The organism is Sphaerisporangium fuscum, assembly GCF_018531465.1.
GTDB classification, from domain to species: domain Bacteria; phylum Actinomycetota; class Actinomycetes; order Streptosporangiales; family Streptosporangiaceae; genus Sphaerisporangium; species Sphaerisporangium fuscum.
On the sequence record NZ_JAHDTF010000032.1, the window covers coordinates 56,923 to 113,156 of the forward strand.

Below are 56,234 nucleotides of genomic sequence, written 5' to 3' on the forward strand. Positions count from 1 at the left end.
CCGTCGTCGAAGTGGAACTGCCGAGGGTCGGCGACAACGTTGCCGGTCAACGTGATGTAAATGTCGTTCATCGTGGCCTCCCATGACGGGCCGGCGGATGCTCCCCGCCGGCATGGGAGCAGCTTGGCCGGTCCCGTCCCGCCCGACGGCCGCCGAACACGATTCTGTGGATGACCTGCGGCATCATCCCGGAAGGCTGTGGAAAAGCGGGCGTCGGAAGGAGGTCAGCGGCGGGCCGTGTCGAGGGCGGCGTGGAAATCGTTGTAGCGCTGAAGTTCCCGCTCGACCGGATCGATGACCATTTCCTTGGACAAGACTCCGACCTTGCGCCGCATCTCGCGTTCGAGCTGTTCGCGCTCGGTGCCGGCGCCGAGCACCACGAAGTTGCGGCTGGCGATGGCCGACAGCAGGCCCAGACCAAGGACGCTGGCCATCATCAACCCCAGCCACGGCAGCACGGACACGTCGCCCAGCATGTGGAGGGGGGCCTGGCCGATCTTGGCGACTCCGTACAGCAGGATCGCGGCCGCCCAGCCGAGCCCCGCGACGAACAGCACCACCAGGAGGTACTGCCAGATCTTGAGCGCCCACCACCACCGCGGGACGCGATCGAGACGCGGCGCGCTTTCGCCGAGCTCGTCCGACAGCACCTGCGGCAGCCTGCCGAGCTGCGACCGCGCGGCGTCCCGGACTCCGTTGCGCCATGCCTCCGGCATGCCGGTGCTGAGACTGTCGGCCAGCGCCTGCACGGCGGTCTCGACCTCGGCGGGCTGAGCGCTCACCGAGGCCGCCGTAACCGCCTTGATCTCGTCACGGAGGTTGCCCAGGCGCAGACTGTTCAACGGGTCGGGGCGCAGGCGGGCGGCCCAGCGCGCGTACGGCCAGCCCACCCAGTCGATGGAACGGACACCGTAGATGTTCTCCATCGCCTCGCCGACGGCGCTGACCCCCACCGCGTCGCAGAGCGCGTCGGTCAGCCCTTCCTGCCTGGCGAGGTCGACGGTGGGCTGCACGGTCATCGCGTCGGACGCCGGCATGACCTTGGTCAGCCGGGTCATGATGCGGTCGAGGTCGGCCTCGAGGCGCTGGACGGCCGCGCGCCGGCCTGCCACGGACTCCGCGAGCACGCTCTTGAGGCTGTTGACCCCCCTGCCCGTGGTGGCGGAGGTCGGGACGATGCGGGGGTGCTGCACGCCTTCACGCTTGAGCAGGTCGGACAGGTCGACGACGCACTCGGCGAGCTCCTCCGGGGCCAGCTTGTCGGCCTGGTTGAGCGCGAAGACGGTGACGGCCTCGTGTCCGGCGAGCTCGCTGACGTAGGTGCGGTGGGTGGCCGCGTCGGCGTACTTCTGAGGGTCGAGCACCCACACGATCAGGTCGGCCACCTGGATCAGGCGGTCGGCCTCGTGGTCGGTGATCGCGCGAATCGAGTCGTGGTCGGGCAGGTCGAGCAGGATGAGGCCGTGGAGCTGGCTCTCGCCCTTGTCGAGGGCGCTGGCGCGGGCGAAACGGTGCCGCCACTGGATCTGCAGCCAGTCGAGGAGAGGCCCGGCCCCGTCGAGCCCCCAGACGCACGCGTGCGTACGGGCCGTGGTGGGCCGGCGTACGCCGGTCGGGGACAGTTCGAGGCCCGAGATGCGGTTGAACAGCGACGATTTGCCGCTGCCGGTGCCACCGGCGAGAGCGACCACGGTGTGCTCGCCGGACAGCTTCAGGCGGTCGCCGGCACGCAGGAGCAGCTGCCCCGCATCGGTGATCAAGGCGGGATCGACCCGTCCGGGGCCGAGCTCCACGACCTTCGCCAGGGCCGTGAGTCTGGTGCCCAGGTCGTTGCGCGTCTCAAGCGTCCCGGGACGCGCGCCAGTGACTGTCATCGGGCGACCTCGAGGTTGTACGTTGCCTGGTAGAGCCGCTTGGCGGCGGTCTCGTCGGGGATCCCGGCCTCGTCCAGAAGCCGGACGTATCTGAAGGTCTCCTCGTCGAACAGCACGCTGACACGGGCGCGCAGGTCGCTGCGGGCCTTGGTGCCGATGATGCGCAACGGCTCGGCGCCGAGCACGCCGCGCAGCAGGCGCTCGGGCAGGGTGCCGGTGCCGGAGGCCGCCGCGACGTCGGAGCTCCCGTAACCGAGCAGGCCGATCATGAAGATCAGCGAGAGCGCCTCCTCGTCGAAGGAGACCAGCTTGGCCACCGATCGCTTGGCGACGCCGCCGGAGCGGATCAGCGCGACCAGATGCTCCTGCCAGGCGGCGACCATGCGGGCGACCTGAGGGGCGAAGTCGCCGGACGGGCTTCCGAGATCGGCCCCGGCGAGGGTGTCGCCGCCCTCGCGCTGCCGCCATCTCGCGACCACCTCTTCGGCCGCCCGCTGCCCGGCCGAAATGATCACGGATTCGAGCGCGGCCCGCAGGGCCGTCTTGAAGGCGTGCAGCCGGGCGGGGGTCTGCTGGCCCGCCTTCGACGCCAGGCGGCCCGGACGGCGCAGGTGCAAGGTCTTCACCAGCTCGCCGGAACCGGCGAACTCCTGCCAGCGGGCCAGGACCTCACCGCGCAGGAGCGAACCGTCGCCGGTCGCCTGGTCGATCGTCGAGGCGGCGCGCATGTAGGCGGCGTCCACGTCGGACCGCAGCTCCGTGCGCAGGGCGACCTGGGCCTCCAGGTGGCGCGCGAGGGCGGGGATCCGGTTGCGGAAGCTGTTCAGCACGCCCTGGAGGGTGGCCTCGACGGCCTGGTCGCGCCGCTGGTCGTCCACCGAAAGCTCGGTGAGCCACATGCGCAGCTCCGCGACCTCCTCGTCGGGGAGGCGTCCGCCGGTGACCTTCGCCTCGTTGATGACGAAACGGTCGACGTCACCGAGGCCGTACTCCTTCAGCATCCGCGAGAAGTGCTTGTCGATCACCTCACGGGACCGGAGCGGCACGCGCGAGAGCACGATGGCCAGGCGGGCGCCCCGCTCCTTGGCTCGGCGCAGGAGATTCCACGCGGGGGCGTCGGCGTAGCGGGTCGCCGTGGTGACGAAGACCCACAGGTCGGCGGCGTCGAGCATGCGGTGGGCGACGTCGTGGTGGGGCTCGATCACCGAGTCGATGTCGGGGGTGTCGAGCAGGGCGACCCCTTGGGGCAGCCGCTCGCTGGAGGCGAGGACGAGGTTCTCCAGAGAGCCCTCGGGCCCCGGCCGCTCGACGCGCGTCATACCGGCGAGAACGTCGCCCTTGGCGAACCACTCCAGGTCGTCGGGGTGGCAGGCCAGCACGGGGGTGCCGGTGGTCGGACGGCGCACGCCGGTGACGCTGACCTTCGCGGCGGCGAGGGTGTTCACCAGGGTCGACTTGCCGGCTCCCGTGGACCCGGCGACGACGATCAGCGCGGGCGCGGTGCTCATGTGCACGCGCGGGATCACGTAGTTCTCGATCTGGGCGAGCAGCTCGGCCTGGGCCTTGCGCGCCTCCTCGGCGCCGGGCACGTCGAGGCCGAACGTGAGCCCGGTGACGCTGTCCTTCAGACCCGCCAGCGCCGCGGTCAGGGCACGCGAGACGGGCTTGGGGAGCGGCACCTCGCGCACCCGCTCGAACGGCGGGAGGTCCCCCTCGCCACCTTCGAGGGAGGACGGCGACAAGCCCTCGTCGGACGAGCCGCTCTCCTCGGCGTCGGCGTCATCGTGCCCGTCGGCCCGCGGCTCGGATCCGCCGTCGAAAAGCGTGGCGGCCCCCTGCTCGGACCCACCCTCGAAGAACGTGGCGGCCCGCTGCTCGGATCCGTCGTCGGAGGACGTGGTGGTGGCGCCGCCTCCGGCCACGAGGACGTCGGCGACGCCGGTCTCGCGGCCTAGGTGCTCGTCGCTCTCGCCCCCGGCGGTGCCGGGCGCGCGGCTCTCGCCGGACGTGCCGCTCGCGGCCTCCGGCATGCCCGGGTCGTCGCGGTCGGCTTCGCCTGCTCGGCCGCCGGTGGAACGCGGATCGTCGTCACCGGCCGGGATCGCCTGGAACGCTAAGGTCTGCTCCCCCGGCTTCTCGGGGTTGTCGTCCTCCTCGATCACCGGCTCGCCCGACTGCTCGGCGCGCTCATCGGCGCTCTCCGTCTTGTTCGCAGCCGACTTCACGGAACCCGCTCCGCTCGCACCATATCGATCTCCTGGCCGACCCTGACGACGTCACCGACGACCACGATCGCCGGGGGCCGCGTCCCAGCGGCGATCACGCGCTCCGCCACCGTGGAGAGGGTGGCATGAAGAGCTCGCTGGGTCGGAAGAGTACCGTCCTGTACCACCATTACGGGGGTTTCCGGCGAACGTCCGTCTCGTATGAGTCTGTCGGCGATCGTGGCTATTCGTTCAACAGCCATCAGAAGTACCAGGGTTCCCTGTGATCTCGCCAGTCCCGCCCAGTCAACAGTTGATTTCGGATCATCGGGCGTGACGTGAACGGAAATGACATGGAACTCCTGGCTGACCCCCCGATGGGTGACCGGGACGCCGGCGGTGGCGGGAACGGCCACCGCGCTGGTCACTCCGGGGACCACGAGGACGGGGATGCCGGCCCGCGCGCAGGCGAGCATCTCTTCCCCGCCCCGGCCGAAGACGAAGGGGTCGCCGCCCTTGAGCCGGACGACGAACTTGCCCTGCCTGGCATGCTCGATCAACGCCTCGTTGATCTTCTCCTGGGCCAGGTAGCGGCCGTACGGGATCTTGGCGGCGTCGATCAGCTCGACATCGGGCGCCAGCTCGTCGAGCAGGGCGCGGGGGGCGAGGCGGTCGGCGACGACCACGTCGGCCTGCGCCAGGAGCTGACGGCCGCGCACGGTGATCAGGCCGGGGTCGCCGGGGCCGCCACCCACCAGGGCGACGCCGACGGGCTTGGTGCGGTTGCGCCGGGCCTCGACCGTGCCGTCGCGCAGGGCGCCGACAACGGCGTCCCGGATTCCGGCGGCGCGGCGGGGGTCGCCTCCGGCCGTCACGGCCACGCTGATCTCGTCGACGCGCCCGCTGGCCGGCGTCCACGCCGCCGAGGCGTCGCGGTCGTCGGCGCGCACGCACCAGACGCGCTTGGCCTCCGCCTCGGCGGCCACGGCGGCGTTCACCGTACGGTCGTCGGTGCAGGCCTGGACGAGCCACGCGCCGTCGCAGTCGCCGACCTGGTAGCGGCGGCGCTCCCAGGTGATCAGACCGTCGGCGATCAGGTCGTCGAGCGCCGGCGTGACGCTGGGGGACACGAGGGTGACCGAGGCACCCGCTTCGAGCAGGGTGGGCACCCTGCGCTGGGCCACGCGCCCGCCTCCGACGACGAGCACGCGCCTGCCGTTGAGACGCAGACCGAGCAGGTAGGGCGACGACATGGGGCGGTGTTCCCTTTCCCGGGAAGAGGCGAAACCGGTTGTCCGTGGAGTAAACCTACAGGCCCCCGGTGGCCGGAGGCACAGCCTGCCTGCCCTCGAGAAACGGCGAAAGCCCCACCGTCGGCCGGCAGTGGATCACACGAGCGTGAGGTGACGGATCAGAGGGGATGGTCCGCGGCGGCGTGGGCGTCCTTGTCGGTGACGCCGGCGGAGTCGAAGGTGGCCACCTCGTGCATGACGCGGACGGCGGCGCTCACCAGGGGGTAGGCCAGCAGGGCGCCGGTGCCCTCGCCGAGCCGCAGTTCGAGATCGACCAGGGCGCGGAGGCCGAGGTGGTCGAGCGCGATCGCGTGCCCGGGCTCGGCCGAGCGGTGCCCGGCCACACAGTGGTCGACGGCATCGGGCGCCAGCGCGGCCGCCACCAGCGCGGCGGACCCGGCGATGACGCCGTCCAGGATGACGGGGACGCGAGCCGCGGCGGCGCCGAGGACGAACCCCGCGATGGCGGCGTGCTCCAGCCCCCCGACCGCCGCGAGCCTGCGCAGCACTTCGTGGAAGTCTTCACGTCCGTCCAGGACGGCGCGCCGCGGAACACCATCCGCGTCCGGCACGGCTCCGGACGCCCCTCCGGGCCGCACCCCATCGCCGGGCACGCCTCCGGAGGACGCCCCGGTCGCGGCGGGGTTCGTGACGGTGGCCGGGAGGAGGCCGTTGGTCTCGAGGGCTCGGTGGACCATGGAGATCTTGTGGTGCAGGGTCTCGGCGTCGACGCCGGTCCCCCTGCCGGTGGCGGCGGCGGGGTCGCTGCCGGTGAAGGCGCAGATCAGGGCGGCGGAGGCGGTGGTGTTCGCGATGCCCATGTCGCCGGTGACCAGGCAGGCCGCGCCGCCCTCGACCAGCTCGCGGGCGACCGAGATGCCGGCTTCGAGGGCCGCCACCGCCTGGGGGACGCTCATGGCGGGCCCGAGCGTCATGTCGGCGGTGCCGTAGGCGACCTTGCGCGCGACCAGCCCGGACGCGGGAGGAAGATCGGAGGCGACACCGACGTCGACCACGGTCACCGTCGTGCCGGCCTGTGCCGCGAAGGCGTTGGCGACGGCTCCGCCCCCGAGGAAGTTCGCCACCATCTGGGTGGTGACCTCCTGCGGCCACGGCGTGACGCCCTGGGCGTGGACGCCGTGGTCGGCGGCGAAGATGGCGAGGGCCGCCGGGACGGGGAGCGGCGGCGGGCAGGCTCCCGCGACTCCGGCGAGCCGCACCGCGACGTCCTCCAGCACGCCGAGCGAGCCGCGCGGCTTGGTCAGGCGGTCCTGGTGGGCCCGGGCCTCGGCCATGGCCTCCTGGTCGGCGGGCCGGATCGCCGCCAGGGTCTGGGTGAGGAGTTCCATGCGTCAGACGAGCCCGTCGGCCATGGCGGCCTCGTCGCCGGACAGCTTGCGCACGCGCGGCGCCCCGGCGCGTACGTCCTGCTCGGCATCGTCCACGAGCTCAGCCTCCTCCAGTGACCCGAATCCGCGCAGGGACAGCCGTTCGCCCTGCACTTCGAGAAGCTCTTCATCAGATTCGTCCGGAACAAGCGGCTTCGCAAGGTTCCGGAGGCGATCGTCTTCCACCGGCCACGGCTCGACCGCCGCGAGGATCTCCTCTTCGGCCTCCAGCAGGAGGTCGCCGCCCTCCGGGAACCGGTCGGGCGCAGGCTCGGCGGCGGACGGCTCGGCGGTCGCCAGCGCCTGCTCGTACCGCGCGATGATGAGGTCGGCGAGCCCCTCGCAGTCGCCGATCACCTCGGCGCACCGCACGTCGAGGTCGGTGTGTCCCGCGGCGTAGGCGAGCGCCTCGGCCCAGATGCGTTCGAGCACGGCGCCGGCGAACAGCAAGTAGGGAAGCACGACGACCCGCCTGGCGCCGAGGCGGCGGCAGCGCTCGATGCCCTGGGCGACGCTCGGCGGGGCGCCTGCGACGTAGGCGGTCTCGACGGTGAGCAGCTCGGGCGCGTGGGTCTCCCAGAACACCCGCGAGACCTTGTGGACCTCGGCGTTGGCGAGGGGGTCGGCGGAACCGTGGCCGACGAGCACCACCGCGGTCTCGGCGGGCGAGACGGGCTCGCGCGGCGCGTCGCCGTGCTCCTCGTGGAGGGGGACGGCCGCGAGGCGGGGCATCTCGGCGAGGGCGTCGGCGAGCCGCTCGGCCATCAGCGCGAGCACCTGCGGCGAGGCGTCGAGGGCGGGGGCGCAGTCGCAGCTGAGGGTGGGGTGGGCGACCTCCGCACGGGCGATCTCGGCGGGGATGTCCTCGCTGTCGCCGAGCGCGAGGGGGACCGCCACGAGGCGGTGGTGGCCCCGGGCGACCAGCGAGGCGACCGAGTCGGCCAGCGACGGGCGTCCCTTGGCGACGAATCCGCCCGACACGTCAGCGGCGACCTGGTCCAGACGGCACCGAAGCCGGTGGACGAAACGGCCGAACTCCGCTGCGCCGGTATCGTCGTGGGCGCCGTGCCCGATAAGGAGGAGCGGCGGCTTCATGTGGATCTCCGATACTTTGACCTGCGGATACGTTGGCCGGGTCGCGAGAATATACGAATCTGCCAATCCATGGACATCGCTTTGCGGGGCATTTGGGGAAGACAAGACCAAGCGTTCATCATGATCTGGCGAACGAACGTCGGGCGCCCGGGGGCCCTCAGTCGCCCTCCTCCTTCAGGAGGCTGAACAGCACGGCGTCGGAGATCCCACCGGAGACCGGCAGGGCCCGCCGCAGGACTCCCTCTTCGGTGAATCCCGCCTTGCGGGCCACCGCCTGGCTGGCGACGTTGCCCACGGCGGCCAGCAGGGTGATGCGGTGGAAGCCCCTCACCATGAGGAAGGTGCTGACCGCTCGCGTGGCCTCGTGGGCGATCCCCTGGCGGCGGGCCCACGGGGAGATCCAGTAGCCCACCTCGGCGTCGCCGCGTTCCCAGTCGGCCCGCTGCACACCCACCGAGCCGGCGAGCCGCCCGCCCGCCTTGGGCTCGATGGCGAAGTTCACGCCGCTGACGGAGTCGACGTGGGCGTACCTGGTGCACCACTCGTACGCCCGCTGCAGGTCGTACCCCTCGGCCCAGGGCATCCAGCGGTTGATCTCCGGGTCGCGGTCGACGGCGGCGAAGACGTCCGGCGCGTCGGTGCCGGTGAAGGGACGCAGGACGAGCCGCTCGCTCTCCAGACGGATGCCGGTGCCGAAGCCCCGGCCTGCGACCGTGGGCGGCCCCATGGCGAGGTCGTGGGCCAGGAGGCCGAAGACGACGACGTCGTGCGGGCCGTCGGCCTCCAGGCTCGCGCCCCGCAGCAGGCCCTCACGGGTGAACCCGGCCTTCTGCGCGACGCGGAGGGAGGCGGTGTTGTCCAGGTTGGCGCGGAGTTCGACCCGGCGCAGCCCCGCCTTGGAGAGCGCCCATTCGGTCAGGCCGGAGACGGCCTCGGGGGCGTAGCCACGGCCGCGGTGGACGGGGTGGACGGCGTACCCGACCTCGGTGGTGCCGGCTCCCCACATCGTCCGGAAAAGGCTGATCGCTCCCACGATCGCCCCGTCGGCCACCATGGCCAGGTGGATGCCCTGGCCCGAGCGCCACAGCTCGTGCACGCCGTACGACAGCCACTGCGATACGGCGGCGACGTGGCCGGGCGCGCCGGGTGGGAGGAACCGCGCCCCGGACTCGACGATCGCGCGCACGCGGGCGGCGTCGCGCGGGCCGAAGGGCCGGAGGACCAGCCGCTTCGTCCTGATCGTCAAGTTCTGATCAAAACCGGTCACTTGCATCCCCCTCGTGCGGACGTATCAGCTCACCGCACTTCGAGGGTGCTCCGCAACTTGACGGTCCCTTGGTGCACAGAAGGTGCTTTCTTGACCAGATATCCGCGTGGCGCGTCTCCTGTCACAAGGGTCACAGAAGACGCGCCCGCCGAGGTCAGGAGGCCGAGCTCAGGGCCTCCCGCCACCGTACCCGTGCACCCGTGCGCAGCACCGCCCGCCGGTACACCCGGCCGCCCACGGCCAGCATGGCCCCCGCGGCGAGGAGCATCAGCGCCATCGCCAGGCCGACCTGCCACAGCGGGACGTCGGCCACCGCCGACCGCACCGGCATGACCATCGCCGAGAACGGCGGCAGGATCGACAGGACGTTCGTCAGCGTGGAGTCCGGCGTCTGGGTCGCGATGAACCCGACCAGGTAGGTCGCCATCATCAGCATCGTGGCCGGGGTCAGCACGCCGCTCAGGTCCTCCTGGCGGGAGATGAGGGAGGCGATCGCCGCGTACATGGCGGCGTAGAAGGCGTAGCCGAGCACGAACCACACCACCACGCTCGCCACCAGCCCCGCCGTGCCGTGGGGCAGCCGCGGCACCGAACCGCCGATCTGTGCCGCCGTCAGGCCGACGGCCACGATCACGAGCAGTTGCGCCAGGCCGAGCAGGCCGATGCCGAGCACCTTGCCGGCCAGCAGTTGCCAGGGCCGTACGGCGGTCAGGAGGATCTCGACGATCCTGCTGCCCTTCTCCTCCACCACGCCCATCGCGACCCAGCTGCAGATCTGGATGAGCAGCATGAACAGGATGACGACGATGGTCATCGCCAGCACGCCGCGCGCCGTGGCGTCGTCGCCGCTGCCCCGCAGGCTCACCTCCTCCAAGGGCCGCACCTGCTGGGCCTGCGCCACCTTGGCCGGGTCGATGCCGGCGGCGGCGAGGTTGGCCTGGGTGGCGACCGCGCGGTGGGCGGTGTCGAGGATCACCGACAGCCCCGCGCCCGCCCGGGTCTTCGCGATCACCTTCGCGTCGTCCACGACGGCGGCGTCGACGTCGCCGCCCAGGACGGCCTTGCGCGCCGCCGCCTCGTCCGGGTAGCGCTTGAGCTTCACGGTGACGTGCGATGCGCCGGCGGCCTGGGTGATCGCGGCCTGCAGACGGTCGGCCCCCGCGCCCACGAGCCCCACGGTGTGGTCGGAGCCGCCGCCGAGGAGCTTCGGCAGGGCGGCGATGACGGCGATCAGCACGGCCGTCACGAGCAGCCCGTAGCGGTACCCCTTGGTGCGGCTGCGTACGGCGATCTCCCGCCGGGCGACCAGGGTGACGGCGTTCACGCGACCACCTCACGGAAGATCTCGGACAGGGAGGGCTCCTGCCAGCCGAAATGCTCGACGTTCCCGGCGCCGGCCGCGACGCTCAGCGCCTGCTGGGCGTCGCCGGGCGTGAGGATCACCTCGTCGTACCGCTCGGGGCCGGAGGAGGCCGGGGAGGCGTGCGGCGGGCGGTCGGACTTGGCGACGATCTCTCCGGGCAGGCCGTCGGTCCAGCCCGGCTCGGCGCCGGTCACCACGATGCGCAGGAGCTTGCGCGACTCCCGTGCGCGCAGGTCGGCCACGGTGCCGCCCGCGACCATGCGGCCGCCCTTGATGATGCCGACGGAGTCGCACAACCGCTCGACCAGGTCGAGCTGGTGGCTGGAGAACACCACGGGCACCCCCGCCGCCGTACGCTCGGCCAGCACCCCGGCCAGGGCGTCGACCGCGATCGGGTCGAGACCCGAGAACGGCTCGTCGAGCACGAGCAGCTCCGGCTCGTGGATGAGCGCCACGGCGAGCTGCACACGCTGCTGGTTGCCCAGCGACAGACTGTCGACCTCGTCGCCGCGCCGCCCGGCCAGGCCGAGCCGCTCGATGAGGGCGTCGGCGGAGCGCCGGGCCTCCCCGGCCGCCATGCCGGCCAGCAGCCCGAAGTACTCGATCTGCTCGGCGACGCGCATCTTGGCGTACAGGCCGCGCTCCTCCGGCATGTAGCCGAACCGGCGACGGGTCTCGAACGTCGCCGGCTCTCCCTTCCACCGCACCTCACCGCCGTCGGCGCCGAGCACCCCCATGATGATGCGCATCGTGGTCGTCTTCCCGGCGCCGTTGGCTCCGACGAAGCCGAACATCTCGCCGGGTGCCACGGTCAGGCTGACGCCGTCGAGGGCCACGGTGTCTCCGTACCGCTTCCTCAGCCCGTCGACCTCAAGCATCGGGGGCTCCCTTCATGATCTTCTCGAGGACCGCGACGTAGTCCTGGAACGCCTTGCGGCCCTTGGGGGTGAGCGACAGCCAGGTGCCGGGCTTCTTGCTGATGAACGCCTTCTCGACCGCGACGTAGCCCGCCTCTTCGAGGGTCAGCATGTGCTTGGACAGCAGGGAGTCGCTGACCTCGATGGTGTCGCGGAGGAACCGGAACTCGACCTTCTCGGCCGCCGCGAGCGCCGCCATGATCGAGAGCCGGACCGGCGTGTGGATGACCTGGTCCAGGTCGTGCCGGGGGTGAGTGCCGTTGCGGGTCACCGTTCGCCTTCCCACGGCCGCAGCTTCCCGGCCGCGTAGAGCATGGGGAGCGCGGTGGCGACCGCGACGGCGAGGCCGGCCGGGATCCACCAGCCCGACGGCTCCGGCGGCAGGGCCTGGTTGAAGAACGCCGCGCCGGCGAACACGACCAGCCAGACGAAGGCCACGCGGCACTGCGTGCGCATGTGCCCCAGGCCCTGCACACCTTGACGGAAGGCGTGCACGAAGGTCAGCGCCGTCCAGCCCACCCAGACGGCGACCGCGACGTCGATGACGACCTCCGAGCCGAAGAACATCGCCGACCAGTAGAGGGCCGAGAGGATCCCCCAGAGGAGGAACACCCAGCCAGAGGATCGGGCCTTACGCCCGACGGTGCGGTTCATGCGGCCGATCTCTTCGAGCGCGTCCGCGACGCTCAGGTGCTCACCTGCGTTCATCGGCTTTCCCACCCTTCATCCTGTGGAAAAGGTATCAAGCACTCAACTCTCATTCAAGTGGTTGCACAGGGTTCCAGAACGACGAAATCCCGGCACCTGGCAGATGCCGGGATCCCAGAGCCTTCAGGCCTACCGTCCGATGATCACCTCCAGGGTGCGGGGGCCGTGCACCCCCTCGACACGGTTCAGCTCGATGTCGCTGGTCGCCGAGGGGCCGCTGATCCACGTCTGCGGTCGTACCGGATCCAGGCGGCCCAGCGCCTGCGGCACCCCGGCCACCACCTGGCCGGCCGTCACGACGCACAGGTGGTAGTCGGGCAGGAGGGTCAGGGCCCTGCGCCCCTGCCCGGGGCCGGAGTCGAGCACGATCGTCCCGGTCTCGGCGATCCCCACCGCGCAACCGGTGATCACTCCGTCCGACCGGTCGAGTTCGATGGAGGTCAGCGGCGGATCGTCGGTGAGCCGTTCGACGCCGGACGCCGCGCTCAGCCACTCCTCCGGCAGCCCGCCGGGGACGACGACCCGGCGGACGCCCCGCGCCGACAGCGCCCGCGCCACCGCCGCCGCGACCTCGCCGCCGGGCACGACGTGGACGACCGCCTGGTAGTCGCGCACCCGCTCGGCGAACAGCTCCAGATCCCCCGGGCCCTCGCCGGCGGTCCGGTAGGCGCGGGAGATCTCGACGGGAGGCGCACCCGCCACCGCCGCGCGGATCCGGGAGAGGATCTGCTCGCGCGCGCTCATCGCCGGTCTCCTTCCGTGCGGTTCCACCAGTCGCGGAACGACTCCTCGGGCACCTGCGGCACGTCGCGCGTCTCGGTCCACGCCGCGCCCGGCCCCGGCAGGCGCCGCTTGGGCACCAGGCGGCGGAACCGCGAGGCGAGGCGCTGGGCGCGCTCCAGCCGCACCGGCTTGTCGAGCACCCACCCGGCGGCCCTGAGCCCGAGGCGTTCGGCCGGGGCGTGCGGCGACCTGGCCCTCAGGTGGACGAGCACCTCCGGGATGTCGATCGCGACCGGGCACACGTCGTAGCAGGCGCCGCAGAGGCTGGAGGCATACGGCAAGGAGGCGTCCAGCTCCGATGTCATCCCGCGCAGCTGCGGGGTGAGGATCGCGCCGATCGGCCCCGGGTAGACCGAGCCGTAGGCGTGCCCGCCGACCCGCTCGTACACCGGGCAGACGTTGAGGCAGGCCGAGCAGCGGATGCAGCGCAGCGCCTGCCGCCCGATCTCGTCGGCCAGCACCGTCGTCCGGCCGTTGTCGAGCAGCACCAGGTGGAACTCCTGGCCCTCGGCGCCGGCCGTCCACGTGGAGGTGTAGGGATTCATCCGCTCGCCCGTGGAGCTCCTGGGGAGCAGTTGCAGGAACACCTCCAGGTCGCGCCAGGTCGGCAGGATCTTCTCGATGCCGACCACGCTGATCAGCGTCTTCGGCAGCGTGAGGCACATGCGGCCGTTGCCCTCGGACTCCAGCACGACCAGGGTGCCGGTCTCGGCGATCATGAAGTTGGCGCCGGAGATGCCGACCTTGGTGGCGAGGAAGCGCTCGCGCAGGTGGAGCCGGGCGGCCTCGGCGAGCGTCCTGGGGTCGTCGCTCAGGCCCTCGGGGGCCGGTCGTCCCCACTCGGCCATGTGCTCGCGGAAGATCTCCCGGATCTCCGACCGGTTGCGGTGGATCGCCGGCACGAGGATGTGGGACGGCCAGTCGTTCCCGAGCTGCACGATCAGTTCGGCGAGGTCGGTCTCGTACGCCGTGATGCCCTCGCTCGCCAGGGCGTCGTTGAGGCCGATCTCCTGGGTCGCCATCGACTTGACCTTGACCACCTCGGTCTCACCGGTGGCCCTGACGAGGTCGGTGACGATGCGGTTGGCCTCGGCGGCGTCGGCGGCCCAGTGGACGTGGCCGCCCGCCCTGGTGACCGCCTCCTCCATCTGGAGCAGGTGACGGTCGAGGTGGCGGAGCGTCTCGTCCTTGATCGCCTTGCCTGCCGCGCGCAGCTCCTGCCAGTCGGGCAGCTCACCGACGACGGCCGCCCGCTTGGCCCGGATCGTGTGGGTCGCCTTGCGGAGGTTGAACCTCAGCTGGGAGTTCCGCAGGGCCTTCTCGGCGTTGCGCGGGAAGGACGGCATTCCGAGGAACGCGCTCGCGCCGCTCATCGCGCCTCCTCGCCGAGGGCCGGAGGGACGTCGGCCTCGGTGGCGGCGAGGATCTCGGCCAGGTGCATGATCCGCACTCCGCTGCGCATGCGGCTGAGCGTGCCCCCGATGTGCATCAGGCAGGAGTTGTCGGCGGCGCACAGGACCTCGGCCCCACTGGCCACGATGTTGCCGACCTTGTCGGCGCACATGGCGGCGGAGACGCCGGGGTTCTTGACCGCGAAGGTGCCCCCGAAGCCGCAGCACTCCTCCGCGCCCGCCAGAGGGACGAGCTCCAGGCCGCGGACGCTCCGCAGAAGCGTGAGAGGGCGGTCGCCGACGCGCAGGCCGCGGAGGGAGTGGCACGTCGGGTGGTAGGTCACCCGGTGCGGGAAATACGCGCCGACGTCGGTCACGCCGAGGACGTCCACCAGGAACTCCGACAGGTCGTACACCTTGGGCGTCACCCGCTCCACGGCCTCGGCGAACGGTGAGCGGCCGCCGTGGGCTCCGGCGAAGGCCCCCGCGCGCGTCGCGCCCATGCCGGCCGCCAGCTTGGGGTACTGCTCGCGCACCATCGCCGCGCACGATCCGGACGGCGCCACCACCGCCTCGTACCCCTCGAAGACCGAAAGGAAGTGGCGTGCCAGCCGCACCCCCTCGTCGCGGTAACCGGTGTTGACGTGCATCTGGCCGCAACAGGTCTGCGCGACCGGGAAGTCCACCTCGCAGCCGAGGCGGCGCAGCAGCCTCACCACGGCCTTCCCCGTGCCGGGGAAGAGCGTGTCGTTGACGCAGGTGATGAACAGGGCGACCCGCATCGCAACCTTTCCTCGTGCCGTATCGAGTCGTTCTCGCCCTCGGTTCCCGGCTCCCGGTGGGAGCCGGCCGAGTATGGTCAGACCATAAGTATGGTCTGACCATACTCCAGGCGGAAGGGACGGTCACGTGGCGGACAAGGAACGGCGGACGCGCGCGTTCGAGGAAGTGCTCTTCCAGATCGAGCGGCGGATCACCGACGACGGGCTGCGGGTCGGAGACCGTCTCCCTGGCGAGCGGCAACTGGCCGAGCAGTTGCAGGTGAGCCGGGCGTCCGTCCGGGAGGCGCTACGGGTGCTGGAGACGCTCGGGGTGCTGTCGTCGCAGGTGGGCCGGGGGCCGGACGCGGGCGCGGTGCTCACCTCCCGTCCCGACAGCGCGCTGACCGACCTGCTGCGGCTGAGCCTCGGGCTGTCGAGCCTGACGATGCGCGAGGTGGTCGACACCCGGCTCATGATCGAACGCTGGTCGGCCGAGCAGGCGGCGCGGCGGGCCGCCCTGGCGCCGTCCGGACTGAAGGCGGTGACGGCCGCGATGCTCGCCATGGAGGCGGCCACCGGCGCGGAGGAGTTCGTCCGGCACGACATGGCGTTCCACGCGGCCATCGCCGAGGCCTCCGGCAACCGGTTCATCGCCGCCGTCATGCGCGCCCTGCGCGGGGCGATGCGCAGGTACGCCATCGAGGCCGTCGAGCGCCTCGGCGACACCGCCGTCCTGCGGGAGGACCACCGCCGCATCCACGCGGCGATCACAACGGGCGACGCGGCCGCCGCCGTGGAAGCCGTCACCGCCCACCTGGCCCACGCCTATCCGGAGCTGTTCTGAAGGGAGATCGGGATCTCGACCGAGGTTGGTAGAACGTGTTCTAATTGCGGGCGCTGGGTCTACCTCTGGAGGGGCGGATATGAGCGGTGATCTGAAGCTCGGGCTCAACCTCGGTTACTGGCAGCGTGGCGCCGACGACGCGACCGAGGTGGTCCGGACGGCGGAGCGGCTGGGGTACGACTCGGTGTGGACGGCCGAGGCGTACGGGTCGGACGCGTTCACGCCGCTCGCCTGGTACGGCGCCCGGACCAGCAGGATCAAGCTCGGCACCAGCGTCGTGCAGATCTCGGCGCGCACCCCCGTGGCCACCGCGATGACCGCGATGACGCTCGACCACCTGACCGGCGGGCGGCTGCTGCTCGGCGTCGGCGCCTCCGGGCCGCAGGTCGTGGAGGGCTGGTACGGCAGGCCGTTCCCCAAGCCGCTCGCCCGCACCCGCGAGTACGTCGACATCATGCGCAAGGTGTGGCGGCGTGAGGAACCCGTCACCAGCGACGGCCCGCACTACCCGCTCCCCTACCCCGGCGGCGCCGGCCTCGGCAAGCCGCTGAAGCTGATCACCCATCCCCTGCGGCCGGAGATCCCGGTCTACCTCGGCGCGGAGGGACCGAAGAACGTCGCCCTCGCCGCCGAGATCGCCCACGGCTGGCTGCCGCTGTTCGTCTTCCCCGAGAAGATCGTGAGCATGTACGGCGAGGCGCTGAACGGCGCCGGGCCCGGCTTCGACATCGCGGCGATGGTCATGGTGGTGATCACCGACGACGTCCGGGCCGCACTGGACGGCGTGAAGATGATGCTGACGCTCTACATCGGCGGCATGGGCGCCAAGAGCCGCAACTTCCACGCCGACATCGTGGGCCGGATGGGCTTCGCCGACGCGGCGCGCAAGATCCAGGAGCTGTACCTCGCGGGCCGCAAGGACGAGGCGTTCCACGCGATCCCGGACGAGCTCGCCGACGGCATCTCACTGGTCGGGCCGATCGGCCGGATCCGCGAGCGGCTGCAACTGTGGCGCGACAGCCCGGTGACGAACCTGCTGGTCATGGGACCGCGCGACGAGCCGGACCTCCGGGCGATCCGGGACCTGGTCCTCGGCTGAGACCCGTCAGGCGGGAGCGTCCCTGCCCGGCATCGGCCTCGCGCAGGCTCCGCGTCCCGGCGCCTCCGGCGGGGCCCTCACCCCCCGAGCAGGGCCCCGCCGCACCGCTCAGTCGCCCGGGTGCTCACCGAGCCGGTCGACCCAGCCCATGCCCTCGTACGCCAGCCGCAGGCCGTCGGATCCCTCTCCGGACCGCACTTCGTAGCCGAGCAACCGTCCCGTCCCGTCGTCCACGATCAGCCGGGACTCGTCACCGCCTTCGCCGCCCTTGTCCGCCCGCTTGAGCGCCAGGCCCTGGCCGGTCCGGCCGAGGGCGTCGGTGACCTCTCCCAACGTCGTGATCCCGGGCTGCTCGGCCAGCACCCGGTAGAGGGCGGCGCGGGTCCCCGGGGAGAGCGGACCGGACAGCAGGTCCTGGGCCGTCGACCAGACGTAGTCGGTGAAGTCCGGGACGCCGTCCCCCCAGTCCTTGTCCGCCTCCTCGCCGCGCAGCCGCCGCAGCAGGCTCTCCAGCTCCCCCTTGTCCGTCGGCAGGTCGAGCAGTTGCCTGACGGTGTACCGATGGGTGCCGATGCTGAAGTAGAGCTGTATGTCGTAGTCGCTGGTCGTGGGCTTGTCCTCGGTCAGCGACGGGGAACCCGCCTCCTTCCACTTCTGCTCGTCGGCGTCGGAGGCGAAGGTCACCTTCGGGTCCAGGTTGACGACGGTACGGCTGGACCCGCCCTTCTCGCGGGCGTACCACGAGTCCTGCGAGACGGCGGTGGTCGCCGAGAACGGCGGCTTCCTGCTCCTCAGCTCGATGATCTTCTGCCTGTACTCCTTGCGCAGGGCCGCGGCCTCGCCGGAGTCGGAGTCGACCTCCTTGAGCTTGTCCTCCAACTCCCTCGCCAGGGCCTTCACGTCGGCGTTGTCCTTGGTCGTCTGCCTGACCGGCTGGACGGTGCGCTCCCGGGTGTACCAGTACGCGCCCGAGGCGGCAGGTTCACGAGCGGCCGTCGCGGCGGCGGCCAGCAGGACGGACCGGGCGTCCAGGCGCCGGGGGGCCGTGCTCGCGCCGCCGCTCGCGGAGACCGACGAGCGAACCGCGCCGACCGCGCCGGAGGGCGAGCCCGTGGAGACGAGCTGGGGGACGGCGATCACGGCCGCGGCGAGCCCGGCCACGGCCGTACCGGCGATCAGCAGGAGCGGGCGGCGGCGCTGTGGCACCGGGAACCTCCGGGAGGGTTCGGGGACGCGGGGGGTGCGGAACGCGTGGGCCAGGTCGCGCTCGCGCCGCCGCCGGTAGGAGTCGTCGATGAGCGCGTCGGGGCGCAGTGAGGTGACCATGTCGTCGACCGAGTCGTTCATGCCTGTTCCTGAAGGGTGATCGAGAGGGCGGGGTTGAGCGCGCGCTCCAGCCGGCGGCGTGCGCGGTGCAGCCGGACGCTGTAGGTGCGGGCGGTGCAGCCGGCCACCTGGGCGGCCTCGGCGGGGGTCAGCCCGTACCAGCTGGCGAGGACGACCGCTTCGACGTCCTTGTCCCGCATGCCGGCGAGGACGGCGAGAGCGGAATGGCGATCGGTGACCCGGTCGGCGACGTCACCCTCGGCGAAGGAGCTCATCTCGGCCAGCCGCGCGGCCAGCTCCTCGCTGCGCAGCCGCCGTACGCGCTGGTTGCGCAGCAGGTTGCGGGTCACGCCCAGCAGCCACGGCAGGGGCGGGTCGGGCAGGTCGTCCAAGCGCCGCCAGGCGACCAGGAAGGTCTCGCTGGCCAGGTCCTCCGCCATGGCACGCTCGGCCCGCAGCAGGGCGTAGCCCAGCACGCTCCGGTAGTGCCGGTCGTAGAGGTTGGTGAATCGTTCTTGGGGATCGTCCACATCAAGAACTGTTTCGAAGGACCCTGCTGATTACCGCCACTTTGACCTATCTTGTCGGCCCCTTCGTCGGCCCAGGTCAGGAGCCTGGAGAACGCGAAGATCGTGGTCCCCGCGCCAGGGCGGGCGACATCGGGGTTTCGCCGTACCGGGAGTCCCGCCTTTCGCTAGCGTCGCTTACGTCCCGTACGAGAGGAACTTCGGATGCGACGACTCCCGTCCGCTCTCGCCGCAGTACTGGCCGCGGCCTCGCTTCTCCCCTCGCCGGCCTCGGCGCGGGCCGGCGGGCACGGGAGCGCGGGCGTCAAGGGACAGGCGACCTTCTACGAGTTGCGGTCCGGGGGCGGCAACTGCTCCTACCTCACGCCTCCGGCCGACGGGCTCTACGTGGCGCTCTCCCCCGGCGAGTACGCCGGCGCCGCCGCCTGCGGCGGGTACCTGGACGTCACCGGGCCGCGCGGGACCGTCCGGGTAAAGGTGGTCGACCAGTGCCCGGAATGCGCCAGGGGGCAGCTCGACCTGAGCCGCGCCGCGTTCGCCCGTATCGCGGACCCAGGCAAGGGCACGGCGGGGGTGACCTACCGTCCGGTGCGGGACCCGCGGGTCGGCGCGCCGCTCTCCTTCCGCGTGAAGGAGGGGTCGTCCCGATGGTGGCTGGCGCTGCTGGTGATCGACCACGGCAACCCGCTCAGGTCCGTGGAGGTGCGGGGCACGGACGGCGGGTGGCACAAGCTCGCCCGCACCGACTACAACTACTGGATCGCCTCGTCGGGCATGGGCAAGGGCCCTTTCACCGTACGGGTGACCGACTCCCGCGCCCACCGGGCGACCGCCGAGCGCGTACGGCTGGCGCCGGCCCTGATCCAGCGGGCCGCGGCCACGATGTACTAGCGAAGACTCCCCGTCACACCGCTGAGCCGCGGTTCGGCGGCCAGGACGGTGCGACCGCGAGGTGCGGCCACCGGCGAGAGAGGGCGACCAACCCCTAACCCCCTCTCTCGCCGGTGGCCTCAGGCACGGCGGCCATCCTCTCGAGCGCGCCCCGCTCTCTTCGCCGTACCTGGCCTGTGGGGATTCACACGGCCTGTGCCATGGGCGTCCGCCTGCGGGACTGGGCGCTCCCGAGGGCGGCGTGTTCGGCCCAGGCGTACACGTCGACGGCCGCGTCGAGGAAGCCGTGGGCCCGCAGGAACCTTTCCTGTTCGGCCAGGAGGCGCAGCCGTTCGGCGGACAGGTCGATGGACAGGTCGGGGAGGCGGCGCGGGCCGTCGGGGACCGGCGGGCCGCCGGACTCCCGCCACAGTTCGAGCGCCTGGTCCGGGTGGGCGCCGGCCCACTCGGCGGCGTCGAGCAGGACGCGCAGGAAGCGCGCGACCACGTCGGGACGGACGTCCAGGAGCAACTGGTCGACGGTGATGGCCCTGAGGGTGCCGTCGTTGAGCCTGACCCGCCGGTCGGGATGGCCGTCGAGGTCGATCGCGACGCGCAGCCCGTGCCTCTCGGCCGCGCGCAGGGCCGGTTCCCCCTTGACGTACACCGCGTCGATCTCGCCCCGGGCGAGTGCTTCGAGCAGGGCGGTGGGCGCCTCACCGGGGACGTCGACAAGGCGCGCGTCGTTGAGGGTGAGGCCGCCCGCCCACAGGGCTCCCTGGAACCCGCGCAGGGCGGTCGCCCGGGCGATGTCGACCGGCGCGCCGGGGTCGAGGGGGAGGCCGAGCCGGCGCCCCCGCAGATCCTCCGGCTCGTCGATGGTGACGTACGGGCGGGTCAGGACGGCCTGGCGCTCCTCGGTCCAGGTCAGGCCGATGAGACGGGTGGGGGCGCCGCGCGATCGGGCCCACAGCGCGAGGGCGTTGCCGTCCTCGCCGAACAGCGTGCGCGGGCGGTGCTCCCGCACGTCCCGGAGGGGACGGGTGGCGATGCCTTCGGGGCCGAACTCGTCGTCGAGCCAGCCGAGATCAGCGGCCGTCCCGGTGGCGGTGGGTTCGGGGCGGCGGCTGTACCACAGCTCCTGCACTGGATTCTCCTGTCGTGGTCGGTCGGCCGATGGACGTCTCGGGGCGACACAGGGCCCCGGTGACCCGGCAGAGGTCGACGTGACGACGGGAGGTCAGGTAGGCGGTGAGGTCCACGTTCCCCACGGTAGACCGCACAGCCCGTCTTTGCAACTATTCCTACTTGTTAAGCATGAAATTTATCGCGCCAAGCCATCCACAAGTCGTCCCGCCGCCCGGCAAGCGCTGATCAAGTCGCCTCCGCGATGGTGGAGCCGTCGAGAGCGGGGTTGACGTGCCCCGCGCAGGAGCGGAGATCAGCAGCGATGAGCGGTACGGTGCTCGTCCTCACCGAGGACGGCGACACCCAGGCGATGCACGTGGCCCGCGCCCTGGCGAGGCGGGGAGCCGAGACGGTGATCCTGGACCCCGGCTGGTTCCGCGGCCCCGCCCGCCTCTCGGTCGTCCTGACCCCGTCCGGGACGGCGCGGCGCCTGCTCCTCACGCGGCAGCGGCACGTCGACCTCGACCGGCTCGCCTCGGTGTGGTTCCGGCGTCCCGACGATCCCGCCGCCGACGTCGCCGTCCAGCCGAACGGCTTCGTCTCCGACGTGTGGGACACCCTCGACTGCCCCGCCGTGCCCGCGTCCCGGGCGGTGGTCCAGCGGGCCCAGCGGAAGCTCTACCAGCTGTCCGCCGCGGGCCGGTCGGGGTTCGAGCTGCCGTCCACGCTGATCAGCACCGACCACGACGAACTGCTGGACTTCTACCTCGCCCACAAGGGGCAGGTCGTGACCCGCGTGCTGGACCGCCCGTGGGCCGTCACCGAACGCCCCCCGCTCGACGTCGTGCCACCGCTCACGAGCGCCGACGGCAGGCCGCTGCCGATGGTCGCGCAGGCCCGGGTGCCGCGGCGGATGGCGCTGCGGGTCATCGTCACCGGCTCGTGGGTGTTCGCCGCCGAGATCCACTCGCCGATGGACGCCCGGCGGTTGCGGCCGCACGTCCTGCCGGAGGAGGTGACCGGAAGATGCCACGGCCTGATGGCCCGGCTCGGCCTGTCGTTCGCGACGATCGACCTGACACTGACCCCCGAGGGCCGGTACGTCTTCCTGGAGGTCAACCCCGCCGGCGGCTTCCTGCTGATCGAGGAGGCCACCGGCATGCCCATCACCGAGGCCCTCTGCGATCTCCTGCTCCCCCGCCCGGACGATCATCGTTAGTCCGGCCGCGGTGCCGGGTCGGCGGTGACCGAACGGAGCAGCGGCTTGCTCATGGCGCCGGCCCCGACCACTCCGGCGAACCCGGCGACGACACAGGACGCCAGGATGAGCACGCCGGTCGTGTTCACGCCGAAGGCGATGAACGGGGTGCCGCACAGGACGCCGGTGGCGATCGACCCGCCGCCCATGACGGTGAGCGGGATGAGGGTCTCCAGCCGCCTGGCCTTGTCCAGCACCTCCAGCGGCGTCCCGGCCAGGCGCAGCAGCGCGTAGTTCTGCCGCCGGTCGAGCACCGAGGACGCCGCCGTGATGCCCGCGCTGACGATGGCGACCAGGAAGGAGACCACCAGCACGACGATCGTGCCGGTCCGGATGTCCTGCAGCAGCCACGCGGTCGCCCTGTCGGCGCCGACGTCGAGGTCCGCCGGAGGCGTGAGCAGGCCGATGAACCCCGCGACGAACCCGGTGAGCGCCACCCCGCTGACGGTCCGCCAGGCCGACTTCGGGTCGTCCACCAGACGCCGTCCGGCCAGCAGCCGGGCGGGCCGCTTGGCCGTACGGGCGGTGAGGCGGCCGATCAGGCCCACCACCCAGGGGCCGACGAGGTTCAGGGCCAGGAACGCCAGGGTGAGAATCGCCACGACCAGGGCGATGCTCTTCGCGACGCCCATCACCGGCACGGCCGCGAGGACGGCGAGCAGCGCGATCAGCCGGACGAACCGCATGGCCGGCGGCGTCTCGCGCCGGGCGACGCCCAGCGGGCTGACCACCACGCGGCGCAGGCCCACGACCGCCGACAGGCCCACCAGCAGGGGTACGGCGAGCAGCACGGCGGCGATGGGCAGAACCCCCGGCCACATGTCGGAGGCGAACCACTCGCCGCCCGCCATGCGGACGTGGCTGAGCGGCGGGATCGCCACCGCGTACAGCACCAGCCCGAGCACCGCTCCCCCGAACGCGGTGATCACCGCCTCGGCGACGGTCATGGCGACCACCTGGCCGGGGGTCGCGCCGACCAGGCGCAGCGAGGCGAGGCGCTGGTCGCGCCGCGCGACCGTCAGGCGGGCCGCCGCGCCCCCGAAGACGAGCAGCGGCACGACCATCAGGACGCTCGCGATCAGCGCGAGGATGCGGTAGGCGTCGGCGTCGTTGGAGTGAGCCCCCGTGAGGTCGGCCACCTTCGTCGCCGACGTCCCCAGCCGGTAGTCGCCCTTCCACTTGGCCTTCACCGCCGTGTCGCCGGGGGCGTGCCCGACGACGGCCACGAGCTCACCCGGGTAGACCAGGGCCTCGTCACCGATCGTGCCGGCGGGCTCGCCCGGGAAGCGGGCGCCCAGGGAGGACCCCTTCGCCAGCTCCGCCAGGGCGGGCGACATCAGCACTTCCCCCGGTCCGGGCAGGCGGGGCAGCCCCTTGGGCGGCGCGACACCCGGTTCGAGCACCGCCACGTCGACCACGGTGAGCGCCCGGTCGCCGATGAACTCGGTGCGGAACGCCTCGATCGCGCGGGCCGTGCCCGTCGCCTGCACGGGGTTGCGCCAGGCGCCCCGGTCGGCCCGGCCCGCGAAGGCGAAGTTGACCGCCACCGCGAACAGCAGGAGCGCGGTGGAGACGGCGACGGCCGCGACCATCAGGGACGACCCGAGCAGCCCCCGGCGTCCCCCGCCCTTCAGCAGCCGCCAGGTGAGGCCGGTGAGCCCGCTCATCGCGCGCCTCCCCGGCCCGGCACGGGCTGCCCCGGCAGATGCGGCGCGGCGGCGTACGGCCCGGGCTGGCCCTGGGTGAGGAGCCGGCCGTCACGCACCTCCACCACGCGGTCGCAGGCATCGGCCACCTGGGTGTCGTGGGTGACGACCACGAGCGAGGCGTCGTTGTGCTTGGTCGCCTCGACCAGCAGGCGCATCGTGGCGTGGCCGGTGGCCTGGTCGAGGGCTCCCGTGGGCTCGTCGGCGAAGACCACCGCCGGGCGGGTGACGAGCGCGCGGGCGATCGCCACGCGCTGCGCCTGCCCGCCGGACAGCTCGCCCGGCCGCCGTCCCTCCATCCCCGCGAGGCCGAGGGGGCCGAACCACGTCCTGGCCTGCTGCACCGCACGAGCGCGGGGGACCCCGCCGAGCATGAGCGGCAGCGCGACGTTCTCGTCGGCGGGCAGCTCGGGCAGCAACTGGCCGAACTGGAACACGAACCCGAACCGGGTGCGGCGCAGGGCGCTGCGCTTACGCTCCCCCAGGTCGTCGATCCGTTCCCCGAGCAGGTGGACCTCACCGGAGTCGGGCTTCATGATGCCGGCCAGGCAGTGGAGCAGTGTGGACTTTCCCGATCCGCTCGGCCCCATGATCGCCAGGGCCTCACCGCGGTGGATCGCGATGTCGACTCCGGCGAGGGCGGCGGTCGGCCCGAAGCTCTTCTTCAGGTCCCGGCCTTGGAGGACGCTTTGCGAGGACATGACCAGAACCTTCTCGTGGATGCCCTGACCTGCCCATCGGCCACGCGTCCGATCCACCGGCCCCGCCCATCGGCCGAATGACCGATCTTCCCGTCCCACGGCCTTCCTGGCCGTTCGACTCCCCGCCTACTGGCAGAATCAGTGCGGTGAGGGTACTCGTCGCGGACGACCAGGAGCTCGTGCGCACCGGCTTCCAGATGATCCTCGACGCGCAGCCCGACATCGAGGTCGTGGCGGCCGTCGCCGACGGCGCCGCCGCCGTCGAGCAGGCCCGCCGCCTGCGTCCCGACGTCTGCCTGCTCGACATCCGGATGCCGAAGCTCGACGGCCTGGAGGTCACCAAGATCCTGGCCGGTCCCGGCGTGCCCGACCCCATGCGCGTGGTGATCGTCACCACGTTCGACCTCGACGAGTACGTCTACGGCGCCCTGCGCGCGGGCGCGTGCGGCTTCCTGCTCAAGGACAGCGGTCCGACGCTGCTGATCGAGGCCGTCCGCGCCGCCGCCAACGGCGACGCCCTGGTCTCGCCGTCGGTCACGGTGCGGCTGCTCGAACACCTCGCCAAGCCCGCGGTCAGCCACGCCAGGCCGCCGCGCGAGCCGCTGACCGAGCGGGAGCTCGACGTCGTGCGCCTGGTGGCGCGGGGCCGCACCAACCAGGAGGTCGCGGCCGAGCTGTTCGTCTCCCTGTCCACCGTGAAGACGCACCTCGGCAGCATCCAGATGAAGCTCGGCGCCCGCAACCGCGTCGAGATCGCCGCCTGGGCCTGGGAGTCCGGCATCATCCGCTGACCCATCTCGTGCAGATCCAGGATCTTCTCCACCGCCTCGCCGATTAGCGGAGAGGTCCGCTGGATAGGAGTGTGTCAGGCGTCGCGCTCCGTCGCGGACCGAACACGACTTATCAGCGCATGCCGGGGGGAGACACACATGCGCTATGCCCGATCCGCAGTGAGCAGGTCAGCGGCCGGCGTCTACCTGGCGCTCGCCGCCCAGATCGCCACCCTGACCTGCCTGGTCGTCTTCGAGGAGGCCCGGGGCAAGCAGCTCGCGCGGCAGGTCGCGAAGCTCGGCAACGACCCGCACGCGCCGGGTGCCGAGGCGGTGGTCGGCGCCGTCACCTGGTTCGCCGTGCTGATCCTCCTGGTCGCCGCGGCCACCCTCGCCGCCGGATGCTCCTACTTCGCCTGGCTCCGGCAGGCGGGCGCGACCCCGCGCATGATCGCCATCGCGTGGTTCGTGCCCGTGCTGAACCTCGCCGCGCCGGCGCTGCTCGTCCACGCGCTGCGTGAGGACGCCGGGCTGCGCGAGGGCCGCCGGCGGTCGTGGCTCGCGCTGCTCGCCGCCTGGTGGGCGTGCTGGCTCGCCATGGTGTTCCTCATCCTGATCAGGCTGCCGGTCACCCACTCTCCCCAGGGCAGGGACCTCACCGGGCTCGGCCTGGCCGAGCTCGCGGTGGCGGTGGCCGCGGCCGTGCTGTGCGCGGCGACCGTCCGGGAGGTCACGGCGGCGAGGATGAGCGCCCGTCCTTCGGGGATCGCCCCCCGCCTGAAGCTGCTGCCCGCGCTCCGCTCCCTCCCCCGGCACAGCTACCCGGCCCGCGACTGACGATTCGCCTTCCCCTCGGCCGTCCGGCCGGCACCGGTCTTCCCGACCGCGAGTGTCCGGTCGCGCAGGAAGGGGGCGGGGGGCGGGGTGAGGTCCATCGCCGGTCTGGGCGGGACGAATCCCATCGGGCCGGAGCTGCCCGGGCTGGCGTGCCAGAGCTTGCTGGGCGGGGTGCGCACGCCGGAGGCCGGGCCGATGTCGGCGTAAGGAGACAGCCGGTACCCGTTGCCGTACTCCAGACGGCGTCCGCCGACGCCTCCCGTCCCGTGGCGGACGGCCTCCAGCGCCTCCCGCACCGCGCCGGCCCCCTCGGCGCGCCAGATCTCGTCGAGCTCGACGAGGTTCCAGCAGTCGAGGGCGCGCAGCGACACCGCCCGCGTGCCCACCCGGCGTACGACCCCCTTGGCGACCAGCAGCCACGAGCCGAACAGCGTGGCGGCGCAGTGGCCCTGCACCGACTCGAAGAACGTCAGGTCGATCGGACCGGTCGAATCGTCCAGCGTGGCGAAGATGACCCGCTGCCCGGAGCGGATCGCCGGCGTCTGCGTGGCGACCTTCACCCCGGCGACCAGGATCTCCGCGCCGTTGCGCATCGTGAGCAGCTCGCGGGCCCTGACCACGCCGATCGCGTCCAGCAGCTCGTCGTGGAAGGCGATCACGTGGCGGCTGACGTCCATGCCGAGGATCTCCAGCTCGGCCTGCACGGCCTCGGCCTCGGTCATCTCGGGCAGCTCCCCCGGCTCGACGCGCTCGGTGAACGGCATCGGGATCTGGACGGCCGGAGCCGGTGGCGCCTCGTCGGCCGGGACGGCCCCGGCCGCCCTCCTGGAGCGGCGAGCGCGCCTGGCCGCCGTCACGCCGGAGGAGGACGCCCGCTCCAGGGCGCCCACCTGGGCGACGAGGTCGCGCCTGGTCAGCTCCCCGGGCCGCCACCGCGCGCCGCCCGGGCGCAGCCCGTACAGCGCGTCGAGGCCGCCGACCTGCACGATGCGCTCGGCGACCGGGCGGGACGGCCGGGCGCGGTCCCAGAAGTCGGCCAGCGAGGTGTACGGCCGGCCCGCGACCATGCGTTCGACCTCGGCCTCGCTGACGCCCTTGACCGACGAGAACGGCACCCGCAGGCCGTACCCCTCGCCGATGTGCGAGATAGGGTCCGGCTCGTCGTGAGCCCGGGCGACCGGCGGGTGGCGTTCGACGAGCCAGTCTCTGCCGGAGTGGTTGACGTCCAGCGGCAGGATGGCCACGCCGCACCGGCGGGCGTCGTCGAGGATCACCCGGTTGGGGTACATGCCGGGCTCGTGGGTGAGCACACCGGCGAAGAACGCGGCCGTGTGGTGCCGTTTCAGCCAGGCCGACTGGTAGGTGGGCACGGCGAACGCCGCCGCGTGCGCCTTGCAGAACCCGAACGAGCCGAACGCGTCGAGCACCCGCCACGCCTCGTCGGTGGTCCTGCGGTCGAACTCCGGGAGCACCTCGGCCTCCCACCAGGCGAGCGCCGCCTCCCGCCCCTCGGGCGTGGCGAGGGCGCGGCGGACCTTCTCGGCCTCGGAGAGACCGCACCCGGTCATGGTGTCGACGACCTTCAGCACCTGCTCGTGGAACACCACCACCCCGTGGGTCTCCAGCAGCGACGGCTTGAGCTTCGGATGCGGGTAGCGCGGCTCGCGCCAGCCGTGCCGGGCCTCCAGGTAGGGGGTGACCATGTCGGAGTTGACCGGGCCGGGCCGGAACAGCGAGATGTCGACGATGAGGTCGTGCATCGTGCGGGGTTCGAGCTTGGACACCAGCTCCCGCTGGCCGGGCGACTCGATCTGGAAGCAGCCGAGCGTGCGGCCGGTGCAGATCATGTCGTAGGTCGCCGTGTCGTCCCTCGGGACCTCGCGGTCGAGGTCGATGTCGTGGCCCTCCACCCGCTTGATCTCGCTCAGCGCGTACGCCATGGCCGACTGCATGCGCACGCCGAGCACGTCGAGCTTGAGCAGCCCGGCCTCCTCGACGTCCTCCTTGTCGAACTGGCTCATCGGGAACTCCAGCAGGCTCCGCTCGACCGGGGTGCGGTCGCGCAGGGTGGAGTTGCCGACGAGCACGCCGCAGGGGTGCATGGCGATGTGCCGGGGCAGCCCGTCGAGCTTCTCCGCGAGCCGGAACATGGTGTCCAGGGCCTTGTCGCCGAGGCCGCTGTCGCGCAGCTCGGGCAGGTCGCTCAGGGCGGTACGGATCTGCTTGGCCCTGATGTGCGGGAACGCCTTGGCGATCACGTCGATCTCGTGCGGCGGCAGCCCCATGGCCGCCCCGACGTCGCGGATGGCGCTGCGGGCGCGGTAGGTCTCCATCATCGAGACGCAGGCCACCCGGCCCTCGCCGTACCGGCGGAAGATCAGGTCGTAGCAGTCGAGCCGCCGGGCCGACTCGACGTCGACGTCGATGTCGGGCAGCCCCTTGCGGCCCTCGGAGAGGAAGCGCTCCATGAGGAGGCCGTGGTCGAGGGGGTTCACCTCGCCGATGTGGATGAGGTGGTTGACCAGGCTCCCGGCCCCCGAACCCCTGATGGCGCACCGCACGCCCATCTCGCGGATCATGCCGGTGATGTCGGAGACGGTGATGAAGTAGCCGGACAACTGCTTCTTCTCGATGATCGCCAGCTCCGCGGCCAGCCGCTCGCGCGCCCGCGCGGACCGTTCGAGACCGCGGTCGCGCAGCCCGCTCTCGCACCGGGCGCGCAGCATGAGCACGGCGTCCCCGTCGACCTCCGGCAGGTGGAGCCGCTCGGTGCCGCCGCGCAGCGCGAGGACCTCCAGCGGATCGAGCACGCACCGCTCGGCCACCTGCCGTGTGCGGGCCAGCAGCCGGCGCGCCCGGTCACGGTCGCCCCCGCAGACGCGCAGGGCCACCTGCCACATCTCCTTGCCGCTCTTGAGGTAGGCGTGCGAGGCGGAGTGCTCGACGTGCCGGGAGTGGAGCGGCACGAGCTTGCGCGCCGCGTCGAGGACGTCGCCCACCCGGTAGTCGCCGGGTTCGAGGTGGCGGACGGCGTTGGTCAGCACGGCGGGCACGCCCACCGATTCGGCCAGGACGAGCATGCGCGCGGCGGTGCTCGCGTCGCGGTAGCCGTAGTGGTCGACGATCTCGACCACCACGTCGGGCACCGCGGCCCGCCAGGCGGCGAGCAGCGCGCGGGCGTGCTCGTCGCGGCGCCCGGCCACGGCCCGGCCGACGTCGGAGCGGGGGCCCAGCATGACCAGCAGACCGCCCGCGTGCTCGGCGACCAGCTCGCGGGTCACCCGGGGTTCGCCCCGTTCGCCGGCGTAGTGGGCCGCGGTGGTGAGCCGGCACAGGTGCGCCCAGCCGCCGGAGCGGGCCAGCACGGTGACCCGGTCGGCGTCGTCCCCCGTTCCCTCCGGGCTGTGGCCGGTGTGCAGGTGGCCGGAGCCGCGCAGCGCCCGGTCGTCCCCCTCGCCCCACAGGGCGAGGCCGCCGGCGCCCGCGAGCGCCATATCGACGCCCACGACGGGCCGGACACCGGCGTCGTGGCACGCCTGGACGTGCTTGACCGCGCCGTACATCCCGTCGCGGTCGGTCAGGGCGAGGATGTCCATCTCGTGCTCGGCCGCGCGTTCGACGAGCTTGGCGGGGAACGCCGAGCCGTACCTCAGGGAGTAGGCGGAGGCGACGTGGAGGTGGGGGAACATCAGTCCCACGCCCTGAGCATGAGCCAGCCGCCGCTGGCGGTGTCGAACCGCAGCTCGTAGGTGCCGTTCTGGCCGCCCGGGCTCGCCTCGACCCGCCAGAAACGGCGCTCGCCCGGGTCGTTCTCGGAGATCTTCCACCACTCGCGGGAGGTCACCCAGTGGTCGAGGACCGTGCGGACGACGTAGAGCCGGTCACGCCAGACGAAGCGGGCGGGCTCGCCGTCCCGCGTCCACACCTCGATGGGATCCCCGTAGATTCTGCTCAACGCGGCTTCTTCTCCCCTGGGCCTTGGGAACTCGGAGCACCCGGGGGAAGGCGGGCGGTGCTGCTACATCGAACATACGTTCCCAGAGGCGCGAGGGCAAATCGCCACACACCTCCTTCGAGGGCGTCCGCGTATCGGTCCTCCGGAGCCCGATCTCGATAGGCTGGCCGCCGCGAACAGGTACCAGGCGTGAGGCAACGTGGTGAACAACCTAAGTCCCAGCGAACCCTCCCAGATCGGCCGCTATCGGCTGATCGGCAGGCTGGGCCGTGGCGGGATGGGCACGGTCTACCTCGGTCAGGACGACGCCGGGCAGCGGGTCGCCATCAAGGTGATCAACCCCGAGTACAGCCGGTACGAGCAGTTCCGCAGCCGCTTCCGCCGCGAGGCCGAGGCCGCCCGCCGCGTCCGCCGCTTCTGCACCGCGGCGGTCCTCGACGCCGACCTCGACGGCGAGCAGCTGTACGTCGTCACCGAATACGTCGAGGGCCCGAACCTCGACGAGGCCGTGCGCGCCCACGGGCCACTGCGCGGATCCAGCCTGGACGCCCTGGCCGTCGGGGTCGCGACCGCGCTGACCGCGATCCACGGCGCGGGCGTCGTCCACCGCGACCTCAAACCGTCCAACGTCCTGCTGTCGCCGGTGGGGCCCAGGGTCATCGACTTCGGCATCGCCCGCGCGCTCGACACCCTCGGCGGCATCACCGGCACGGGCGAGCTGATCGGCACGCCCCGCTACATGGCGCCCGAGGTGCTGCGCGGGGAGCCGGCCTCGCCCGCCTGCGACGTGTTCTCGTGGGGCTGCCTGGTGGCCTTCGCCGCCACCGGCCGCACGCCGTTCGGCGGCGAGTCGCTCCCGTCGATCATGTACCAGGTGCTGAACACCGAGCCGTCGCTGGAGGGCATGGAGCCCCCGCTTCGCGCCCTGGTGGCGGCGACGCTGCGGAAGGACCCGGCGCACAGGCCCACGGCGCAGCAGATCCTGGACCAGATGGTCGGTCCGGGGGCGGCCCCGCACCCCATGGCCACCGCCGCGTCCACCGTGCCGTCCCCGCCGCCCGTCGTCCCTCCGGGGCCCACAGGGTGGGCACACCGCCGCAAGCGGCTCATCGGGGTGGGCGTGATCGCGCTCGTCGTCGCGGGCCTGGGGCTGCGCGCCCTGCTGTCGCCGTCCGGCCCGCCCGCCGACCTGAGCTACCTCTACCGGGACGACTTCAACGACTCCGGCACCGGCTGGGACGGCGGCCACTACACCGGTGACGCGACCGGGAAGTACGGCTACTCCTCCCAGGGCTTCTACGGCGTCGACGTGGACGACGACGCCGCCGAGAGGCTGCAGAAGGCCCCGATCCCGTTCGTCCCCACGCCGCCCGCCACCCCTGACCCCTCCGCCTCCCCGACCCCGGTGACCCCGGAACGCCTGCTGCTCACCGTGACCGCCACGATGCGCGAGTCCAGCGGCTCGGGCGAGTTCGGGCTGTTCTGCCGGGCCGACGACGACTACAAGCAGAGCCGGTACGAGTTCCTGCTGACCTCCGGCGGCGAGGCCCGCCTGAGGGGCGTCGCCAAGGGCACCGGCGGCAACCTGACCCCTCCGGCGCCCGTCACCGGGCTCGAGAAGGGCAAGCCGGTCAGGCTCCAGGCCGAGTGCACCAAGACCGCCGACGGCGTGCGACTGACCATGTGGGTGGACGGCGAGCGGGTGCAGTCGTACCTCGACACGACCGTGGGCACCCCCACCGGGCTGCCCAACGGGGACGTCGGCTTCCTGGCGCGGGTTCCCGAGCAGTCCGGGGCCCGGTTGAAGATGGGCTTCGACGACTTCACCCTCCAGGGCGGCGCCCCCGGCACATGAGCCACGGAGGGTCAGGAGGTGGCGGGCACGGCGGCGCGGTTGAGCTCGGCCGCGTAGGCGATCTCCTCCCTGACCACCTCGCGCCCGGGCCACCTGGTCACGGCGACGGCCATCAGCGCCAGGCCGCACACCGACCAGGCGCCGATGACGATCGGCACGGGGAACCTCTCGGCGAACACGCCGGCGACGAGCACGGCCACCGCGTGGGTGAGCTGGATCCCACCCTGCATGATCCCGAAGGCGCGCGCCCGGTAGGCGTTCGGCAGCATCTGCACGAACAGGCCGTTGAGCGGCACCATGACCGTGTTCACGGCCGCCGCCGCCGTCACCACCAGGACGAACGCCACCTGGAACGGCGGTGAGACGAGAACGGGCACGAGAAGCGCCGGTCCCACGATCAGCAGCGGCCTGACGAGCCTCAGCCGCCGTTCCGGGCCGGTCACCCGGGTCACGACGGCCCCGATGACCGCGCCGATCGGCAGTGCCGCCATCAGCAGCCCGGCGATCCGCGAACCGCCGCCGAACTGGGACGCCCAGGCGGCGGCGAGGCCCTCCGGGACGATGATGATCCCCACCACGCTGAACACCACCAGCGCGGTCGGCCGCATCACGCGGTGCCCGAAGACGAACCTCAGGCCGTCGCCGGTCTCCCGCAGCAGCGACCTCCGCTGGGCGTCCTCCACCGTCGCGGGCCGGGGACGTACGCCGCGCCACAGCAGCAGCGCCGACAGGCCGAACGTGGCGGCGTCGATGAGCAGCGCCGTCCGGGCGTCGATGGCGGACACCACGCCGCCGAGCGCGTACCCGGCCACCTGCGCGCCCTGGCCGGCCATGTTCTGGAACGACAGCCCGACGACGTACCGGTCCCCGGTGAGGAGCTGCGCCACCATCGCCGAGCGCGCCGCCTGGAACGGCGGGGTGAGCAGCGAGGCGCCGAGCAGCAGCAGGAGCATGAGGGGGAACGGCGTGCCGGGGGCGGCCATCAGGCCGATCAGCGCCATCCGGACCACGTCGCAGATGATCATCACCCTGCGATAGGGGTAACGTTCGGCGAGCGCGGCGAGCACCGGCCCTCCGGCCACCCATGGCAGATAGCTGACCGCGAAACCGATGGCGGACAGCAGCACCGAGCCGGTGTCGCGGAACAGCAGGTAGGCCACCGCGACCTTGGCGAAGTAGTCGCCGACCCAGGACAGGAGGGCGGCGCCGAACAGGGCTCGGTACTCGGCCACGCCGAACACGTCGCCGAAGGTGGCGGGCCGATCGCGTTCGGCCGGCGTTTCCCCGGCCGGCTCGCCAGCCTCCGCTTTTTCCGACTTTTCGCCCATCTGGCCTCAATCCCCTATATTTCCGGACCGCAGCTGTCACCACCGGTTCGGCGACGCGAGGTCACGCCTGTTCACCAGGTACGGCCCCGCCCGGCTTCACGTCGGATTCCCCGTTTCGACAGCCCGAGGCCACAAATAGTCATGATTACAGAACAAGGGGTTTTCTGTCCGCTTTCCTGATATAGCAGGCCTACTGGTCTCCAGAGTCGGCAGCTCCACGGCCGTTCACGCAAGCGACAACCGTGAAACGAGCAATTTCCGAGAAAACCAGGATCCGCTCACCGGTCGTCCCGCCGGCGCGCCTGCACGCGGGCCTCGAAACGGTCGAGTTCCCTGGCGAAGGCACGCCGCAGCACCGGCACGGCCAGCCGGCGCAGGGGACGCCGGCGGGTGGAGCCTGCGCGGCCCACCAAGGTGCCGCCGGGCACAGGCGTCGCCGCGAGGCCGAAGGTGATGTGCCGGCTCTGCATCCAGCACCAACCGGAGCGCAGGACGGCGTCGAAGTCGGCACTCAGGCGGGCGTTGCCCAGAGCGCGGACGTCGAGCCTGTCCTCGCCACGCGGGGTGACCCGGACGGTACGCACGAACGGCTGGTAGCGCGGCAGCTCGTTCTCGAGGTCGGCGGCGACCGCCCAGACCACGTCGAAGGGCGCCGCGACGAAGCGTTCGAGCAGGACGCACCCAGGCGTCGCGGCCGCCATGACGCGCAGGCGCCGCACCGGGTCGAGGCCGGCGACCGGCCCCATCTCTCCGGGGATCAGGCTCATCGTTCCCATGCCTTTCGGAAGCTCGCTCGCGCCCGGTGCAACCGGGACTTCACCGTGCCCTGAGGGAGCCGGAGGACGGCGGCGGCCTGCTGCTCGTCCAGCCCCTCCAGGTCGCGCAGGACGAGCACCGCCCGGTGCTCGGGAGACAGCCGTTCCAGCGTGTCCCGCACGTCGACCCGGAGTTCCCCGGTGTCACGGGCCGGGATCTCGGCCGGCGCCGCGTGCTCGTGGCGGCCTTGGCGCCGCGCGACGCGCACCGCCTCGCGTACGGCGATGGAGCGCACCCAGCCGTGCAGTGCGGCGGACTCCCGCAGGCCGCGCAGGTTGCGGAAGACCGCGACCAGGGTCTCCTGGGCCGCGTCGGGCCCGTGCTGCAGAGCGATGGCGCCGCAGATCCGGGCCACGTACGGCGACAGCGCGTCGAGCAGGTCGTTCATGGCCATCGTGTCACCGCGCTGGGCGGCCCTGAGGAGCCGGTCGAGCTCCTCGGCGTCGTCCTCGGTCATGCCGTCTCGCGCAGGAAGTCCAGGAGGAGACGGTTGACGGGCTCCGGGCAGTCGAGCTGGACGGCGTGGCCGCAGCGGTCGAGGATCTGGACCCGGGCGTCGGGAAGCAGCGCGCCGATGCGCCGCGCCTGCCACACGGGCACGATCTTGTCCTGCTCGCCCCACAGGACCAGGGTGGGGGTCCGCGTCGACGGCATGGCCTCCTCGGTCTCCGCCCAGTTCAGGCCCCGCTCCAGCTCGTAGGTGGCGCGCAGGTTGTCGCGGAACGTGGCAGGCGCCCACAGCTCGTCCACGAGCTGCGCGGTGGCCCGCTCCCGGTGGACGAGCGTGTGGGCGATCCAGCCGCGGTAGGTCGCCTTGCCGGTGCCGGTGAGGTTGGTGAGCAGCTCCCCGATCACCGGATATTTCAGGATCTCCCAGCTCCAGGTGTCCTTGACGTGCAAGGCGGTCGCGTCCAGCAGGGCCAGCCGGCTCACCCGGTCGGGGTGGCGCTGCGCGAAGGCCAGCGCCCAGCCGCCGCTCCACGAGTTCCCGGCCAGGGCGGCGCGGCGCACGCCGACCGCGTCCATGAAGGACGCGATGGCCCCCGTCATCGCCGGCAGATCCCAGCGGAACCTTCGGTCCTTCAACCGGGTGTATCCCTGGCCAGGAAGGTCGACCACATAGACCGTATGCGCGCGGGCGAGCACTCCGAGCTGTTCCTTCCAACCGATGACCGAGGCCCCTCCGGGGGAGAGGAGCACGACCGGCGATCCCGATCCGGCCCGCAGGTAGTGGAACCGGGCGAGCGGGGTGTCGGCGAAACGGGATCCCTCGGCACGAAGATACGGCGAGGTGTGGCCGCGGCCCGCCTCCGCGGGCTGGTATCCGTACGCGCCGTAGAGGACGGCGGCCACCGTCAGCGCCGCGACCACGGCGGCCGTACGCCCCACCCACCGCCGGATCCCTCCGGACGCATGGGTGCCCTCCCGGGCCGTGCCCGTCGTGGCGGGGCCGTCGATCGTGTGCGATACGTGCATGGTGGGTGCTCCTCGGGGGTCCGGCGAACCGTCTCGCCACCGAAGAGGACGGCCGGGAGGAAAAGGTTCCCCGCCGGCCTCTGCCACGGATGTGGCGTCGGTCACAGGGAACCTCCGCGCGCCGGCGCTCCTCTTGTTCTCCGGAAGCTCCACCGACGACACCTGGAGACGCACCATGGAACACCGGACACGGGTCCGCGCCGGCATGCTGGTCGCCGCGGCTCTCGCCGCCGACGCGGCCGTCCACCTCTACTGGACGACCGGCGCGCTCTGGCCCGCGCGAGAGGCCAGAGCCCTCTCGCTCGCCGTCCTGAACTTCGAGGTGCCCTTCACCCCTCGCGTCCTGCTCCCCCTGGCCGCCCTGCTGACGGCCGCTTCGCTGACCATGGCCGCCGGCGTGGGCAGGCTGGGCAGGCTCGGCCGGGCCGTTCCCCGGCCGCTGCTCCGGCTGGGCACCCTGGCGATCGCCGCCGGGACGCTGCTGCGCGGGGTGTTCGGCGTGGCGTGGGCGCTGGGCAACGGGACCGACACCTCGACCCCGTTCTACTGGCTCAACGTCTTCGTCTACACCCCGCTCTGCCTGGCGCTGTTCACCGCCACGATGATCGCGCGCCGGGCGCGGCCCGTCTGACCCCTACTCGTCGGCGGCCTCGGCCACCACCCGCCGCGCCTGCTCCACGATCGCCTCCAGGCGGGCGCCGTGCGCGCCCCGCCAGTACACGTGGTCGCACGCCAGGCAGCGCGCGAAGGCGTCGTAACTGCGGCGCGTGCCCGGCAGGAGCAGGCCTTCGACCTCGCCCTTGCCCACCGGGGCCAGCGGGCCGTTGCACGCGGTGCACCGGGTCCACGGGGCCAGCGGGGGCGCGAACCGCCGCAGCACGTCACCGAACTGCTCCTGCGGGGCCGCGCCCCGCACGTGCGCGCCCAGCCACAGGCTCCTGCGCCGCAGCAGCCCGCGGTCCTGGGTGAGCAGCACCCGGCGCTCGGCGTTGGCGCGCTCGATCAGGGTGTCGTCGTCGAGATCGTTCTCGTAGGCGCTGTCCACCCCGACCAGGCGCAGCCGCCGCGCGAGCGTGCCGAGGTGCACGTCGAGCAGGAACCGGTGGGCGGGCACCGGCTGCGGCCTGCGCACGGCGAGGACCCGCACGGCGTCCCCCTCCTGGGGACGGTAGGAGGCCTCGACCTCCCGCCCGCCGACGACCAGTGCCCCGACCTCCGGCAGCGGCACCCCGAGCGACTCGACGACGTGCCCGAGAGAGGACGTGCCGTCGTAGGGGATCCAGAGCTCCGCAGCGCGGTGCCGGGGCGGCAGGAAGAACCGCAACCCGGCCTCGACCCGCACGCACACCCGCTTCCCCACCCTGCCCAGCATGCCAGCCGTTCACCCGTGACCCGCCCGCGCCCGCACGTGGGTGTCGAAGAGGTCGTCAGGGTGACAACGCGGACCTCGGTCCGGGGCTGGACGTCACCGCCGGCCGCCATGAGCTCGTCGGAAGCTCCGCCCGCACCGTGAAGCCTCCCTCGGGGCGAGGTTCGGCGCGCAGCCGGCCGCCGAGCGCGGCGACCCGCTCGCGCATGCCGATCAGCCCCACACCGGGCGCGGGCGGGCTCCCCGGGCTTCCGCGCCCGTCGTCGTCCACCTGTACGACGAGGTCCGCGGACCCGTACGCCACCCGCACCGAGGCGGTGGCCGGGCCGGCGTGCCGTGCGGTGTTCGTGAGCGCCTCCTGGATGATCCGGTAGGCGGCCCGGTCGACGTCCAGGGGCAGCGCCCTGCGCGTCCCGGTCACGGCGAGGTGGACGGGCAGCCCGGCGGAGCGCGCCCGGCCGATCAGGTCGTCGAGCCGGTCCAGCCCGCTGCCGCCGGGTGGTTCGTCGGCGGAGTCGCGCAGCACCTCCAGGGTCGCGCGCAGCTCTCGCATCGCCTCGCCGCTGGCCTCCTGGATGGCCAGCAGCGCCTGCGGCACCTCCTCGCCGCGCTTGCGCGCGAGATGGACCGCCACCCCGGCCTGCACCTTGATGACGGAGATGGTGTGGGTGAGCGAGTCGTGCAGTTCCCGGGCGATGCGCAGGCGTTCCTCCCCGGCGCGCCGGAGCGCCGCCTCTTCGCGGCTGCGCTCGGCCTCGGCGGCACGCTGCTCCACCTGCTCCAGGTACGCCTGCCGGTGCCTGCTCACCGTCGCCGCGACCCCCGCCGCGAGGAACCAGCCGAGCAGCAGGACCGTACGCTGGACCAGGTCCTTGACGGGCTGCCCGGCGGTGGCGGTCGTCAGGGTGGCCGCCAGGGTGCCGCCCAGGAAGGCGGCGCTCGCGGCGGCCGGAAGCCACCGGTGACCTGCTCTGACCGACGAGAAGACCACGATCATCACGGGGAAGGCGGCCGGCGGGCCGGGTTGCGTCCGCACCGAGTAGAACAGCATGCACGCCGTGACGGTCAGCAGAGCCGCCACCGGCGCCCTGCGCCAGGCGATCAGGCCGAGCGCGCCGGCCACGACGGCCAGGTGGTCGAACGGCCGCGCGGGGGCGGCGAACGCCCCGGCCTCGAGCAGAACGCCCACCACGACCGCGAGCGCCACATCCGCGGCCGGCGACGAGAACCTCATCCCTGCAGAGTAGATCCTCTCCCTGCCACCGTTCCTCCTCGTGGAGGGGTGACCGGTCGTACTCCCGGTGTCGCACCCGCGCCGCCCCCCTACGTTCCCGGGCGCAGCGCCAGAGTCTTCTCACGGAGGACGACCACGAGCGGCCGCGCAGGCGACGATCGGCTTCTCGGCCCGCTCGTCACCCGGCCGGCCCCGGCGAGCTGAGCGGGACGCAGATCTTCCCTGGCCCGCCGCCGGCGGGTTCCCCGTCAGGCCTCGGGTGGCCCGCCGGCGTCACCGTGCCCGGCCCGAATCGGGAATGATCCGTTCGACCAGGTCGGTCACCAGGGTGTCGATCTGGTCCTCGGGAAAGATGTCGGGCAGGGTGAGCCGTTCCACGATCAGCCAGTTCAGGGCCAGGTAGAGCAGGATCACGGTGGTCGCGTCGCCGGGCAGGCCCGACTGGGTGTGGTAGGCGATGTTGGCGTCGATGTCGGCGCGGATGCGCTCGGTGAGCAGGCGGCGCAGCTCGGGACGGCGGGTGGCCTCCAGGCGCAGCTCCAGCACGGCCAGGTATCCCGAGCGGAACCGGCTGACGCGGTCCACCACCTCACGCATGAGCTCGGTGACCTTGTCGCGATCGCGCGGCCCGGCAGTGGCGGCGGCGAGCACGGCGTCGTCCGGTTCCAGCCGCTCGTAGTAGCGGTGGCCGACCTGAGTGAGCAGGTCGTCCCGGTTGTTGAAGTAGTTGGAGGCGGTGCCGTTCGGCACGTTGGCCTCGACGTCCACGGCCCGGAAGGTGAGCCCGCGCGCTCCGTCGCGGGCCAGGACCTCGATGGCCGCGTCAAGGAGCGCCGCCCGTCGTTCGGGGTTCTGCCGCATCGCTATCTCTCCTGAAGTCTCGAATTGACACCACTCTGAGTGTAGTACTACGGTTTAACCACTCCAAGCAGAGTACTACGACCCAGATGGGTCGGCGAGAGGAACAGAGATGCGAGTTCGACCGAACAGCTTGATCACTTTCACCGTGCCGGCCACGCCCGTCCGCGCAGCGTCATGGCCATCCGGCACCCCGGCTTCCCACCCTGCGCCGGCGCGGCACACCGGCATCCCGGCCTCGGGGACGCCGGCCAGGCAGGACCACCGGCGGCAGACGCCGAAGCCGCGCTCGGTGCCGCGCCCCAGGCCGCTGCCCAAGCCCGGCACCAACCGCTGACCGGCGTAGTGCCGCCCCTCCCGCCCACCTCATTCAAGGATCAGATATGCGAAAGCTCGTTTACTACATCGGCATGACCATCGACGGCTTCATCGCCGCCCCCGACGGAAGCTACGACTTCTTCCCGCTGACGCCGGACGTGATCGACTTCATCGTCGAGGAGTACCCCGACACCCTTCCCACGCACGTCCGCGCCCAGATGGGCCTCGACGCCCCGAACCGCAACTTCGACGTCGGCGTGCAGGGACGCGCCACCTTCCAGCCGGCCCTGGACATCGGCGTCACCAGCCCCTACGCCCACCTGCGGCAGTACCTGGTCTCGGCCACCACGGAGAGCCCCGACCCGGCGGTCGAGATCATCTCGGCCGACGTGATCGGCAAGATCCGCGAGCTGAAGGCCGAGGAGGGCAAGGACATCTACCTGATCGGCGGCGCCCGCCTGGCCGGCACCCTCCTCCCGGAGATCGACAAGCTCGTGATCAAGCTCTACCCGGTGGTCGCCGGCGCGGGCATCCCCCTGTTCACCGCCGACTTCTCCCCCACCCTCTTCACCCTCACAGAGAACCGCACCCTGGAGAGCGGCACGGTCATCCTGACCTACGAGAAGAAGTGACCGCCTCATCGGCCGGCCGCACGACCACTCCCGACAAAACTCCCGCGCGGCCGGCCAGTTCCATACCCTCAGCGTCAATCTCTCGGTGACATGACTTTCCGCTGTAGAAGTGGGCCGTAGCTCTCACCGAGAGTGTCGGATCGCCGCCTGAGCTCTTTCAGGAAGACCCACTCGAAACTCTCGTCCACCAGTTCGGAGCCGATCGCGAGCACCCGTTCGAAGGCCCTCATACAGTCCTCGACCAGCGACACATTCCCGCTCCACACGCTCGGATCGAAGACGGCCACCTTGAGTTCGAAAAGATACTGGTACGGATTCTCTTGGGGCGCCACGGCACCCGCCTCGACTCGTTCGTCATCCTCCAACGCGGAAATCGCCGACCGGGCTGCCGGAACCTCCTGCCAGATGACGTCCCTGACTCCCAGCGAGTAGTCGTGGCTCAGGTCCCTGCGTACCCCTCTCACCAGCTCAACCGGCGACCTGGGCGGTTCGACGTCACCTCGGCGAAGAAGCGCGGCACGAAGGAAAGCCATGAAGCCCACCCGTTACACGCCTCCCTGGCTCGACGTGGCTGCCCACCCGACACAGACCCAACGCGGACGCCGGACGATTCCAGATTCGAAAAGACGACAAGGCTCACCAACCATTGCTCGTTTCTTCCTTTAGCATCCAGGCCTGACGGTGCAGCACGACATGCTGAGACGATCCCGCCTCCATCGTCCAGCAACCACGTTCACGGCCGACCGGCCCGGGCGACCACGCGGAGATCAGGCGTCCGGAGCGCCGGGGCGGTCGAACTCGCCCTTCTTCACTCCGTCCAGGAAGCAGTCCCATTCGAAGGCTGTATACCGAATGACTTCGGCGTCCGGCTCGCGGCTGTGCCGTACGGCGACGCCCCCGTCGGGCAGGTGTGCGACCTCAACGCATCCGTTGGCAGAAGTGCTGGCCTGAGCCTTGAACCACTGAAGGTCGTTGGTTTCAGGAGCACTCACGGTCACATCTCCTCGGCGGCTGTCCGGATGAGGTCAAGAGATTCGTGTGGGTCGAGGGCTATGGCCTGCAAACGGCCGAACATCGCTCTGAACCGTGCGATCTGATCCGGTCGCTGCATGTACAAGTTTCCACCCATAGAGTCCACATATGCCACAGATTTGTCCGCTGGGTCCCGCGGTTCGATCAACGTGAACATGCCGTGCTGGGCAACGTAAGCCCCCTTGCCGAGCGGAATGACCTGCACGGTCACATTGGGCAGCGCCTGACACGTCTCCAGTACATGCACCAGTTGCGATCGCATCGTGACCGGTCCACCGACGGGTCGGCGCAGGGCCGCCTCGTCCATGACAGTGATCAGTTCGAGTCCGTGGCTTTCCGTCAGCACCTTCTGCCGCTGCATCCGGAGTTGCACGAGCCGTTCGATCGTCTCGGGCGGATCGGTGGGACGGCCGGCCTGGATGAGAGCGCGGGCGTAGCCCTCTGTCTGCAGAAGTCCTTCGATGAGGGTCAGGGTGAAGGTCAGCAGGCGTCCGGCTCCCGCTTCCATGCCCACATAGGTCGACAAACCCGACGGCAGGATGGCTTCGTAGTCCGTCCACCATGCGGCGGGCGCAGCGGCCTTGGCCTCGCGAGCCATACTCAGGATCAGTTCACGCTGGTTCTCACTCTCGACCTTGTACAGATTCAGCAGGCAACGAATGTCGTGAAGCCGGATGGCACCCTTGCCGTTCTCCAGTCTGCTCAGCTTCGAGACCGACATATCCTGATCATCCTTGGCAAGTGCCCTACAAGCGGCATCCAGGCTCAATCCGGCACGGTCTCGCAACTCCCGCAATTCCCCGCCAAGTCTCATTCGCAAGATGGTGGGATTCTCCCTCACAGCTACTCCTTTCACCGTTGCCCCATCCTGCAGAAGAGAAGCAACGCCGGACATCGGATCCCACGTCAAGGCCTGGAGCGCCAGCTCGAAAAGTTGGCCTGCAACCCCCTTTTGGCATTGCAGAATGACATCCCAAGTCAGTCACAGATTGTCACCGTGCCGTCGCAGATTGCGGTTCGGGGATACGGCTTGGACCGTCAGGGCAGAGGGGAAGGATTGGTGGATGCGTTGGGGAACCAGCGGTACGCCGGCAAGGATCAGCCGCCCAACAGGAAGGGGCTGATCGTCGCAGCACGGGAGACGGTCCGCCTCGTCGTCCCGACTCAGCCACAAGCAGTCGCCCAGACGCGGGACGCCTTACGAGCTCTGGTGATCCACTGGAAGGCCGATCACCTCGCGGACGACCTGCTCCTCTGCCTCAGCGAAGCACTGACCAACGCCATCACCCATGCCGTCCACGGCACGACAGTGACCGTTGACGTAGCACGAAACGAGACCGGCATCCGCGTCGAAGTGGCCGACAGGGATCGGCGGGCGCCGGTGTTCGCCGTGCCTGCCGAGGCGGTTCTGGCTGACCACCAACTGGCCGACCGCCTTCTCGAGGAGCACGGGCGCGGGCTGTTCCTCATGGATGCGGTGAGCAGCCGCTGGGGAATCTCGCCCGACCCGCACGGCAAAGTCGTCTGGTTCGAGAAGGACTTCGCAGACTGACGATCTCTTTCAGGCTCTACGAGCGGTCTGCGGCTTCCGTGCGGAGGCCGTCGAGGAAGTAGGTCAGGCAGCGTGTCCAGGCCTGGGGGGCCGTCTCCAGCGAGGCGTGGATCACCTGTGACATCGCGCAGACCAGGATGACCAAATCCTGGGACGTGAAGTCGGGGCGCAGGCGGCCGCCCTCCCTGGCCCGCTGGATGATCGTCTCGATCTCGGCGCCACCGCGGCCGCAGGCCTCGTTCAGGTCGGCGGTCAGGGGGAAGCGGCGGGTCAGCGCGTCGTTGAGGCCGTGGTCCTCGGCCTGCAGCCTGAACAGTCCCTTGACGAAGCCCGCGAACCCGTTCCACGGGTCGGGGTCGGCCAGGGCCGTGGCGACGATCTCGTCCATGGCCGCCAGGCGCTGAGGGAAGATCGCCTCGAACAGCGCCTCCCGGGTCGGGAAGTGGTTGTAGAGGGTTCCGATGCTGACCCCGGCCCGGCGGGCGATCTCCTCCAGCGGAGCGTCGAGGCCTCGCTCGGCGTACACCTGCGTGGCGGTGGCCAGTAGTTTGTCTCGATTGCGCGCGGCGTCGGCCCGCAGCGGCTTGGTCCCGGCTGCCATGCCTCCCATCCTACGAAGTCGAGGGAACCCTCAAGTTCGTGCTACCGTCTGGGCCATGAAACTTGAGGACACCCTCAAGTTACTTGCTACCAAGGAGGCGTCATGTCCACATCGGCGAAGACCGCCGTCGTCATCGGGGCCGGCCCCGGGCTCGGTATGTCCATCGCGCACCGCTTCGGACGCGAGGGGTACCGGGCGGCGCTGGTGTCGCGCACGGACACCCGGCACGGCGGATACCTCTCCTCCCTCAGAGAGGCGGGAGTCGAGGCCGGCTCGTTCGTCGCCGACGTACGCGACCGTGACCGGCTCCTGGCCGTCCTGGACGCCGTCTCCCAGCGGTACGGCACGATCGACCTCGTCTACTACGGCCCGGGGGCGACCGACCCGGACGCCCACCCGAAGCCGATCATCGAGGCCGACTCCGCGAGTGTCCAGCAGGCGATGAGCTGGGTGTATCCGGCGATCGACGTGGTCGGCGCGGTGCTGCCCGGCATGATCGAGCGCGGCGAGGGAGGCCTGCTGTTCGCCGGCGGCCTGAGCTCCGTCGTCCCGATGCCCGCCCTGGGCAACCTCGCGATCTCCTCGGCGGCGCTGCGCAACTACGCCCTCACCCTGAACGCCGCCCTGGCCGACAAGGGGATCTACGCCGGCACCCTGACCATCGGCGGGCTCATCGAGCGCGGTGACATCCACGCCTTGGTGACGGCGCAGCAGGATCGCTTCGGCGACGTGGGTGGCAGGTCCCTCGACCCGGACGACCTCGCCGACGCCGCCTGGGACCTGTACGTCAAGCGCGACCGGCCCGAGGCGGTGTTCGACCTCTTCAGCTGATCTATGTCGTCCTTCTGACGACCAGTTCGGCGGGGAGGACGACGGACGACGCCGGGCGGCCTTCGAGCTGGTCGAGGAGGACGCGGACCGCCGTACGGGCCTGGACGGCGGCGGGGCTGCGCACGGTGGTGAGCGGCGGGACGGCGTAGGCGGCGGCCTCGATGTCGCCGAAGCCCACCACGGCGACGTCCGCCGGCACCCTGCGCCCGGCCTCGTGCAGCACGCCGAGGGCGCCGATCGCCATCAGGTCGTCGGCCGCGAAGACCGCGTCCAGGTCCGGGTCGTCCTCCAGCAGCTGCCGCATCGCCTCGGCGCCGGACGCCAGGGTGAACTCGCCCATCGCGATGATCGACCGCCGGTCCCCGTCACGCAGCACGCCGCGGTACCCCTCCAGGCGCTCCTGCGCGGCCACGCTGTCGACCGGCCCGCAGATCATGGCGATCCGGCGCCGTCCCCGTTCGAGCAAGTGCGTGACCGCCGCCCGCGCTCCCCCGTTGTCGTCGCCGCGGACGTACGGCACGGCCATGGGGACCGACGGCTCGCCGAGGCAGACGACGGGGATGTCGGTGCGGGCCAGCGCGGCGGGCAGCGGGTCGGTACTCCGGCCCGGCACCAGCAGGACGCCGTCCACGTGCCCGCCGGCGACGTGCTGCTCCACCCGCGCCCTGCTGCGCGCCGAGTCCGCGAGGACGAGGGTGACCTGCTTGCCCGCCTCCTCCAGCGCCCGCCCCGCCGAGGCGACGATCGCCGAGAACCGGGGGTCGTCCCCCTTCGCGGCCATGGAGTCGAGCACGACCAGGGCGACGGTGTCCGTGCGCCGGGTGACGAGGCTGCGGGCGGCCGTGTTGGGGACGTACCCCAGCTCGTCCACGGCCTGCATGACCGTCTGGCGGAACTCCGGGCTGACGGCGGCCTGGCCGTTGATGACCCGGGAGACGGTGGAGCGGGACACGCCGGCCCGGGCGGCGACCTCGTCGAGGGTGGGACGGCGCGCGCGGTCCCGGTGCAGACCGTTGCGCCGGATCACGTCGCGGTACCACAGGGCGCTGTCCTTGAGCAGCCGCCGCTGGGTGGTGAAGTCGACGTGGACGATGCCGAACCGCCTGGTGTAACCCTCGGCCCACTCGAAGTTGTCCAGCAGCGACCAGACGAGGTAGCCCCGCAGGTCGGCGCCGGCCTCGATCGCGGCGTACGCGGCCCGCAGGTGGCCCTCCAGGAAGGCGGTGCGGTCGGCGTCGTGCACCCGCTCGCCGGTGACCACGTCGTCGAACGCGGCGCCGTTCTCGGTGACCAGCAGGCCCACCTCGGGGTGGTCGCGGGTGAGCCGCCCCATCAGCTGCGTGAGCCCGGTCGGCACGATGGGCCAGCCGCTGGCGGTCGTCGGGGCGTGGGCGCCGGCGAACTCGATGTCCTCGCTGCCGGGGTACGCCGGGTTGGCGGGCCGGCCGGGGCCGGAGCGCACCACGCAGGGCGAGTAGTAGTTGATGCCGAGCAGGTCGATCGGCTGGTTGATCGCCGCCAGGTCGCCGTCGCGAATGTGGTCGAGCCCGGCCACGCGGTCGACGATGCGCAGCAGCGGGGCGGGGTAGCGTCCCCGCAGCGCCGGGTCGAGGAACTGCCGGTTGATCAGGCAGTCGACCCGCTCGACGGCCTCGGCGTCCTCGGGGGACAGCACGAGGTCGGGGTCGTTCATCTGGCCGGGCGTCACCACGGGGGCGAGGTTGAGGGTCAGGGCGATCTCGGACGCCCCGGCCTCGCGCAGCACCCGGGTGGCGAGACCGTGGGCCAGGAGCATGTGGTGGGCGGCGCGGAAGGCGTCGGCCGGCGAGTTGCGGGCCGGCGCGTGCAGGTCCATGCCGTACCCGAGGAAGGCCACCACCCACGGCTCGTTGACGGTCATCCACGTCTTCACGCGGTCGCCGAGCCGGTCGTGCACGATCTGCGCGTACTCGGCGAACCTCTGCGCGGTGTCGCGGTTCGTCCAGCCGCCGAGGTCCTCCAGGGCCTGGGGGAGATCCCAGTGGTAGAGCGTGACGTACGGCGAGACGTCCGCGGCCAGCAGCTCGTCCACCAGCCGCTCGTAGAAGTCGAGCCCCGCCGTGTTGACGGGGCCGGCCCCCTGGGGTCGCACCCGCGGCCACGCGATCGAGAAGCGGTAGGCCCGCAGGCCCAGGTCCTTCATCAGGCGGACGTCGCCGGCGTACCGGTGGTAGTGGTCGCACGCCGTGTCCCCGGTGTACCCGTCGGCGATGGCCCCCTGGGTGCGGCTGAAGGTGTCCCAGATCGACGGGCCACGGCCGTCCTCGCCCGTGGCGCCCTCGATCTGGTACGCCGCGGTGGCGGCGCCCCAGACGAATCCCTCCGGGAAGGACACCGGCTGTCCTCCGGGCGCGATGATCGGCGCGGTCATGCTGGGCGGCTCCCGTCGTTCTCCGGCGGCCGATGCGAAGGACTCGGCGCCGCGACGATCCTAATCGCCGGGATCGGCGTGATTCGACGGGAACAGGAGTGGGCGCCCGAGGGGTTGGGGACGTCTGAGGGACCAACCGTTTCCGAAGGAGCCGCCAGCCCATGCATGCGATCGTCGTCACCACCCCCGGTGGATCCTCAGCGCTCGAGTACACCGAGGTGCCCGATCCCGTACCCGGGCCCGATGACGTGCTGGTCGACGTCCAGGCCATCGGCGTGAACTTCATCGACGTCTACCACCGTGAGGGCCGCTACCCGCTGCCCACGCCGTTCGTCCCCGGCTCGGAGGGCGCGGGCACCGTGGCCGCCGTGGGGGCGAACGTGACCGACGTCGCGGTCGGCGACCGGGTGGGCTGGCAGGGGGTGCTCGGCGGCTACGCACAGAAGGCCGTCGTCCCCGCGGCGAAGGTGATCCCGCTGCCGGACGAGGTGTCGCCCGAGCTGGCGGCGGCGGTCCTGCTGCAGGGCCTCACCGCGCACTACCTGAGCCACTCGACGTACGCCGTCAACACCGGCGACGACACGTTGGTCCACGCCGCCGCGGGCGGGGTCGGGCTGCTGCTGACGCAGATGGTCAAGCTCCGCGGCGGACGCGTCATCGGCACCGTCTCCACCGAGGAGAAGGAGAAGCTCGCCCGCGACGCCGGAGCCGACGACGTGATCCGCTACGAAGGCTTCGCCGGCGCGGTGCGCGAGCTGACCGACGGCCGGGGCGTGCACGTCGTCTACGACGGCGTCGGCAAGGCCACCTTCGACGACAGCCTCGCCTCGCTGCGGGTGCGCGGCATGATGGCCCTGTACGGCGCGGCGAGCGGGGCGGTGCCGCCGGTCGACCCGCAGCGGCTGAACCAGGGGGGCTCGCTGTTCCTCACCAGGCCCACGCTCGCCCACTACACCGTGACGCGCGAGGAGTTGCTCGCCCGCGCCGGCGAAGTGCTCGGCTGGGTGGGCTCGGGCGCGCTCAAGGTGCACATCTCGGGCCGCTACCCGCTGGCCGAGGCCAAGCGGGCCCACGACGACCTCGAAGGCCGCCGCACCACGGGCAAGCTCCTGCTGATCCCGTAGTGCCCGGGGCTCAGCCGCGGCCGGTGGCCAGGCCGAAGATCAGGACGCCGAGGTAGACGCCCCCGGCGATCCCGATCACGTGCAGTGCGATCGCCCAGGCGCGCAGTGCCGCCTCGTTCTTCATCGTGATTCCTTTCGACGGCTTCGCGGGTGTTCCGGGTCCGGCGGGGTCACCCGGAGCCGTTCAGCAGGCGGGCCTTGGCGGCGGCGTACTCGTCGTCGTCGAGGCGGCCCGACCTGTGCAGCGCGGACAGCCGCTCGAGCTGTCCGACCAGGTCGCCGGGGGCGTCCCGCGCCGGGACGGCGTCCTGCGGGTACTCCGCGACGGCGGGGGCGTCCCGCGGCGGGCCGCCGCGGGCGTTCTGGCCGGGCAGGACGACGGAGGTGGTCCACCGGACGGTGCCCCTGGCCCCTGTGACCGGCTCCTTCGGGGCGGGACCCCAGAAGATTGTCCGCAGCGCGCCCTTGCCGAGCAGGAAGAGCAGCGGTGTCGCGCCCATGAGGACGAACAGCACCCCGCAGCCGAAGAAGCTCCAGTCGATGCCGTGGGGGTCGGACAGACCGGCCTCCAGGAAGGCGGAGCCGAGGCTGAGGAACAGCGCGGGCCACGCCAGGATCACCAGCCGGGGTCCCACCGGAAGCAGGCTGAAGGTGTAGACGCCCATCGAGACCAGGCCGCCGAAGATCGAGAGCGGCAGGATCAGTCCGAAGCCGTCGGGGCACGGCGCGGCGACCACGTAGGGACCGCCGGAGCCGCAACTGCCGCCCATGCTCATGACGACACGCGAGGCGAGGTACAGCAGGGTGAGGGCGCACGACACCCCGCCGATGCCGAGGAGCGTGCCGGCCGACTTGCGGACGAACTGAAGGGGGGTGATCACGGTCCGTATGGTAAGTGACCTCCCCCGCCCGGCAACAGAACCTTCTCCGCAGGTAAATAGCCATTTTTCCCGACAGCTCCCCTGCGTCCGGGTAAGCCGCCGAGTCGGGAGACCCCGCTAGCGGACGGCGCAGGCGCCCGAGGCGCCGGGAAGACGGTGACGGTTGCGGGAGATGACCCGGTACACCCCTTCGGCCGCCCAGCTCACGGGCGGGGTGAGCATGACCCGGCCCAGCAGGTGCCAGGTCGGTCTCCGCTGCACGGCCAGCAGCACGGCCACGGCCCGGGCGCCCGACGCGCGCAGGCCGTACGGGCCGACCAGCTGGACCGACTCCTCGACCTCCTCGACCGTGAGACCGTAGGCGGCGAGGTCGAGATCCTGCCAGGCGACCACACGCGGCATCGTCGGGAGGTATCTGTAGCCGAGGTCGACGCACAGCTGACAGAAGCCGCAGTCGCCGTCGTAGACCAGCACGGGAAGATCTCGCATACCCCCCGTATACCTCATCGCGCTCCAGGCGCGAGCACGGGCATGCCCGCCGGGGCGCCCTTCTCGATGAGACCGAGCAGGGCCGCGGTGTCGACGTGCTCCTCGATCAGGTCCCCCAGCGCGTCCAGCCGGCGCTCCCGCAGCGCCGCGAACGACACTCCCGGCGCGGGGACGAAGTCGCGGCCCGCCATCGACGCCACCTCCGCCAGGAACGCGCGGCGGAAGTCGTCGTTCTCCAGAGCCCCGTGCCAGGTCGTCCCCCACACGGCCCCCACACGGCAGCCGTCCAGGAACGGCTCCGCGCCCTCGCCGTCGACCGACACCTGCCCGTGGTGGATCTCGTACGCCGCCACGCGGCAGCCGTACGCCTCCCCCACCGGCCGCGCGAGCGTCTTGACCGGCGCGAACTCGACGGTGGCGGGGAGCAGCCCGAGGCCCTCCACCAGGCCCGCGCCCGACTCCACGTCGTCGTGGATGGCGCGTGCGAGCATCTGGTAGCCGCCGCAGACGCCGAGGATCGGCCCGCGCCGGTCGAGCAGCGCCGCGGCGAGGCCGGTGCGGCGCAGCCAGTCGAGGTCGCTCACCGTCGCCCGCGAGCCGGGGAGGATCACCAGGTCCGCCTCTTGGAGTTCGGCGACGTCCGCGCCGGAGGCGACGAACCGCACCACGACGCCGGGCTCGGCCACCAGGGCGTCGACGTCGGTGAAGTTGGAGATCCTCGGGTACCGGACCACCGCCACCCGCAGGCTCTCCCGCACCGCGGGCCGGCCGCCATGGCCGGCGTTGTCGAGCGCGAGCGAGTCCTCAAGGTCGATCCCGAGCCCGTCGAGCCAGGGCAGCACGCCGTAGACCGGCCGTCCGGTGAGCTCGCCGATCATGTCCAGCCCCGGCGCGAGCAGCTCGGGCGCGCCGCGGAACTTGTTGATCAGGAACCCGCTGACGAGCGCCTGGTCGTCGCGGTCGAGCAGGGCCAGCGTCCCGTACAGCGAGGCGAAGACGCCGCCCCGGTCGATGTCGCCGACGACGACCACGGGGATGCCGGCCGCCCGCGCGAGGCCCATGTTGGCGATGTCGCCTTTGCGCAGGTTGATTTCGGCTGGGCTGCCGGCGCCTTCGCACACGACCACGTCGTAGGAGGCGCGCAGCCGCTCGTACGACTCCAGTGCCACCGCCCTGAGGCGGTCCTTGTAGGCGCCGTACGCCATCGCGTCCACCTCGGCGAGGGGTTCCCCCAGCACCACCACCTGGCTGCGCCGGTCACTGCCCGGCTTGAGCAGGACGGGGTTCATGTCGGCGGTGGGCTCGATGCCCGCGGCCTGCGCCTGCGCTACCTGGGCGCGGCCGATCTCGGCGCCGTCGGCCGTGACGTAGGAGTTGAGCGACATGTTCTGCGCCTTGAACGGCGCCACGCGCACGCCTTGGCGGGCCAGCCACCGGCAGATGCCGGCCGTGACGACGCTCTTGCCCGCGTCCGAGGTCGTCCCCGCCACCAGCAGTGTCCCTTTGCGCACGGACCAACCATGCCAGACCGGGCGATCTCCGGCCGCCTGTGGGATCAGGTTCCGCTACCCGCGGCGGCGTGACCGGTGCAACAGCCACGCCGAGGCGGCGGCCAGGGCGGCGGCGGAGAGGTTCACGGCGCGGGCCAGCCGTACAGATCGGGAAATGTCGCCCACGGCGGGCCGGGGGCCGTCTCCCAGTTCGGGGCGGTGCTCGACCCGGCCGCCGTAGTCGTTGCGGCCGCCCAGCCGTATCCCGAGCGCCCCCGCGAAGGCCGCCTCGCAGCGGCCGGAGTTGGGGCTCGGGTGCCGGTGGCCGTCCCGGCGGAGTACGGCCGCCGCCCGGCGAAGCGATCCGCCGGCCAGAGGGGCGAGCACGCACGCGAGCACCCCCGTCACGCGGGCCGGAACGTAGTTGGCCACGTCGTCCAGCCGGGCGGCGGCCCAGCCGAACCTCTCGTACCGCTCGGACCGGTGGCCGACCATGGCGTCCAGCGTGTTGGCCGCCCGGTACGCCAGCAGGCCCGGCACGCCGGCCACCGCGCCCCACACCAGCGGGGCGACGACCGCGTCGGAGGTGTTCTCGGCGATGGACTCCACCGTGGCCCGGGCGAGCTCCCCCTCCGGCAGCCCGGACGGATCACGTCCGCACAGATGCGGCAACCTGCCGCGTGCCGCGGCCAGGTCGCCCGACTCCAGGGCGCCCGCCATGAACGCGCCTTCGCGCGCCAGGCTCGTCCCGCCGAGCACGGCCCAGGTCGCCGCCGCGGTGACGGCCGTCCGCGCGACCACGTTCCGCCTGGTCAACCTCTCGGCCACCACCCCGAGCAGTGCTGCCGAACCCACGCACAGCCCGACGTGCGCGACGCCCCGCGCCCGCGAACGCCCGTACAGGCGCCGCTCCACCGCGGCGGCGGCACGACCGAAGACGGCCACCGGGTGCCCGGGCCCGGCGGGGTCGGCGAAGACGGCGTCCAGCACGACGCCCGCCACCAGCCCGGCCGCGGTGCCCCTCCGACCGGCCCGGCCCGCGCCCTTCCGGGTCACCTCGCGCCCGCCGGACATGATTTAGTGCAGATGGGCATCGAGCTCGTCCCAGTTGGCGTCGAGCCACGCGGCGGCCCTGCGGATGCGCTCGCCCGCGCCGTCCCGCCACATGCGCGCCCAGCCGCCGCCGTCCCGCGCCGCCCGGTTCCGCATCGCGACGTAGCTTCGGTCGAAGCGGAGCCTGCTCAGCTCGAGCAGCCGCCGCCGGTCACGAGCCGACACGCCGTAGGCGTCGCAGAACAGCCTCAGCCGGGCCCCGACGTCGAGGCGGCGCTGCAGGGGGTCGCGGTCGACCGGGTCCGCGATGGGCGCCCAGTGCCGCAGCGCGGTGACGATGTCGAACAGCCGGGTCGTCGGACGCGCCATGTCGAAGTCGATGAGCCCCCACGGCCTTTTACCGCGGAATATGACGTTCTCCGGGGTGATATCGCAGTGGCCGACCAGCTCGGGCTCGGCATCGTCGGCCGAGCCGCGCTCCCAGACGGCGCCCGGCGGAGGGACGAACGTCCGCACCGCGTCGTGGAAGCGGCGCACCAGCACGGCGAGGTCGGTCAGCGCCTCGTCGGCGACCGCGAAGACGGGCAGCGGCCGGGTCGCGGCCTGCCCGGGCAGGTAGGACAGGATCTCCCGCCCTCGGTCGTCGATGCCCAGGAAACGCGGCGCGCGGTCGAATCCGGCCGCTTCGAGGTGCCGGAGCAGGGCGTGCACAGCCGGGCTGGACGGCTTCGTCGGCCGCCGCACGGTGTCGTCCACCCGGACGACCCCCTCCGTCACATCACCCCCATCGAGGGATATTTCTGGAGAAACCGTGCCGACGAACATGCCGCCCTAGCTTAGCCCCGCCGCGGAGATCACATACGGTCCTCGACCATTTCACGACCACCCCTCGACCGGCGCCCCAACCGTCTGGAGCGGCGTCCGGGCGTCATGGCATGATGCGATCATGCGAATCGGGACTCTCGGCGCGGCCCGGATCACTCCCACGGCACTCGTCAGGCCCGCCCGATCCGTCGACGGGGTGCGGGTGACGGCCGTGGCGGCCCGGGACCGTTCGCGCGCGGAGGCCTTCGCCGCCAAGCACGGCATCCCCACCGTCCACCCCGACTACGAATCGCTCGTGGCCGATCCGGCGATCGACGCGGTCTACAACCCCCTGCCCAACGCGCTGCACGCCGAATGGACGCTGCGCGCGCTGGAGGCCGGCAAGCACGTCCTGTGCGAGAAGCCGTTCACCTCCAACGCCGAGCAGGCGAGGGCCGTCGCGGAGGCGGCCGAGAAGTCCGGCCTCGTCGTCATGGAGGCCTTCCACTACCGCTACCACCCGCTGATGGAACGCGCGCTGGAGATCGTCCGCACCGAGCTCGGCGAGGTCCGGCACGTCGAGACCTGGATGTGCTTCCCGCTGCCGCGCTTCTCCGACATCCGGTACTCCTTCGAGCTCGGCGGCGGCGCGCTCATGGACGCCGGGTGCTACGCGGTCCACTGCCTGCGCACCCTCGGCCCCGGCGAGCCGGACGTCGTCGCCGCCGCGGCCCTCCTCCACTCCCCCGCCGTCGACCGGGCGATGGCCGCCGACCTGCGGTTCCCGAACGGCGCGACGGGGCGTGTCCACGCCTCCATGTGGTCGGGCGACCTGCTCAAGGTCGCCGCCCGCGTGGAAGGCGAGCGGGGAAGCCTCCACATCACCAACTTCGCCGCTCCGCAACTCTTCCACCGGGTCACGGTGACCGTCGACGGCGTACGACGCCGCGAGCGCGTCCCGGGCGAGGCCACCTACACCTACCAGTTGCGCGCGTTCAGGGCCGCCGTCCAGGACGGCACGACGCCGCTGACCCCGCCCTCGGACTCGATCGCCAACATGACGATCATCGACGACATCTACCGCAGAGCGGGCCTTCCCCTGCGCGGCGCCCTCTGAGCGCGCGTCACCCGGCCGGACGCGGCCGAGCGGCTCGCGGCGGCCGGCGTCCGCGCATCCGTCCGCAACGTAGGAGAACCAGGGGGCGGCGATGTCGAATCGCCGGGCGGCTCCACAGCGACCCCGCGGGCTGGTCGCACCCCTCCGTCAGATTGGCGCTCACGCGGCAGGCCGGGGGACGTCGGCGGTTTATCCGGATGACCTCACCGACGAAGAGCAGGACAATCAATCGGTATGCGCCACTGGCCACTGTTAAACCTGCGACTGACCACGCCCCGGCTCGAACTGCGCCTCCCCTCCCTCGACGATCTCGACGAGCTGGCCGACCGGGCCCTGGAGGGCGTCCACGACCCGGGCTGGATGCCGTTCGCCGTCCCATGGACCGACGCTCCCGCGGAGGAACTGCCCGGCAACGTCGTCCGGTTCCATCTCGGCGTCATGTCCGGATGGACACCGGACAGCTGGTGCTGCAATTTCGTCGTCGTCCACGAGGGCCGCGTGATCGGCGTCCAGGACCTGCGCGCCTCCGACTTCCCGATCACCCGTGAGGTGGGGACGGGTTCGTGGCTGGGCCGCGCCTACCAGGGCAAGGGCCTTGGCACCGAGATGCGTGCCGCCGTCCTCCATCTCGCCTTCAGGGGGCTCGGCGCGCGAACGGCAGTCTCCAGCGCTTTTGTGCACAATCCAGCCTCGCTGACCGTTTCTCGCAAACTCGGCTACCAGCCCGACGGCCTGTCCGTACATCAGGTACGCGGCCGCCGGGCCGTCGACCAGCGCCTGCGCCTCGACGCGGACGCGTTCACCGATCCGGTCCCGGTGGAGATCCACGGCCTGGAACCGTGCCTGCGGCATTTCGGGCTCTGACCACCGTCCCGGGTCGGGTCAGGCGGCCGGGTCGTCCCCGATGACCAGGGCGGTGTGGGTGTCCACGTCCACGGCCGAGCGGGCGACGATCTCGCCGCCGCTGACCAGGGCGATGTGCAACCGCCCGCTCGTCCAGCCGTCCGGCAGCTCGGCGCGCACCTCGGCGGGGCCGCTGAGCAGGAACGGCTTGCCCTCGATCCACGGGCCCTCGGCGCCGGGGGCGGCGGGAGCGGAGCCGAAGACCGGGGTCCAGGCGGTGTGCAGCCGGCCGCCGACCGGCTCGGCGCCGTGGTGCGAGACGCGGACGGGCACGGTGACCTCGCGGGCCTCGCTCAGCAGGTCACGGCCGGGCGCGACGGGGACGACGTCCAGCACGAGCGTCGTCTCGGCGTTCACGGCCGCCGGGTCCACGCCGGCCAGGTCCTTGGCCCGGCGCTCGAAGTCCAGCAGGCCCGCGGACTCGTGCTCGATGTCGTACAGCTCCGTGTAGACGTAGCCGGCCAGGCGGTCGTGCCGCCGCAGTTCCTGGGTTTGCCAGCGCAGGTGCCAGGCCCGCTCGACGCAGGTGAAGCCGCCGCCGTACTCGCTGTTGAGGTTGGGCAGCCCGCGCAGCGGCTGGGACGGGACGCCGGCCAGCTTCTTGCGCACCACGTGATCCGGGCCGAGCCGCACCGGGAAGTCGTCCTGCTCGCCGTCCAGCAGCGCGGCCACCGTCCTGCCCCAGGAGGCGGCGGACTCGTCGTAGTAGTGCCAGTCGAGCAGGTCGGTCCTGACGTGGGTCCAGCCGGAGTTGTCCACGGCGGGCCTGGTCGGGTCGAGGGCCTTGAGCAGGTCGTAGGCCCGTGCCGCCGCCCGCTGCTTGGCCGGGTCGCCCGGGATGTCCCAGTCCAGGCCCCATTCCTCGTTGTACAGGCCCCAGATGACGATCGCGGGAGAGTCGCCGTCGCGCTCCACCATCGGCGCGATCTGCTCCTCGAACGCCGCCACCGACTCCGCCGAGAAGCGGCCGGCCGAGGCGGGTTCGGCCCAGACGAGCATGCCGAGCACGTCGGCATGGTGGACGAAGCGGGGGTCCTCCAGCTTGAGGTGCTTGCGTACCAGGTTGTAGCCCGCCGCCGCGGCCAGCTCGATGTCGCGGCGGAGCGCGGCGTCGTCGGGGGCGGTGATGCCGGTACGCGGCCAGTAGCCCTGGTCGAGCACGCCGCGCACGAACAGGCGGCGGCCGTTGAGGTACAGGTCCTCGCCGATCACCTCGACGCGGCGCAGCCCCGTGTAGGCGGCGACCTCGTCGGTGCCGTCGGCCGAGGTCAGGCGCGCGTCCACGTGGTAGAGGTGCGGATCGTCCGGAGACCACAACCGCGGCGCGGAAACGGGGATCACGGCTCGTGCCACGCCCTCCGCGACCGGGAGCTCCACCATCGTGTCCGTCCCGCGCAGGGTCAGCCGGAGCACCGACTCCGACGGTCCCGCCACCCGGGCCTCCACCTCGATGGCGTCCAGCCCCTGCGAGGGGCGCAGCTTCAGCCCGGCCACGTACGTGGCGGGCCGTGCCTCGAGCCAGACGCTCTGCCAGATCCCGGACGACGGGGTGAAGCAGACGCCGTCGTAGTCGTCGCGCGGAATGCTGCGCTGCTTGCCGTGCGCCAGCTCCCGCTTGTCCAGCGGCGCGCGGACCCGCACCACGACCTCCTGCGGGCCGTCGCCGCGCAGGGCATCGGTGATGTCGGCCTCGAACGGCGTGTAGCCGCCCCGGTGCGCGACCACCTCGACGTCGTTGACCCAGACGGTGGCCTCGTGGTGCACGGCCCCGAAGTGCAGCACGATCCGCTGTCCGGCCCAGCCGGCCGGGATCGTGACCCGGCGGCGGTACCAGGCCACGGGCAGCCAGTGGGCCTCGATGCCCGACGCGGGGGTCTCCCAGGCGAAGGGCACGGTGATGGTGCGGTTCCAGTCCGGCTCGGTGTCGGCCCGGAAGTCCCACTCGCCGTTCAGGCTCGACCAGGAGTGCGACCGGTCGAAGTGGGGCCGGGGATATT

Annotated in this window: 53 protein-coding genes and 1 pseudogene (2 of these 54 only partly in view); 14 read left to right on the forward strand and 40 right to left on the reverse strand. The window is 71.9% G+C overall.

All coding sequences use genetic code 11. The annotated features are described in order from the left end of the window. The 14 genes and pseudogenes from KIK05_RS49555 to KIK05_RS35315 form a co-directional block, all read right to left on the reverse strand. Positions 1–71 (reverse strand): annotated as a pseudogene (locus KIK05_RS49555) (single-stranded DNA-binding protein); its annotated part reaches 181 nt to the left of the window's first position; the annotation flags it as partial. 153 nt (positions 72–224) lie between these two features. Beyond that, complete coding sequence (locus KIK05_RS35255; protein ID WP_214415179.1) at positions 225–1,874, reverse strand: GTPase; 1,650 nt, start codon at positions 1,872–1,874, stop codon at positions 225–227. Then, on the reverse strand, positions 1,871–4,099 hold the full coding sequence (locus KIK05_RS35260) for a dynamin family protein (protein ID WP_308250234.1): 2,229 nt from the start codon (positions 4,097–4,099) through the stop codon (positions 1,871–1,873). The genes KIK05_RS35255 and KIK05_RS35260 overlap by 4 nt, the downstream gene beginning before the upstream one ends. Continuing rightward, the gene (gene cobA, locus KIK05_RS35265) at positions 4,096–5,331 is read right to left on the reverse strand and encodes a uroporphyrinogen-III C-methyltransferase (RefSeq protein ID WP_214415180.1); all 1,236 of its coding nucleotides are present in this window, start codon (positions 5,329–5,331) and stop codon (positions 4,096–4,098) included. The genes KIK05_RS35260 and cobA overlap by 4 nt, the downstream gene beginning before the upstream one ends. Before the next feature lie 158 nt (positions 5,332–5,489). Further along, positions 5,490–6,719 carry a nicotinate-nucleotide--dimethylbenzimidazole phosphoribosyltransferase gene (locus KIK05_RS35270; protein WP_214415181.1) on the reverse strand — a complete coding sequence of 410 codons (1,230 nt, stop codon included), beginning with the start codon at positions 6,717–6,719 and terminating at the stop codon, positions 5,490–5,492. A gap of 3 nt (positions 6,720–6,722) precedes the next feature. Then, positions 6,723–7,853, reverse strand: a complete 1,131-nt coding sequence (locus KIK05_RS35275; RefSeq protein ID WP_214415182.1) for a sirohydrochlorin chelatase — start codon at positions 7,851–7,853, stop codon at positions 6,723–6,725. A gap of 157 nt (positions 7,854–8,010) precedes the next feature. Then, entirely contained in the window at positions 8,011–9,099 is a 1,089-nt protein-coding gene (locus tag KIK05_RS35280; RefSeq protein WP_214415183.1) for a GNAT family N-acetyltransferase, read from the reverse strand. Between the two features lie 175 nt (positions 9,100–9,274). After that, on the reverse strand, positions 9,275–10,444 hold the full coding sequence (locus KIK05_RS35285; RefSeq protein ID WP_214415184.1) for an ABC transporter permease: 1,170 nt from the start codon (positions 10,442–10,444) through the stop codon (positions 9,275–9,277). Beyond that, positions 10,441–11,361 carry an ABC transporter ATP-binding protein gene (locus KIK05_RS35290; RefSeq protein WP_214415185.1) on the reverse strand — a complete coding sequence of 307 codons (921 nt, stop codon included), beginning with the start codon at positions 11,359–11,361 and terminating at the stop codon, positions 10,441–10,443. Before KIK05_RS35290 ends, KIK05_RS35285 begins: the two co-directional genes overlap by 4 nt. Next, the gene (locus KIK05_RS35295) at positions 11,354–11,686 is read right to left on the reverse strand and encodes a winged helix-turn-helix domain-containing protein (protein ID WP_308250235.1); all 333 of its coding nucleotides are present in this window, start codon (positions 11,684–11,686) and stop codon (positions 11,354–11,356) included. Before KIK05_RS35295 ends, KIK05_RS35290 begins: the two co-directional genes overlap by 8 nt. Further along, positions 11,668–12,108 carry a hypothetical protein gene (locus tag KIK05_RS35300; protein ID WP_214415186.1) on the reverse strand — a complete coding sequence of 147 codons (441 nt, stop codon included), beginning with the start codon at positions 12,106–12,108 and terminating at the stop codon, positions 11,668–11,670. Before KIK05_RS35300 ends, KIK05_RS35295 begins: the two co-directional genes overlap by 19 nt. 129 nt (positions 12,109–12,237) lie before the next feature. Further along, on the reverse strand, positions 12,238–12,852 hold the full coding sequence (locus KIK05_RS35305) for a LutC/YkgG family protein (protein ID WP_214415187.1): 615 nt from the start codon (positions 12,850–12,852) through the stop codon (positions 12,238–12,240). Next, entirely contained in the window at positions 12,849–14,264 is a 1,416-nt protein-coding gene (locus KIK05_RS35310) for a lactate utilization protein B (RefSeq protein ID WP_214415188.1), read from the reverse strand. Before KIK05_RS35310 ends, KIK05_RS35305 begins: the two co-directional genes overlap by 4 nt. Further along, positions 14,261–15,064: a (Fe-S)-binding protein gene (locus tag KIK05_RS35315; protein ID WP_214415189.1), complete on the reverse strand. Its 804-nt coding sequence runs from the start codon at positions 15,062–15,064 to the stop codon at positions 14,261–14,263. The genes KIK05_RS35310 and KIK05_RS35315 overlap by 4 nt, the downstream gene beginning before the upstream one ends. 127 nt (positions 15,065–15,191) lie before the next feature. On the opposite strand from KIK05_RS35315, the gene KIK05_RS49155 reads away from it, so the two are divergent. Both KIK05_RS49155 and KIK05_RS35325 read left to right on the forward strand, forming a co-directional pair. Continuing rightward, positions 15,192–15,887, forward strand: coding sequence for a FadR/GntR family transcriptional regulator (locus KIK05_RS49155; protein WP_214415190.1), 696 nt, complete (start codon positions 15,192–15,194; stop codon positions 15,885–15,887). A gap of 79 nt (positions 15,888–15,966) precedes the next feature. After that, entirely contained in the window at positions 15,967–16,986 is a 1,020-nt protein-coding gene (locus KIK05_RS35325; protein WP_214415191.1) for an LLM class F420-dependent oxidoreductase, read from the forward strand. Between the two features lie 108 nt (positions 16,987–17,094). On the opposite strand, the gene KIK05_RS35330 is transcribed toward KIK05_RS35325, so the two are convergent. Further along, complete coding sequence (locus KIK05_RS35330) at positions 17,095–18,333, reverse strand: CU044_5270 family protein (protein WP_214415192.1); 1,239 nt, start codon at positions 18,331–18,333, stop codon at positions 17,095–17,097. Beyond that, positions 18,330–18,842, reverse strand: a complete 513-nt coding sequence (locus tag KIK05_RS35335; protein WP_214415193.1) for an RNA polymerase sigma factor — start codon at positions 18,840–18,842, stop codon at positions 18,330–18,332. Before KIK05_RS35335 ends, KIK05_RS35330 begins: the two co-directional genes overlap by 4 nt. A 201-nt stretch (positions 18,843–19,043) precedes the next feature. Between KIK05_RS35335 and KIK05_RS35340 the strand changes: the two genes are divergently transcribed. Beyond that, positions 19,044–19,730 (forward strand): expansin EXLX1 family cellulose-binding protein, encoded by a 687-nt coding sequence (locus KIK05_RS35340; protein WP_214415194.1) that lies wholly within the window; start codon positions 19,044–19,046, stop codon positions 19,728–19,730. Positions 19,731–19,914: 184 nt separating this feature from the next. Here the strand turns inward: KIK05_RS35340 and KIK05_RS35345 are convergent, their stop codons facing one another. After that, positions 19,915–20,856, reverse strand: a complete 942-nt coding sequence (locus KIK05_RS35345) for an ABC transporter substrate-binding protein (RefSeq protein ID WP_214415195.1) — start codon at positions 20,854–20,856, stop codon at positions 19,915–19,917. Continuing rightward, positions 20,798–20,992, reverse strand: a complete 195-nt coding sequence (locus KIK05_RS49560; protein ID WP_372455637.1) for a putative leader peptide — start codon at positions 20,990–20,992, stop codon at positions 20,798–20,800. Before KIK05_RS49560 ends, KIK05_RS35345 begins: the two co-directional genes overlap by 59 nt. Before the next feature lie 167 nt (positions 20,993–21,159). Between KIK05_RS49560 and KIK05_RS35350 the strand changes: the two genes are divergently transcribed. Next, positions 21,160–22,056, forward strand: a complete 897-nt coding sequence (locus KIK05_RS35350) for an MvdC/MvdD family ATP grasp protein (RefSeq protein WP_214415196.1) — start codon at positions 21,160–21,162, stop codon at positions 22,054–22,056. Here KIK05_RS35350 and KIK05_RS35355 read toward each other — a convergent pair. Next, positions 22,053–23,762 carry an FtsX-like permease family protein gene (locus KIK05_RS35355; RefSeq protein WP_214415197.1) on the reverse strand — a complete coding sequence of 570 codons (1,710 nt, stop codon included), beginning with the start codon at positions 23,760–23,762 and terminating at the stop codon, positions 22,053–22,055. The genes KIK05_RS35350 and KIK05_RS35355 overlap by 4 nt on opposite strands. Further along, entirely contained in the window at positions 23,759–24,502 is a 744-nt protein-coding gene (locus KIK05_RS35360; protein ID WP_214415198.1) for an ABC transporter ATP-binding protein, read from the reverse strand. The genes KIK05_RS35355 and KIK05_RS35360 overlap by 4 nt, the downstream gene beginning before the upstream one ends. A 146-nt stretch (positions 24,503–24,648) precedes the next feature. Between KIK05_RS35360 and KIK05_RS35365 the strand changes: the two genes are divergently transcribed. Further along, positions 24,649–25,293, forward strand: coding sequence for a response regulator (locus KIK05_RS35365; RefSeq protein ID WP_308250236.1), 645 nt, complete (start codon positions 24,649–24,651; stop codon positions 25,291–25,293). A 138-nt stretch (positions 25,294–25,431) separates the two neighbouring features. Beyond that, positions 25,432–26,109 (forward strand): DUF4328 domain-containing protein, encoded by a 678-nt coding sequence (locus KIK05_RS35370; RefSeq protein ID WP_214415200.1) that lies wholly within the window; start codon positions 25,432–25,434, stop codon positions 26,107–26,109. Here KIK05_RS35370 and KIK05_RS35375 read toward each other — a convergent pair. Further along, entirely contained in the window at positions 26,091–29,798 is a 3,708-nt protein-coding gene (locus KIK05_RS35375) for a DNA polymerase III subunit alpha (protein ID WP_214415250.1), read from the reverse strand. The genes KIK05_RS35370 and KIK05_RS35375 overlap by 19 nt on opposite strands. Beyond that, complete coding sequence (locus KIK05_RS35380; RefSeq protein ID WP_214415201.1) at positions 29,798–30,064, reverse strand: DUF6504 family protein; 267 nt, start codon at positions 30,062–30,064, stop codon at positions 29,798–29,800. The genes KIK05_RS35375 and KIK05_RS35380 overlap by 1 nt, the downstream gene beginning before the upstream one ends. Before the next feature lie 202 nt (positions 30,065–30,266). Here KIK05_RS35380 and KIK05_RS35385 point away from each other — a divergent pair, with 202 nt between their 5' ends. After that, positions 30,267–31,919, forward strand: a complete 1,653-nt coding sequence (locus tag KIK05_RS35385; RefSeq protein ID WP_308250237.1) for a serine/threonine-protein kinase — start codon at positions 30,267–30,269, stop codon at positions 31,917–31,919. 11 nt (positions 31,920–31,930) lie between these two features. Here KIK05_RS35385 and KIK05_RS35390 read toward each other — a convergent pair whose 3' ends face one another. From KIK05_RS35390 to KIK05_RS35405, 4 genes are all read right to left on the reverse strand, one after another. After that, complete coding sequence (locus KIK05_RS35390) at positions 31,931–33,247, reverse strand: MFS transporter (protein ID WP_214415202.1); 1,317 nt, start codon at positions 33,245–33,247, stop codon at positions 31,931–31,933. Positions 33,248–33,525: 278 nt separating this feature from the next. Then, complete coding sequence (locus tag KIK05_RS35395; protein ID WP_214415203.1) at positions 33,526–34,014, reverse strand: SRPBCC family protein; 489 nt, start codon at positions 34,012–34,014, stop codon at positions 33,526–33,528. Further along, complete coding sequence (locus tag KIK05_RS35400) at positions 34,011–34,520, reverse strand: RNA polymerase sigma factor (protein WP_214415204.1); 510 nt, start codon at positions 34,518–34,520, stop codon at positions 34,011–34,013. The genes KIK05_RS35395 and KIK05_RS35400 overlap by 4 nt, the downstream gene beginning before the upstream one ends. Further along, positions 34,517–35,539: an alpha/beta fold hydrolase gene (locus tag KIK05_RS35405; protein ID WP_214415205.1), complete on the reverse strand. Its 1,023-nt coding sequence runs from the start codon at positions 35,537–35,539 to the stop codon at positions 34,517–34,519. Before KIK05_RS35405 ends, KIK05_RS35400 begins: the two co-directional genes overlap by 4 nt. Positions 35,540–35,714: 175 nt before the next feature. Between KIK05_RS35405 and KIK05_RS35410 the strand changes: the two genes are divergently transcribed. After that, positions 35,715–36,170, forward strand: coding sequence for a DUF3995 domain-containing protein (locus KIK05_RS35410; RefSeq protein ID WP_214415206.1), 456 nt, complete (start codon positions 35,715–35,717; stop codon positions 36,168–36,170). A gap of 3 nt (positions 36,171–36,173) precedes the next feature. Here the strand turns inward: KIK05_RS35410 and KIK05_RS35415 are convergent, their stop codons facing one another. From KIK05_RS35415 to KIK05_RS35425, 3 genes are all read right to left on the reverse strand, one after another. Continuing rightward, on the reverse strand, positions 36,174–36,911 hold the full coding sequence (locus KIK05_RS35415; RefSeq protein WP_214415207.1) for a Mut7-C RNAse domain-containing protein: 738 nt from the start codon (positions 36,909–36,911) through the stop codon (positions 36,174–36,176). 55 nt (positions 36,912–36,966) lie between these two features. Further along, a complete protein-coding gene (locus KIK05_RS35420; RefSeq protein ID WP_214415208.1) occupies positions 36,967–38,142 on the reverse strand; it encodes a sensor histidine kinase in 1,176 nt (391 codons plus the stop codon). Positions 38,143–38,415: 273 nt separating this feature from the next. Next, a complete protein-coding gene (locus tag KIK05_RS35425; protein WP_214415209.1) occupies positions 38,416–39,003 on the reverse strand; it encodes a TetR/AcrR family transcriptional regulator in 588 nt (195 codons plus the stop codon). Positions 39,004–39,383: 380 nt separating this feature from the next. On the opposite strand from KIK05_RS35425, the gene KIK05_RS35430 reads away from it, so the two are divergent. Continuing rightward, a complete protein-coding gene (locus KIK05_RS35430; RefSeq protein ID WP_214415210.1) occupies positions 39,384–39,950 on the forward strand; it encodes a dihydrofolate reductase family protein in 567 nt (188 codons plus the stop codon). 74 nt (positions 39,951–40,024) lie between these two features. Here the strand turns inward: KIK05_RS35430 and KIK05_RS35435 are convergent, their stop codons facing one another. The 3 genes from KIK05_RS35435 to KIK05_RS35445 all read right to left on the reverse strand — a co-directional run bounded on the left by KIK05_RS35435 (position 40,025) and on the right by KIK05_RS35445 (position 41,823). After that, the gene (locus tag KIK05_RS35435) at positions 40,025–40,492 is read right to left on the reverse strand and encodes a hypothetical protein (RefSeq protein ID WP_214415211.1); all 468 of its coding nucleotides are present in this window, start codon (positions 40,490–40,492) and stop codon (positions 40,025–40,027) included. 225 nt (positions 40,493–40,717) lie between these two features. After that, positions 40,718–40,942, reverse strand: coding sequence for a DUF397 domain-containing protein (locus KIK05_RS47480; protein WP_214415212.1), 225 nt, complete (start codon positions 40,940–40,942; stop codon positions 40,718–40,720). Positions 40,943–40,944: 2 nt separating this feature from the next. Then, a complete protein-coding gene (locus KIK05_RS35445; RefSeq protein ID WP_214415213.1) occupies positions 40,945–41,823 on the reverse strand; it encodes a helix-turn-helix domain-containing protein in 879 nt (292 codons plus the stop codon). A gap of 117 nt (positions 41,824–41,940) precedes the next feature. On the opposite strand from KIK05_RS35445, the gene KIK05_RS35450 reads away from it, so the two are divergent. Next, positions 41,941–42,534, forward strand: coding sequence for an ATP-binding protein (locus KIK05_RS35450; RefSeq protein ID WP_214415214.1), 594 nt, complete (start codon positions 41,941–41,943; stop codon positions 42,532–42,534). Between the two features lie 16 nt (positions 42,535–42,550). On the opposite strand, the gene KIK05_RS35455 is transcribed toward KIK05_RS35450, so the two are convergent. Then, complete coding sequence (locus KIK05_RS35455) at positions 42,551–43,135, reverse strand: TetR/AcrR family transcriptional regulator (protein WP_214415215.1); 585 nt, start codon at positions 43,133–43,135, stop codon at positions 42,551–42,553. A 102-nt stretch (positions 43,136–43,237) separates the two neighbouring features. Between KIK05_RS35455 and KIK05_RS35460 the strand changes: the two genes are divergently transcribed. Continuing rightward, positions 43,238–43,966, forward strand: a complete 729-nt coding sequence (locus tag KIK05_RS35460) for an SDR family NAD(P)-dependent oxidoreductase (protein WP_214415216.1) — start codon at positions 43,238–43,240, stop codon at positions 43,964–43,966. Between the two features lies 1 nt (position 43,967). Here KIK05_RS35460 and KIK05_RS49160 read toward each other — a convergent pair whose 3' ends face one another. Beyond that, on the reverse strand, positions 43,968–46,376 hold the full coding sequence (locus KIK05_RS49160; RefSeq protein ID WP_214415217.1) for a GH1 family beta-glucosidase: 2,409 nt from the start codon (positions 46,374–46,376) through the stop codon (positions 43,968–43,970). Between the two features lie 161 nt (positions 46,377–46,537). Here KIK05_RS49160 and KIK05_RS35470 point away from each other — a divergent pair, with 161 nt between their 5' ends. Beyond that, positions 46,538–47,500: a quinone oxidoreductase family protein gene (locus KIK05_RS35470; RefSeq protein WP_214415218.1), complete on the forward strand. Its 963-nt coding sequence runs from the start codon at positions 46,538–46,540 to the stop codon at positions 47,498–47,500. A gap of 170 nt (positions 47,501–47,670) precedes the next feature. Here KIK05_RS35470 and KIK05_RS35475 read toward each other — a convergent pair whose 3' ends face one another. From KIK05_RS35475 to KIK05_RS35495, 5 genes are all read right to left on the reverse strand, one after another. Continuing rightward, positions 47,671–48,381, reverse strand: a complete 711-nt coding sequence (locus KIK05_RS35475; protein ID WP_214415219.1) for an SHOCT domain-containing protein — start codon at positions 48,379–48,381, stop codon at positions 47,671–47,673. 117 nt (positions 48,382–48,498) lie between these two features. Continuing rightward, positions 48,499–48,870 (reverse strand): thiol-disulfide oxidoreductase DCC family protein, encoded by a 372-nt coding sequence (locus KIK05_RS35480; RefSeq protein WP_214415220.1) that lies wholly within the window; start codon positions 48,868–48,870, stop codon positions 48,499–48,501. Between the two features lie 14 nt (positions 48,871–48,884). Continuing rightward, positions 48,885–50,381: a cobyric acid synthase gene (locus KIK05_RS35485; protein ID WP_214415221.1), complete on the reverse strand. Its 1,497-nt coding sequence runs from the start codon at positions 50,379–50,381 to the stop codon at positions 48,885–48,887. A gap of 54 nt (positions 50,382–50,435) precedes the next feature. Continuing rightward, entirely contained in the window at positions 50,436–51,434 is a 999-nt protein-coding gene (locus KIK05_RS35490; protein ID WP_214415222.1) for a cobalamin biosynthesis protein, read from the reverse strand. Positions 51,435–51,437: 3 nt separating this feature from the next. Beyond that, positions 51,438–52,190 (reverse strand): phosphotransferase, encoded by a 753-nt coding sequence (locus tag KIK05_RS35495; RefSeq protein WP_308250238.1) that lies wholly within the window; start codon positions 52,188–52,190, stop codon positions 51,438–51,440. Between the two features lie 169 nt (positions 52,191–52,359). On the opposite strand from KIK05_RS35495, the gene KIK05_RS35500 reads away from it, so the two are divergent. Continuing rightward, positions 52,360–53,334 carry a Gfo/Idh/MocA family protein gene (locus KIK05_RS35500; RefSeq protein WP_214415224.1) on the forward strand — a complete coding sequence of 325 codons (975 nt, stop codon included), beginning with the start codon at positions 52,360–52,362 and terminating at the stop codon, positions 53,332–53,334. Positions 53,335–53,568: 234 nt separating this feature from the next. Beyond that, on the forward strand, positions 53,569–54,198 hold the full coding sequence (locus KIK05_RS35505; protein ID WP_250563983.1) for a GNAT family N-acetyltransferase: 630 nt from the start codon (positions 53,569–53,571) through the stop codon (positions 54,196–54,198). 18 nt (positions 54,199–54,216) lie between these two features. Here KIK05_RS35505 and KIK05_RS35510 read toward each other — a convergent pair whose 3' ends face one another. After that, positions 54,217–56,234: the 3' portion of a glycoside hydrolase family 2 protein gene (locus KIK05_RS35510; RefSeq protein ID WP_214415225.1), read on the reverse strand. 16 nt of this gene lie beyond the right edge of the window; only the last 2,018 of its 2,034 coding nucleotides appear in the window; the start codon falls outside the window, past its right edge; it ends in the stop codon at positions 54,217–54,219.

Coding starts and splice junctions, on each gene's coding strand:
- KIK05_RS35255 (WP_214415179.1), bottom strand. CDS start 1,874: ATGACAGTCACTGGCGCGCGTCCCGGGACGCTTGAGACGCGCAACGAC.
- cobA (WP_214415180.1), bottom strand. CDS start 5,331: ATGTCGTCGCCCTACCTGCTCGGTCTGCGTCTCAACGGCAGGCGCGTG.
- KIK05_RS35270 (WP_214415181.1), bottom strand. CDS start 6,719: ATGGAACTCCTCACCCAGACCCTGGCGGCGATCCGGCCCGCCGACCAG.
- KIK05_RS35275 (WP_214415182.1), bottom strand. CDS start 7,853: ATGAAGCCGCCGCTCCTCCTTATCGGGCACGGCGCCCACGACGATACC.
- KIK05_RS35290 (WP_214415185.1), bottom strand. CDS start 11,361: ATGCTTGAGGTCGACGGGCTGAGGAAGCGGTACGGAGACACCGTGGCC.
- KIK05_RS35300 (WP_214415186.1), bottom strand. CDS start 12,108: ATGAACGCAGGTGAGCACCTGAGCGTCGCGGACGCGCTCGAAGAGATC.
- KIK05_RS35305 (WP_214415187.1), bottom strand. CDS start 12,852: ATGAGCGCGCGCGAGCAGATCCTCTCCCGGATCCGCGCGGCGGTGGCG.
- KIK05_RS35310 (WP_214415188.1), bottom strand. CDS start 14,264: ATGAGCGGCGCGAGCGCGTTCCTCGGAATGCCGTCCTTCCCGCGCAAC.
- KIK05_RS35315 (WP_214415189.1), bottom strand. CDS start 15,064: ATGCGGGTCGCCCTGTTCATCACCTGCGTCAACGACACGCTCTTCCCC.
- KIK05_RS35325 (WP_214415191.1), top strand. CDS start 15,967: ATGAGCGGTGATCTGAAGCTCGGGCTCAACCTCGGTTACTGGCAGCGT.
- KIK05_RS35330 (WP_214415192.1), bottom strand. CDS start 18,333: ATGAACGACTCGGTCGACGACATGGTCACCTCACTGCGCCCCGACGCG.
- KIK05_RS35340 (WP_214415194.1), top strand. CDS start 19,044: ATGCGACGACTCCCGTCCGCTCTCGCCGCAGTACTGGCCGCGGCCTCG.
- KIK05_RS35350 (WP_214415196.1), top strand. CDS start 21,160: ATGAGCGGTACGGTGCTCGTCCTCACCGAGGACGGCGACACCCAGGCG.
- KIK05_RS35355 (WP_214415197.1), bottom strand. CDS start 23,762: ATGAGCGGGCTCACCGGCCTCACCTGGCGGCTGCTGAAGGGCGGGGGA.
- KIK05_RS35360 (WP_214415198.1), bottom strand. CDS start 24,502: ATGTCCTCGCAAAGCGTCCTCCAAGGCCGGGACCTGAAGAAGAGCTTC.
- KIK05_RS35370 (WP_214415200.1), top strand. CDS start 25,432: ATGCGCTATGCCCGATCCGCAGTGAGCAGGTCAGCGGCCGGCGTCTAC.
- KIK05_RS35375 (WP_214415250.1), bottom strand. CDS start 29,798: ATGTTCCCCCACCTCCACGTCGCCTCCGCCTACTCCCTGAGGTACGGC.
- KIK05_RS35390 (WP_214415202.1), bottom strand. CDS start 33,247: ATGGGCGAAAAGTCGGAAAAAGCGGAGGCTGGCGAGCCGGCCGGGGAA.
- KIK05_RS35395 (WP_214415203.1), bottom strand. CDS start 34,014: ATGAGCCTGATCCCCGGAGAGATGGGGCCGGTCGCCGGCCTCGACCCG.
- KIK05_RS35400 (WP_214415204.1), bottom strand. CDS start 34,520: ATGACCGAGGACGACGCCGAGGAGCTCGACCGGCTCCTCAGGGCCGCC.
- KIK05_RS35405 (WP_214415205.1), bottom strand. CDS start 35,539: ATGCACGTATCGCACACGATCGACGGCCCCGCCACGACGGGCACGGCC.
- KIK05_RS35410 (WP_214415206.1), top strand. CDS start 35,715: ATGGAACACCGGACACGGGTCCGCGCCGGCATGCTGGTCGCCGCGGCT.
- KIK05_RS35415 (WP_214415207.1), bottom strand. CDS start 36,911: ATGCTGGGCAGGGTGGGGAAGCGGGTGTGCGTGCGGGTCGAGGCCGGG.
- KIK05_RS35420 (WP_214415208.1), bottom strand. CDS start 38,142: ATGAGGTTCTCGTCGCCGGCCGCGGATGTGGCGCTCGCGGTCGTGGTG.
- KIK05_RS35425 (WP_214415209.1), bottom strand. CDS start 39,003: ATGCGGCAGAACCCCGAACGACGGGCGGCGCTCCTTGACGCGGCCATC.
- KIK05_RS35430 (WP_214415210.1), top strand. CDS start 39,384: ATGCGAAAGCTCGTTTACTACATCGGCATGACCATCGACGGCTTCATC.
- KIK05_RS35455 (WP_214415215.1), bottom strand. CDS start 43,135: ATGGCAGCCGGGACCAAGCCGCTGCGGGCCGACGCCGCGCGCAATCGA.
- KIK05_RS35460 (WP_214415216.1), top strand. CDS start 43,238: ATGTCCACATCGGCGAAGACCGCCGTCGTCATCGGGGCCGGCCCCGGG.
- KIK05_RS49160 (WP_214415217.1), bottom strand. CDS start 46,376: ATGACCGCGCCGATCATCGCGCCCGGAGGACAGCCGGTGTCCTTCCCG.
- KIK05_RS35470 (WP_214415218.1), top strand. CDS start 46,538: ATGCATGCGATCGTCGTCACCACCCCCGGTGGATCCTCAGCGCTCGAG.
- KIK05_RS35480 (WP_214415220.1), bottom strand. CDS start 48,870: ATGCGAGATCTTCCCGTGCTGGTCTACGACGGCGACTGCGGCTTCTGT.
- KIK05_RS35490 (WP_214415222.1), bottom strand. CDS start 51,434: ATGTCCGGCGGGCGCGAGGTGACCCGGAAGGGCGCGGGCCGGGCCGGT.
- KIK05_RS35500 (WP_214415224.1), top strand. CDS start 52,360: ATGCGAATCGGGACTCTCGGCGCGGCCCGGATCACTCCCACGGCACTC.
- KIK05_RS35505 (WP_250563983.1), top strand. CDS start 53,569: ATGCGCCACTGGCCACTGTTAAACCTGCGACTGACCACGCCCCGGCTC.